Here is a 54529-nt window from a genome sequence, read left to right on the forward strand (position 1 = left end):
CGCTAGACCTCGCGGGGCTTGTCGAAGCGGGGTGGCTCGTTGCCCAGGACGACCTCGCGCTTGTGCCGCTCGGCGCCCTTGTCCAGGGCCTTGATGCGCTGGAGCCCGGCGCGCAGCCGGTCATAGGTGACGTCGTTGGGGACGACGTCCAGGCGCAAGAGGCCCTCATGGACGTAGGGCGGCGGGGAGCGGTCGAAGGCGAGTTGGATGCGCGTGGCGGTTGCGCGAGAGATGAGCGCGCGGGCGGGCTCCTTCACCTCCGCGCGGCGGGGCAGCACGGCCACCAGGTCGCCGTTGTGCAGCCGGGTGGGCAGTGGGCGGCGGTCCGCGCGGCCCAGGGTGACGAGGAACCGGCCTCCCAGGCCGACCTCTTCCTCGATGGACTCCAGGTCCAGGACGGACAGGCCGTGCTCCTCGCGCTCATGCAGCGTGAGGCTCTGGGCGAGCGCGGCCAGGCGGGCTTTCTCGGCCTCGCGTTCCTGGGCGAGGAGCGAGCCGAGCTGGTCGAAGAAGGAGACGTCACGGGCCATGGGCCAGTCATGCCATTGGGGCGGGGCCGGAGCCAGTGGGACGAGGACTCTCGTGTCTACGGGATGGGCAATCGAGGCCGGAGTAGAGTGTCGGGATGGTGCCACCCACCGACATCCTCGATGCGATGCGCAAGCGTCCTGGCATGTACTGCGGTGACACGGGCGAACTCGGGCTGCATCACCTCGTCTATTTCCTCCTGGAGTCGGTTCTCGAAGAGGCGCTCCTTGGGCAGTGCGGAGACGTGGTGTTGGAGCTGGGCGGGGACAACTCCATTGCCCTCTTCTCTACCAGCCGCACGGTACCTATCGGTGATGTGGTCCCCGTGGTGGAAGGGAAGCGATTCTTGGGGCAGCCACTGGAAGTGGGGCTGTTCTGGGACAGCATGCTCGTCGTTTCTCTCGCCCTGTCGTCACGCTACCAGGTGGACATCTGGGCAGAGGGGCGTCAGTGGCGCTTGATGGGCGAGCATGGTCGTCCTCAGGGAGACGTGTCTGAGGTGACGCCGATCGCGCCGATGCCCGTCTCCGCGGAAAGAGGAATACGTCTCTACTTCGTTCCAGACGCCACCATCTTCGAGGTGCTCGCCTTCGACAGGGCTCGCCTTTCCCGTCGCTGTAATGAGCTGGCGGCGCTCGCTCCTGGGCTGCGCGTTGCTTTCGTGGACCTCCAGCGGGAGGAGCGCACGCTGTGGCACTTGCCTGGCGGTGTGGCGCAGTGGGCTCACGTCCTCACGGAGGCGAGGACGCGTCTCCACCCCGAGCCGATCGCCTTCGATTTCACGTGGGACGGACTGCGTGTCCAGTGTGCATTGCAGTGGTGCGAAGATGAGGGCAGCACGTTGCTGTCATTTGCCAACGCCGTGCGGACCGTTCGGCATGGCGCACACGTGAAGGGTGTCACCCAGGCGCTTCGGGGCGCATTGGCGAAGCTGTCGGGGGCGACCCGGGCGGCGTTCCCCTGGGAGAGGGTTGCCCTGGGATTGACGGCTATCGTCGCCGTGAGTGGACCCCGGAGGCAGATGGCGTTCGCGGGCCCCACCAAGGAGTTGCTGGCCATCCCTGGCCTGGAGGAGGCTATCCGCAAGCAGCTCCAGCCCCTGTTCATCGAGCTCCTTCGCGAGCACCCGGTGACGCCGGCACTCCTGGCACGGCGTACGAGCGGCTCGCGGTAGCCCTCCAGAAACAGTCCGGGCCGGCACTCCCACGAAGGGAACACCGGCCCGGCGCCTGCGTCAGCTCAACCCTGGCCTGCTAAATCTTGCCGCCGCTCACGATCAGCGCGTAGGTCGCGTCCAGCACGCGCGTCGCCAGATTCGTGTCCTCGATGATTTCGTCACCAATCACCTCCACGGTCCACGTGCCGGCGGCGGGGTTGGCGAGGAACACGTTCTCCACCGTATCCACCGTGTTTGACACACCGCCCGGCGTGGAGACGTTGCTCGCGGTCAGGCCGTTGTTGCCCCAGTAGACGACGCCGGTGGGGGACGTCACGCGCAGCGACAGGTCGTTGATGCGGGCGTGCGCCGCGCCCACCGTGCCGGCGGGGTCGGTGTAGACCATGGTGACGTTGAGCTCCGTCTCTCCGGGAGCCACGGTGACGTTGTACGTGTTCGTGCCGAGCGGGAGCAGGGTGTCCGTCTCGTTGATGATGCTCGTCACGGCGGCGCGGTCATACAGGCGCTTCACGTCCGCGGTGCCCCAGCCCTGCCGCGCGCGCGTCAGGTCGCCGTTGGAGCCACCCGCGAGCCAGTTGTAGCGATGCGCCATGTTGATCATCAGCGCCTTCGCCGTGGCCATCTTCGGACGGCTGGCGAAGACATCCGCGCCACCACCGAAGCCCGCCCAGACGCCCTCGTGCCACATCTGGAACAGCAGGCCGAAGTGTCCCGCCGTCTGCGGCGTGGCCGCGCTGGTGCCGCCGAAGTTGGTGTAGGACGTGTTGCTGGTGTTCGACGCGGAGCGGATGAGGTCGTAGTAGTACGACAGGTCCGGCTTGAGCCGGCCGTCCGCCGCCGGGCCCACGCTGGCGCCGCCATTCCACCGGTCATCCCCGCGGTTGGCGTTGTCGTAGTGGTACATGCCACCCACGGACACGATGTTCTTCGCCCATGCCTGCGGACGTGAGTTCTGGTTGCCCGTGTTGCTCTGCGACTGCGTGCTGAGGATGGGGTACTGGAACAGGTAGTCATCCACCTCCGCGGAGATGGTGGTGTAGCCCGTCACCTGCGCACTGCCCACGCTGGATGTCTGGAACACGGCGCGGTACGGCCCGGCTGGGTCGATGAGCTCCCGGTTGATGTCGTAGCGGGACTTGGTGCCGCCGAACTGGGAGGACTCGTTGTAGCGATAGAAGATGCCCTGTCCGGAGGGGACCAGTCCGCGCGCGTTTCCGTCCACGCCCCGGGCGAAGTTGATGCTGTAGCAGGCGGTGCCGTGGAAGCTGCCCGTGGTGGACGTGCTGTGGATGAGGGGCGGCGTCGCCCACTCCTGGTGGGTGGTGCGCAGCTCCGTGTCGAAGATTTCGCCGCGGACGCCCTGACCCGTGAAGCCCTCCACGCCCTCGAGGAAGGTCGCGCCGCCCACCTGGCGGACGTTGTTGTTGTCGAGCTCACCCGGCCCGCCCCAGCGGTCGACGTACTGCACGGCATTGGAGCGCACCAGCCGCTCCAACTGGGACTGGGTGAGGGTGGCCTCCACGCGCAGGCCGCCCGCCTCGATGAGCTCCACCGTGCCGCCCAGCGTGCGGACCAGCGAGGCGACCTCGCCCTGTCGCGCCGCGCCGCGCTCGCCCACCATGATGGAGTAACGCTGCGGCTCCAGCTTCAACGCGCGGCCCTGGAGGGACTCGCGCAGCACGCCTTCCACCCGGTACTCCGGATGGTACGCGCCCACCCAGCGGACATAGGGCAGCCCGGCGACGCGCTTGTGCGTGCTGGCGTTCATCTCCACGAGGAAGGTGTGGTCCGTGAGGAAGCGCAGCACCTTGCCCCCCGCGGCCATGATGGCGTCGCGGTACTCCGGCAGGGGCGTGGCTTGGAACTGCACCAGGTGCAGGGTGTTGCTTGCGTCCGCGGTGAGCACGCCCGCGACCAGGGGTTGCGCGCCCTTCAGCGGGTCGAAGCGCGCGTGCTCCAGCCGGACCAGGTACTCGGTCGGCTGCACGCGGCCCAGCAACGCCACGCCGCCCTGACTGTAGGCGAAGAAGTCCTGGCGCCTGCCGTCCGCCGTCTCTTCCTGCCAGGTGTGGAGCTGGACCGACGCACGTGGCACGTCGAGCGTCTTCAACGCATGGATGGGCTGGGCCGTCCGGTGGAAGACATGCCCGGCGCCCGTGGCAAGGGCATACGTGCCGCTCGCCGCGCGGTCGATGCCCGTGGCGAGGCGCGCCTTCTCGACCTCGGCACCAGTGAGGACCCGGGCGGGGCCCAGCGCCGCGGTGCTCCGGATGACGCCGGGGCGCAGGTCCGGCGTGTTCGCGGCGAGCGCCGTGACTGGCGCGGACAAGCCCCAACCGAGGGCCAGGAGGGACAGCGGGGACAACGAGGACGGCATACGCATGGCGGTGTCTCCTTGAGAGGGACTTCCGTGCTGCACGACGCTTGAATCCTCGAAAAGCGAGACGTGCTTGTTAGTCTGCTTAAGCGGAATGTGTCAACGCATGCCCAAGTCTGGGAATTCATTGGAATGACAGGCATTTGTGGCGTTGGGATGACACTGTGGACGCGACAGATTTGTCGGGTTGACTGTCTTTTTCGCGTGGCAGCGTTATGGCTGGGGACCGTCACTGTCAGGCCCTCTCAAGCGGAGGCGTCCGGAGCCGCACGTCATGGACCTGGTTCTCTTCGTTGGCTTGCAGGGCTCGGGCAAGAGCAGCCTCTACCGGCAGCGTTTCGCGGCCACGCACGTGCACGTCAGCAAGGACCTGTGGCCTCACGCCGTTCGCAAGGAGGCTCGCCAGCGCCGCTACATCGCCGAGGCGCTGGCGGCGGGCCGGCCGGTGGTGGTGGACAACACCAATCCCTCCGCGGACGTGCGCGCGCCCCTCATCGCCCTGGGGCGCGAGTACCAGGCCAGAATCATTGGCTACTACTTCGCGTCGAAGCTGGAGGACTGCTTGGCGCGCAATGCCTTGCGTGAAGGGCGTGCCCGGGTGCCGGAGGTGGCGTTGCGTGCCACCGTGAAGCAACTCGAGCGGCCCCGGATCGAGGAGGGCTTCGACGCACTGTTCTACGTGACGCTGGCCGCCGACGGTGGCATTCGCGTCCAATCCTGGATGGAGGAACCCGATGGACCCTGAGGAACTGGCGGCGCGAGCAAGGCAGGGCGAGGTGTTCCACGGCCAGCGCATGCTGCCGGGCGCCTGGGTGGTGCTGCGCGTGGATGGGCGGGGCTTCTCGCGCTTCACCGAGGACCGCTACGAGAAGCCCTTCGACCCGGTGTTCCACCAGTTCATGGTGCGCACCGCCAGCGTGATGCTGGAGGAGCTCCAAGGCGTCTACGCCTACACGCAGAGCGACGAAATCTCCGTGCTCTTCCGGCCGGACTGGGCGCTCTTCGACCGTTCCGTCGAGAAGGTGGTGTCGCTGGCGGCGGGCCTGGCCAGCGCCACCTTCACGCACGCCGCGGGTGTCCCGGCGGTGTTCGATGGCCGCGCATGGCTGGGCGCATCGGAGCGGGCGGTGCTGGACTACTTCCTCTGGCGGCAGGCGGACGGCAGCCGGTGTTCGCTGCATGGCTGGTGCTACTGGACGCTGCGCAAGGAGGGCCGGAGCGCGGCGCAGGCCACCCGTGAGCTGGACGGCAAGCCCGTGAGCTACAAGAACGAGCTGCTCTTCCAGCGAGGCATCAACTTCAACGACGTGCCCCTGTGGCAACGGCGTGGAAGCGGGGTGTGGTGGGAGGCGTACCAGAAGGAGGGCGTGGACCCACGGGATGGCAGGCGGACCCAGACACTCCGGCGGCGGCTCAAGGTCGACTCCGAGCTTCCGATGAAGGAGGCCTACGAGCACCTGGTGCGGGGCCTGCTCGCGGCGCCAGGCGCCGAGGCGGACTGAGGCCCAGGGGCGTCAGCCCGCGGTGTCCGGGCCCCCGTTCAGGGGCAGCACCTTCCACAGCCGGGGCTTGTCGTATTGGGGCGGAATCATGCCCAGCGGCCAGCCCTGGGCGGTGACCTCCGCGTACTGGTAGCTGCGCCCGGCGTAGCGCAGCGCCGTGCCCTTGCCGGGCAGCCCCACCCCCACCGCCGCGTGGGACAGCGGGTCGGAGTACAGCACCACCGCGTCGACTCCCGCCTGCCGCAGCAGCATCACCGCGAGCACCGCCTTGGAGTCGCAGTCTCCGCGATTCTCGGCGGGGACCAGCGCCGGCGGGACGATGCCGAAGGCGTCGTGCTCCGGCAGTTCGTAGTCGATGCTCTGCACGAAGCCGAGGATGAGCTGCGTGGCCTGCGCGGCATCCAGCCTCCGCTCACGGATGGAGGCGACGAAGGTGTCACCCAGCCTCCGCACGGGCTCGGCGTTGGTGCGCATCAACTCCTCGTAGATGCAGCGCATGTCGGCGCTACAGCCGGGCGGTGCGTTGAACGAGAAGCGCTCCCTGCCCAGTGAGCGGTAGTGCAGCCGGCGGCCCAGCGCCGCGTGTTCATCCGCCAGCGTCTGGGCCAGCGCCGTCCCCAGGCCGTATGAGACGTGGTGCTCGGGGGGCTGGATGCTGTCCGCTCGCCAGTCATAGTCACGAGCCCGCTGCGGTGAGGTGCCCGGCGGGAGCAGCACCAGTCCCAAATCCACCGCGCGGGCGCCGCTGGGATGGCCGGGCTCCGGTGGCGCGATGTCCATGCCCGCCAGATGGCCCAGCGTGCCCAGGCCGCAGCAGCAGAAGCAGCTGGCGAGGCCCACCACGCCGAGCATCCACTTGAAGAACGTCTTCACGCGGGCGCGCGCAGCGTCCCTTCAGGGAGCTGGGGGAAGGGGATGAGCCCGTTGAGCGCCGCCTGGAGGCCCGGGGCGGTCAGCAGCGCCAGCACCAGCAGGATGGCGGAGAGGATGAGCGCCGCCGCGACGTTGCCCTTGCGCACTTCCGCCAGCTCGTCGATGCCCGGCGTCATCCGGTCGAACAGCAGCACGCCCGTGCCGAGCACCGTGACGCCCACGCCCAGTGACAGCCCCACGTGCAGGACGGCCACTGCGACCAGCCGGCCCACGACCAGCAGATGCAGGGGCGGATTCTGCACGGCGAGGTCCAGCGCGTCCGACGTGGCCTGCACCGCGTGCTGCACCAGCAGGCCCAGCGACACCAGGCTGGCGGCGTGGACGAGGCAGGCGGCAACGTTGCCCTGGCGCAGCTCCTCCACGGGGTTGGCGCCGAGGATGCGGCTCAGTCCACGCAGCGCGAGCCAGATGCCCAGCGCGGCGACGAGGCCGCCGAACACCACCTTGATGAGACCGACGAATAGCAGGACGAGGTCCATGACGAGCGAGGCGAGCCGGGCGCCCTGGATGAGCGCCCGGCCACGCATTCTATCCCGGTGTTACTGCCGGCCGAAGGCCTGCGTCCAGTAGTGCCGGTACGTGCTGCTCGGCGCGTTGAAGGAGCCGACGCCAATCTCCAGCAGCGCCGGGTTCATGATGTTGTTGCAGTGCCCGGTGCTGGTCATCCAGCCATTCACCACGGCCAGGGCCGTGGAGTAGCCGGTTGCGGTACGTGTAGCCCGCCCAGTTCATCCGCTTCCAGGGCGTGGAGCCGTCAGCGCCTCCCTGCTCGCCCGGAGCCAGGGGAAGCAGGCGCGAACCCCAATGAACCACACGGCGCCCGCCAGCAGGTCCACGGCATAGTGATAACGCAGCACCAGCGTGGACATGAGGATGGCCACGGCGACGGGCACCATCAGACGGAATCGCCACGGGTGCTGGCGCCGGTCGTGTTCGAGCAGCACCAGCGTGATGTACGTGTGCAGGCTGGGGAAGAGGTCGTAGGTGGAGGAGCCGCTCGTCACGACGGCGGCATTCAGTTGTGTGAACCAGCCGCCTTCGATGGGGAGGGTGAACAACTCCGGCCAGGCGGCCACGGGCCCGACGGCGGGCATCAGGTAGTAGCCGGCGATGCCCGGGACATACGCGGAGAAGACGTCGATGAAGAAGCGCTCCGCCCGCGCACGGGGGCCCACCAGCGCCCAGGCCATGGCGAGGTGCAGGTAGCCGTGAAACGCCAGATAGCTGGCACTGAAGAACTCGTTGACCCAGGGCGTGCTCCACCGCTGGAGCCAGGCGGCCGGGGTGATGCCGAACAGGAACACGTCAGCGGACAGGAGCCAGGCGTCACGAGTCACGAGCCCCAGCGCGGGGACGGCCTGCTTCACGGAGGCATAGAAGAAGAACGTCGCGAGGTAGGCGAGCAGCAGCCGTGCCCGGAAGACATGGGCCACTGCGTCCAGTCGCGCCAGCAGCGCCACGCTGCCCATGAACATCACCGTGCCGCCCACTGCTTGCACGGTGACAGCCGCGGAGACTCCCGCGACGAACACCAGCGCCGTCGAGAGGGCGATGCCGAACGCCGCCAGCAGGACTTCGTGCGGGTACAGCCGCTCAGGCATCGGGCGTGGCGGGTTTCGCCCCTCGGATGAGCGAACCGGAGAGGACGCCGCGCACGAACGAGAAGTAGGACGGGATGAAGGGGGCCCCCTGCGCGACGAGGTCCGCGCGCAGCGTCCGGTGCAGCGCGGGCAGGTTGTACCAGGGCACGCGGGGGTACAGGTGGTGCTCCAGGTGGTAGTTCTCGTTGCACATGAAGAAGCGCGTCACCGGGTTCGACAGGATGGTCCGGGAGCCTCGGACCGGGTGCGTGCTCTCTGGCAGGAAGGTGTGCTGGCTCATGCCCCGGACGTTGACCAGGGTGTTGAGGAGGAGCATCGGAATCGCCCAGGCATGGAGCAGCACCTGTCCGGGGATGAAGATGACCGCGGCCGTCAGGCCCGCGACGACCAGCGCCACTTCGAACATCACCCATCGGCGCTCGGCGGTCGTTCCCTGTCGCCAACCCAGGATGGGAATCATCGTGATGTAGGCGGGATAACCGAGCAGCAGCCGGCCCACATGCATCAACAACTCCAGCCACCGCCGCCCCGTGTAGTTGGCGTAGTGGTCCGGGTCCTTCCCGCCGCCCAGGTCGGCATGGTGCTTCAGGTGCAGCACCTTGTAGGCCGCGTAGTTCTGCAACACCGGGAGCGCGCAGGCGATGCCACCCAGCCGGTTCAACCAGGGCCGCCGCGCAAGGCCTCCGTGGACGGCCTCGTGGGTGAACAGGCTGATGCCATGCAACGACGCCGCGGCGATGAGGTACAGCGGGGCGCGAGCGAGCCAGTCTGTCCAGGCCGCGTCCCGTGCCGCGAGCATCACGGACAGCGCCGCCGCGCCCAGATAGAGCATGAGGAACACGGCGAGCCGCGGAACGTGCCGCGCATCGACCTGCTCCAATTCACGCAACTGCGAAGGGGTGAGGGATTCTGTCGCGAGCGGCATGGGGGTTCCGAGGTAGAACCATGCCATGGAACCTGGCTTGGTTTCGACGCCGCCCCTTCGCTTGAAGTTCGCCGTTGTCCGGGAGGATGCCGCGCTGGAGCTGGCGCTCGTCGAGCGCACGCGGGCACGGGCCGTGCTCACGGTGGCGTCGGGAGGTTGCACACTCCTCACCCTGGCGCGGCGCCATCCCGCGCTCGAACTGGTGGGCTTCGATTTCAACCTGCGTCAGCTCGCGCATGTCCGGGAGAAGGCGGAGGGACTCGGTCGCCTTCCGCTGGCGCGGTTCAGCGTGGAAGAGGAGGACACCGCGGCTCTGAATCAGCGCGGCGAATTCGAGGGGCTCTTCCGCACGCTCCGCCGGTTCATCGAGGAGTTCGTCGCGCCCTCGCATGAACTCGCCGCCTTCTTCGCGCCGGCCACCACGGCCTCACAACGCCGGGAGGCCTGTGCCCGCTGGTTCGCTTCGCCCTACTGGCCCGTGGGCTTCGAGCTGGCCCTGGCGGCGCCGCTGCTGAACACCATGTTTGGTCCCGCGGCGACACAACATGCCGAGCCCGGCTCGTATCCTGGCTATTTCCAGGCGGTCTTCGAACGCGGGCTCCAGCGCGAGGATGCGCCTCGAAATCCCTTCCTCCAGCACGTGCTGCTCGGCAGGTACCTGCGTGAGGATGCCCCCGAGTATCTCCGGGCCGAAGGCCCGCTGGCGCTGACGCTTGTCCAGGGCTCGTTGCCGGATGTGCCGCGCCTGGACCGCTTCGACGTCATCTCGCTCTCCAACATCTTCGACTGGTCGGAAGACGCGCTGGTGGCGGAGTGGGCAGGTTTGCTCGTGCGTGAGGCGCGGCCCGGTTGCGCCGTCCTCATCCGTCAGCTCAACAACCGCCGGGACCTTCGCCGCTTCTTCCAGCCTGCCTTCGAGTTCGATGACGCGCTCGGCGCGGAGCTGCTTGCCAGGGACAGGAGCCTGTTCTACGAGCGCATCGAGGTCGGCTTCCGCGTGCCAGACAGCCCATGAGTGACGTGCGCTTCATCGTTGCCCGGCCTGACTCGCTCGGGCCCTATGTCGAGCGGCTGCGCCTGCTGGAGCGTGAAATCCTCTATCCACTCGCGGATGGGGCCGACCACTTCTTCATCGACCATGGGCCCGGGTACCACCCGTTCTTCTCCTCCATGGGAGAGGCGTACTTCCTGCTGGCGCTCCGTGGCGACGACTTGCTCGGTTCCGTGACGGGGGTCTTGCGTCCGGTGTGGCACGGGACGCGGAAGGTGGACGCGCTCTACATCTGCGACCTCAAGCTGGCGAAGCACGCGCGGGGCTCCGGGCTCTCCACGAAGCTCCTGCTTCAGGGCCTCAAGCACCTCTTCCTCATTCCCCCGCTGCGCCGGATTCGTTTCCTCTACGGCGCGGCCATGCGCGGCGCCCGGGGCGACGTGATGCGCATCGCCCGAGGCTGGAACCCGCTGCGCATGGGACGTCCGGCGAGCCGGCTCGCGCTCTACTTCGTACCTCCCTCGCGACTCGAGGCGTTGGATACCCGGCGTGCGCCCCCGCGTCCCACGGGAGCGGGGCTTCGCCTGGGACCCGCGCCCGCCAGGACGCTGGAAGGGGCGGGGTGGTGCACCACGGCGGGGGCCAAGGACCTTCAGCGGCTGTCCACGGGACGCCCGTGGCCGCTGGTCCACCTGTCGGCGCCGCCCGAAGCCTGGACGCACGGCTGGGGCGAGTACCTTCGCACTTGTGGTGTGGAACTGGCGGCGCTCGGGGGCGAGGCGCTCACCTGTTTCAGCATCGACGAGCGGCTGGAGGACCATGTCCGCTGGTTGCGTGAGGTGGGCATCGCCCAGGATTCGGTGTGCACCGTCTATTCTCTCGACCTCTCCTTTCCCGTCAGAGCGCCAGCATGGGTGCACCTTCCCTCGTCCGAAATCTGAAGCTGCGTCAGCACATCGCCGGACTCAAGGCGGCATGGAGCGCGTTGGACGCGCCCTACCTGTGCGCACTGAGAGACGGCACCTTCGCGCGGGAGGACTTCGTCGAGACGCAGCTCCAGTTCTTCTCCGCGGTGGCGCACTTCTCCAGGCCCATGGCGATGCTCGTCAGTCGTCTGCCACATCCCAACCAGCGGTTGCCGCTGGTGGAGAACATCTTCGACGAGCACGGCCGCGGCACGTTGGCTCACGGCCACGAGCGCACGTTCCACTTGCTCCTCGCTCGCCTGGGAGTTGAGACGGCTCGCGCGGAGCGACATGGGACATGGCCGGAGGTGCGTGCCTTCAACGTCGCACTCACGGGCATCGCCGCGTTCGAGGGGCCGCTCACCGGGCTGGCCGTGTTCGGCATCATCGAGGACCTGTTCAGTGGCATCTCCCTGGAGCTGGGACGCGGCATCGTCGCGCGGGGCTGGCTCCAGCATGGCGAGGTGGTGCACTACCCCACGCACGCGGACCTCGACGAGGAGCACGCGGAAGGCTTCTACCGGCAGCTCGATGTGCCCTACGAGACGGAGGCGGGGGCGGCCGAGATTGAGCAGGGCCTGGCGCTGGGCGGGCACCTCTTCCTGGGCCTGTACGACGGCCTGTTCCGGGCGCGTCACCGCCGGCTGGCTTAGGGCCGCGGCCCGCCCGGACCTTCCCGCGCCGCGTCGCCGACAGCGTAGAGCCGCAGCCATCCCCGGTTTCGGAGGAGTTGGTGGATGGGGGCTCGGAGCTCCGCGCGGAGCCGGGGTTCCTCGGTGGTCACCGCGTCGGCTGAGACCTGCAGTTGCCAGGGGACACCGCCGAGGTGCGACGGCGTGGGGGATTCTCCCGCGAGCACCAGCCGGATGATGAGCGGTGGCAGGTCCGTGTTCTCGCTGGCGCGCCATTGCGCCGTGGCCCGTGCGCGCTGGGGCGAGGCCAGGTGGTTGAAGATGCCCACGGCCTGCTGCGCGACCTCCGGCTGTGAGCATTCGAAGACGATGGTCCATACGCGGGCCTGCTTCATGCTCGGCGTCCGCTGCAGCCAGCGGAAGAGCAGCACCGCGAGCGCGGCGCCCAACAGTTGCGCGGCGATGATGGACTCCACATCCATGGGGTGCATGGCGCTGGGGCGGGTGCTGAACGCCCGGGCGAGGATGAGCGCCGGATTCGCCAGGGCACGGGAGTCGGTGAACCAGACGGTGGCGGCCAGATAACCGGCGACCACCAGCGGAATCGCAGCGGGGCGATTCCGCACGCAGCCGCGCACCATGACGAGCAACCCGAAGGTGGACACCAGCTCCGTGACGAACTGCGCCGCGCTGGCCGCGGGCTCACGCGCGGCGACGAGCATCGGCTCATGGCACATGACGTGGGCCACCAACCGGCCCGCGACGGCGCCTCCCACCTGGGCCAGCACGTACAGGGGAACGTCACGCCACGGGGTGCCGTCTTCGAGCGCATCCGCGAAGGTGAGCGCGGGATTGAAGTGCGCGCCCGTGAGCGGCTGAAGCACGAAGGCCAGGCATGCCAGCACCGCGCCCGCCGCCAGGGACATGAATAGGCGTCCATCCGTGGCGCTCACGCCCAGGTGCTCGGCGCCGTGGTGGGCACCCTCCAGGGCCACCACGAGCAGGCCACACCCCAGCGCCTCCACCACGAGCCGCCGGGAGCGGTTCATCCGGGCCACGTCATCCGGCGCGGCAGGGGATTGGAATGCGTGCGTCACGGCAAGCCCCTCCTGGAAGCAGGTCCGCGGGCCCCTGGGAGAGACCGGCTCCACCGCCGCACCTGGAGCCGGCAACCTATGGCTCACCCGTGGCACCGTCAAAGGCAGGGGACCAGACTGCCCGTCGGTGAACAAGGCCCGTTGGCTGGGACGCGGAGGTCCCCGAAGTCGACGCTCAGGGCTTGCGCGCTCGCAGCCGCCACACCTGGAAGGTGTGCAACCGGCGTCCACGGAAGTCGCCGAAGAGCTCCACGGGGCCTTCCAGCGCGGTGAAGCGAGAGGCCAGGTCCTCGGGAGGCTGAGGCCCGCCCTCGCTCACCCACAGCACGTCGTGCCCGGGTGTCACTTCTGGGGCGGACCACAGGTCGTACTGACTGAAGCGGGCCGGCGCCCCGGTGTTCGTGAGCCGCCGCGCGTAGTAGGCCACCTGGGACGCCAGTTGGTAGTTGGGCGCGTATACGGCGGCCACGTTGTCGGGCGACAGGTCCGGGAACAGCCGCTGCGGCGTCGCCAGCTCGCGCAGCACGCTCCATCCGTGCGTCCGCCATAGCGCCGTATCCCGGCGGAAGTGGAGCACGGGGAAGAGCAGGTGCGAGCCCACCACCAGCACCACCGCCAGCCCGCTGAACGCCGCCGCGCGCTGCCAAAGCGGCCGCATGCCCGCCACGCCCACGCAGGCCGCGATGTACGCCGCGCACGGCCAGTTGGCCTCGCCCCTTGTGCGCAGCGCCGCGTAGCCGAAGAAGAGCAGGGGGACGCAGGCCGCCATGCGCAGCAGGAAGTGCTCGCGCGGACCGCGCACGCCGTACACCAGCGCGAGGGGAAAGAGCACGGGGCCTCCGAGGGCGAGCTGGCCCGCGAGGAACTCGCCGAAGGTGCTCCAACTGCTGCGCCAGTCGCGTCCCAGGCCATGGCTGAGTTGGAAGGCGAAGCCCACCCAGTCATGGCCTGCGTTCCAGAACACCACCGGCGCGAAGAAGGCGCCCGCCAGCGTCGCCGTGGCCCATGCTCCCCAGGGCATGCGCCGCGCTCGCACCGTGGTGATGAGGAACGCCACGCCCAGCAGCACGGCCGGGTACTTCGACAGCAGGGCGCACCCTCCAACCAGTCCCGCCAGGACCCACCGCTCTCGCCACAGGGCCCACAGGGTCAGCGTCCAGAACAGGAGCAGGGGCGAGTCGGGCGTGGGCCACACGCCGGCCAGCGCGCCCGCGGGGACGACGCTCCACAGCGCCGCCGCTCGCCAGGCTGTCGCCGCGTCACCATGGACGTCGCGCGCCAGTCGCCACACCGCGGCCACCGTCCCCACGCCGCACAGCATCGCCGTGCCCTCGATGCCCAGCAGGGCGATGTGCCAGGCTACCAAGGGGGGGTGGTCGAAGTAGCCCCAGTCGAGCTTGCGGGCCCATTGCCAGTAATAGGCGGTGTCGAAGTAGACGTCCGTGCCCAGCACCAGGGCGAGCCGCACCCCCATCGCCACGCCGAGCAGCGCCACGCAGGTCTTCAGACTGAGGCCCGTCGACGCGGGAGACGGCGGAGACACGACGGCGACCTACCCGGCCCACCCCTCTGTTGACCAGCATCCCTCCAGTGCTTTCGGCTTGCCCGCCCTCACGCGGGTACGTATCTCGACAGCAATTCCTCTTCCAGGAGTCCCGATGGCCACGCCCCCTCCGTCAGCTGACACTTCCAATCGTCTGGCCCGGGAACCCTCTCCGTATCTGCGCCAACACGCACACAACCCCGTGGACTGGTTCCCCTGGGGGGAGGAGGCGCTCGCGAAGGCGAAGGCGGAGAACAAGCCCATCCTGCTGTCCGTGGGCTACTCCGCCTGTCACTGGTGCCACGTCATGGCGCACGAGTCGTTCGAGTCACCCGAGACGGCCCGGCTGATGAACGAGGGCTTCATCAACATCAAGGTGGACCGCGAGGAGCGGCCAGACCTGGACCAGATTTATCAAGGCGTGGTGCAGCTCATGGGGCAGGGCGGCGGCTGGCCGCTCACGGTGTTCCTCACGCCAGACCTGAAGCCCTTCTACGGGGGCACCTACTTCCCGCCGCAGGACCGCTACGGCCGCCCGGGCTTCCCCCGGTTGCTGATGGCGCTGCGGGACGCGTGGGAGAACAAGCAGGACGAGGTGCAGCGGCAGTCGGCCCAGTTCGAGGAAGGGCTCGGGGAGCTGGCCACCTACGGCCTGGAGGCCGCGCCCGCCGTGCTGACGGCAGCGGACGTGGTGGGCATGGGCCAGCGCATGGCGAAGCAGGTGGACGCGGTCCACGGGGGCTTCGGCGGCGCGCCCAAGTTCCCCAACCCGATGAACTTCGCGCTGATGCTGCGCGCGTGGCGAAGAGGCGGCGGCGCGCCGTTGAAGGACGCGGTGTTCCTGACGTTGGAGCGCATGGCCCTGGGCGGCATCTATGACCAGTTGGGAGGCGGCTTCCACCGGTACTCGGTGGACGAGCGCTGGCTGGTGCCCCACTTCGAGAAGATGCTCTACGACAACGCGCAGCTCCTGCACCTCTACGCGCAGGCGCAGCAGGTGGAGCCGCGCCCGCTGTGGCGCAAGGTGGTGGAGGAGACGGTGGCCTACGTACGCCGCGAGATGACCGACGCGGGCGGCGGCTTCTACGCGGCGCAGGACGCGGACAGCGAGGGCGAGGAGGGGAAGTTCTTCGTCTGGCGCCCGGAGGAGGTCCGCGCGGCATTGCCGGAAGCGCAGGCGGAACTGGTGCTGCGTCACTTCGGCATCAAACCCGGCGGCAACTTCGAGCATGGCGCGACGGTGCTGGAGGTGGTGGTGCCCGTGTTGGAGTTGGCGCGGGAGCGCGGCCTCTCCGAAGACGCCGTGGAGCGCGAGCTGGCCGCGGCGAAGCAGACGCTCTTCGACGCGCGGGAGCGGCGGGTGAAGCCGGGCCGGGACGACAAGCTTTTGTCGGGATGGAACGGGCTCATGATTCGCGGGCTCGCGTTGGCCTCGCGTGTCTTCGGCCGGCCGGAGTGGGCGAAGTGGGCGGCGGACGCCGCGGACTTCGTGCTGGAGAAGGCGTGGGACGGGACGCGGCTGGCGCGCTCGTACCAGGAGGGACAGGCGCGCATCGACGGCTTCCTGGAGGACTACGGCGACCTGGCCTCGGGCCTCACCGCGCTCTACCAGGCCACCTTCGACGTGAAGTACCTGGAGGCGGCGGACGCGCTGGTGCGCCGGGCCGTGGACCTCTTCTGGGACGCGGAGAAGGAGGCGTACCTCACCGCGCCCCGGGGACAGAAGGATCTGGTGGTGGCGACGTATGGCCTCTTCGACAACGCCTTCCCGTCCGGCGCCTCCACGCTGACGGAGGCGCAGGTGGAGCTGGCGGCGCTCACGGGTGACAAGCAGCACCTGGCGTTGCCGGAGCGCTACGTGGCGCGGATGCACGACGGGCTCGTGCGAAACGCCATGGGCTACGGCTACCTGGGCCTGGCGGCGGATGCGCTGCTGGAGGGCGCGGCGTCCGTCACCGTCGCGGGCGCGTCCGACGACGTGGCGCCGCTGCGGGCCGCCATGGACCGTGCCTTCGCGCCCACGGTGGCGCTGGCCTGGAAGGCACCAGGGCAGCCCGTGCCTGCGTTGCTACAAGGGACTTTCGAAGGACGTGAGCCCGTGAAGGGACGGGCCGCCGCCTACCTGTGCCGGGGCTTTGTCTGCGAGCTGCCCGTTACTGAGCCGGACGAGTTGGCCCAGCGGTTGGCGGCACTCACCGGCCCCTGAGCAGGGGCCGGCGCGGCCTGCGTCACTTGACGGCCGTCACCTTCAGCGCGCCGATGAGCGGTGTGATTTCGGCGTTGCCTTCCTTGCCGAAGGCGAAGTGCGTGGCGTCCGCCACCACCTGGTTGAAGGTGGGGTCCAACTGGGTCCACTCGCCCACGAAGGCCTCCACCCATTCGTGCCAGTAGAGGGCGGGCACGCCGTCCTGGTTCACCATGTAGATGACGCCGTCCACGCGCCGGGCGGGCACTCCCGCCGCGCGCAGCAGTGCCACCGACAGGAGCGAGTGCTCCGTGCAGTCGCCCTTCTTCTGGCTCAGCACGTCTGTGGCCCGGTCCGCGCTGGCGCCGTAGTCCTTCTCCAGGTTGGAGTACACCCAGGTGTTCACCTTCTGGGCGATGCGGTACGCATCCTTTTCTGTCCCCACAATCTGCTTCGCCAGCTCGCGGATGGCCGGCGCGTCGCTCTCCACGACGAGGGTGGACTTGAGATTCTCTCCGCCCTCCGGGTCCTTCAGCGGTAGGGGCTTGCGCGCCTTGGGGGCGGCGGCGGACAGCGTCACCTCCACGCTGCCGTCCGCCTGCGGCTTGAACTGCTGCCGGTACGTCTGCTCCTGGAACTTCGCGGGCAGGCCCTGCACCACCAGCGTGACGTGGCCGGGCACGGTGCGCGCGGACTCGGGCAGCGGCTTGGGCAGCACCACGCGGGTGAGGCCGAAGACTTCCACCAGGTCCAGCCGCTTCGCGACGGCCTCCGTCTCCTTCCGGGCCTGCATCGTCGTGCCGTAGTCCACCAGCACCATCTCTCCGCGCTGGGTGATGTACGAAACGACGGGGACCTTCTCCTTCTCCGACACGGTGACGGCCTTGCCCAGCTTCACCTGCACGCCGTTGATGGTCCGCTGCTCCTCGGGCTCCACGGTGGTGGAGAGGCCGTAGGACTCCAGGTCCATTCCATCCAGCGAGAAGCCCGTCACCTTCGCCTTGCGCAGCAGCGCCACGCGCGGTGGGTCGGCGTCCTCCACCCGCTCCTTCGTCGGAGGCCGCTTGGGCAGGGTCTCGTCGGGGCGGCCCGGGCGCTTGCGCACCACCTGGAAGCCATCCGCGGTGGCCGTGCCCACCAGCGTCTGCGTGCCGCCGTCACCCGTCTGCTTCACGACGAAGGACAGCAGGCGCCCACCGGGCTTTGCCTCGTAGATGCGCTCCTCGTCATGCATGCGCTCCGACACGCGCGAGCCCACCATGGCCTTGAAGACGAGCTGGTTGGTCGTCTTCACCCGCGCGGGCTGGCCCGGCAGGACTTCCAGGTCGGTGAAGAGCCAGCCGACCTTCTTGTCCATGAGGTACAGGCCGAAGTACTCGCCGCCCTTGGGGCGGGCGGCCTTCACCACGTCGGAGACGGGGGCCTGTGTGGCAGTGGCCTTGGCCGCCGGGGCGGGCGCCCTCGCGAGCGCGGACGGTGCGCCCACCAGCAGGGCGCACAGGGGCACGAGGGCCAGCAAGGTCGGTCGGTGCGTGCGAGTCATCGTGCCCCTTCTAACGAGGGAAGGGGCCGTTGTCTTCACCCGCCCGGCCTGGCGGCGTGGGGACTACAGCCGCTTGGTGAGGATGATGAGGTCGTCCCCCACCTTGTAGAAATCCCGGATGCGCGCCTCCTCGCCGTACTTCATGGAGGCGTAGAAGCCGCGCGTGGGGCCGTAGGCCTCGGTGGCGCTCGTCTCCACGCGGATGAGGCGGCCGTTGCGGCGGCGCAGGTCGCCCTCCATGGCGGACACCAGCGCCGCGCCTACGCCCTGACCGCGAACTGCCGGTGCGGACGCAATCCAGTACAAGTCGTAGGTGTCCTCCGTCATCGGCGTGGGGCCGTAGCAGACGTAGCCCACGAGCTCGCCGTCGCGGTCCGCGACGATGATGGCGTAGTCCGTGTTGCCCGGCGTGAGCGTGGTGTTCGCCAGCTCGATGGCGACCTCAACCTCCTGCGGCGAGAAGGTTTCGATCTTTCGAATCAGGGCGGCGATTGGCGCCCGATCCTTTTCTTCGATGGGACGGATGTCCATGTGCTCTCTCGAGCGCGACCTCCACGAGCCGGGACGCCAGGGCCGGATAGTCCATTCCGGCGGCCAGGGCGGCCTTGGCGAACCCCGCGCTCGGATGAAGGTCACAGTTGGGGTTGATGTCGATGACGTAGGGCACGCCCTCCGGGGATACCCGGAGGTCGACCCGTCCATAGTCCTGACAGTCCAGTGCTGCAAAGGCTTCCAGTGCGACCTGCACGCAACGGGACTCCAGGTTCGCGTCCAGCCGGCACAATCCGCTGGTGGTGTCCCGGTACTCCGCCGACGCCGCCTCCCACTTGGCGTTGTAGGAGACGATGTTGGGTCTGTCCTCGAACGTACGACCGAAGACGATTTCCGTCAGGGGCAGCGCCTGGCGCGGCCGGTTGCCGAGCAGCGGCACATAGATTTCCCGCCCGGGGATGAACTGCTCCACCAGGGCCGGCTGATGAAACTCACGGAGCACCGCGTCACAGGCGCGGACCAGCGCGGCGCGCTCGTGCACCACGGACTCCGACGTCACGCCCATGCTGGCGTCTTCCCGCGCGGGCTTGACGATGAGCGGCCAGGGCAGGTCCACCGCCAGTGCATCCTCCAGGCGCTCCACCACGCGGAAGGACGGCGTGGACACGCCGCGCGCGGTGAGGACTTCCTTTGCCTTGGGCTTGTGCAGCGCCAGGCCCAGGGCCAACGCGTTCGAGCCCGTGTAGGCCAGCCCCAGCGCGTCCAGCAGGCAGGGGATGGCCATCTCGCCCCGGCTGTCGGCCGCCAACGACTCGCAGAGGTTGACGACCAGGTCCGGCTGGCGCCGGCGCAGGGTGTCCATGAAGTCGAGCCGGTCACCTTCGATGGCGAGCGGTTCGGCCAGGGTGTCGCCCTGGTTGAGGGCGTCCGCCATGGAGGAGACGACACGGACCACATCCTCCCGGGCCTCCCGCCCAGGGTCGTCCTCAAGGAGGTCGTGGTCGCGGTTGTGCAGCAGGATGATGTGCATTCGGTGGTGCGGGAGGGTTACCACGTCCCCTGCCTTCGTCACAGTCTGCACGTGAGGCCGGCTGCTCCCCGGAAAGGTTCGCGGTACGTTTGATGACCTCCCGAGGGGGTATCCAGGAGTATGGAAAGGGAATCATGCGCATTCGTGACCCCATCCACGGCACCATCCCGGTCAGCGACCCCGAGAAGGCCGTCATCGACAGTCGGCACTACCAGCGGCTGCGGTATGTCCGACAGCTTGGCTTCGGGGACTTGGCCTTTCCCGGGGCCACGCACACGCGCCACATCCATTCTTTGGGCGCCATGCATGTCGCCTCGCGCGTGTTCGGCGCGGTGGCTGCTCGCTCGTCGCTGCCGGAGGACGTGCGGGAGCGCTTCTGTGCGGCGGTGCGTCTAGCGGTCCTCTGCCATGACCTGGGGCACATGCCGCTGTCGCATGCCTCGGAGCGCATCGCCCCGAAGCGCTCGCTCCTGCGCCTGCCATCCTGGCTGGACGGCACCGCGGAGGGCGAGCTGGCCACGCATGAGGATTACACGGCGAAAATTCTCCTCGACAGCTCGCTGACGCCCATCATCGAGAAGCACTTCGGCGGCATGGGGATTACGCCCATGGCGGCGGTGGCGTTGGTGTCGGGAGCGAAGCCGCCGAAGGACCCGGGCTTCACGCACCAGGGCGTGGACTGGACGCCGCTGCTGCGCGCCATCGTCTCCGGCGAGCTGGACGCGGACCGCATGGACTACCTGCTGCGCGACTCCTTCTACACGGGAGTCAACTATGGCCGGTACGACATGGATTGGATTGTCAGCAACCTCAATCCCGCGATGAAGGACGGGCGGGCCTACCTCGCCCTCAGCCGGGCGGCGGCCTTCGCCTTCGAGGACTTCCTCCTCAGCCGCTACCACATGTTCGTGTCGGTGTACCTGCACCACACCTCCGTGAACTTCGACTACATGCTGCGGCGCTACTACGAGGAGTCGCCCGGCGAGTTCGAGATTCCTTCGGATCCGGAAGAGTTCCTGCTCTGTGACGATTCGGCGCTCTGGTACACGCTGCGCCGCTCCAAGAATCAGTGGGCCCAGCGCATCAGCCAGCGGCAGGGCTACAAGCTGCTGGCGCAGTTCACGGAGCGGGACACGGGCTACGACCTGGACGTGCTGCGCAGCGCGCTGGTGTCCCACAAGTTCGACCACTACGTCGTCGAGTCCCAGAACGTGCTCAGCAAGTACACCTCCGGGCCGTCTGGCCGGGGGCCGAGCCTGTACATCATCGACGCCTCCACCGGCCGGCTGACCGAGGTGGCGCGCTACACGCCGCTGTATCAACGCTACAGTGGAGCGGTGCGGCTCGTCCGGCTGTACGTCCGCCCAGACCAGGCGGACAAGGCACATGCGATGATGGGCCGGGTACTTGGCCAGGCGGTGGAGTCATGAGCGAGCGTCTTCCCAGCCTGGGCCTGGACCTGCTGACCCACAGTCCGGTGGAGGCCCGCCCTTCTTCCGTGGCGCTGCTGTACCGGCGCGCGGGGGAGGGCGTGGAGGTCTTCTGGGTGAAGCGCGGCAAGGCGCTTCGCTTCGCGGGCGGTTTCTATGCCTTTCCCGGCGGCAAGCTGGACGCGGCCGACGCGGACGTGCCGGTGGCGGGCGCCAGCGGAGAGGAGGCGGCGCTGCGCTCGGCCGCGGCGCGCGAGCTCTTCGAGGAGACGGGCGTGCTGGTGGCCCACGGCGCCGAGGCGCTGTCCGCCGCGAAGGTGGCGTCGCTGCGCAAGGCGCTCCTGGACGGGACGCTGGGGTGGGGCGCTCTGTTGAAGGCGGAGGGGTTGTCGCTGAACGCGGATGACTTCCGGGCCGCGGGCAGGTGGGTGACGCCGCCGTCGCTGCCCGTGCGCTTCGATACGCGCTTCTACCTGGTGGAGATGCCCGCCCACGCGCGCGCGGAGTGGTGGCCCGGCGAGCTCGCGGAGGGCGCCTGGGTGAAGCCCGCTGATGCCCTGGCTCGGTGGGGAGATGGAACGGCGCTGCTGCACCCGCCCGCGGTGCATGCCTTCCAGGTGCTGGGCACCTTCACGGATGCGTCCGACGTCCTGGCGCGCCTGGCGACGCCTCCGTTCTGCCCGGGTTACGTCTCGCAGCGCATCGAATTCCAGCAGGGCGTGCGCGTGGTGGCGCTGGAGACTCCCACGCTGCCGCCGGCCGCGCATACCAACGCGTATGTGCTGGGCAACGGCGAGCTGCTCATCGTGGACCCGGGCGCCGCGGACGTGAAGCAGTACGCGAAGCTGCTGTCGCTGGTGTCGGGCCTGAAGGCGGAGGGGCTGCGGCCCGTGGCGGTGGTGCTCACCCACCATCACGGTGACCACGTGGGCGGCGCGCGCGCGGTGAAGGAACGCTTGGGCATCCCGCTGTGGTGCCACGCGCGTACGGCGGACCGCCTGGACTTTCCCGTGGAGCGGTTGCTGGAGGACGGTGACGTGCTGGAGCTGGCGGGCGAGGTGCCGCAGCGCTGGCGCGTGCTGCACACGCCGGGGCATGCACAGGGGCACGTGTGTCTCGTGGACGAGCGCAGCCGCTCGGCGGTGGTGGGGGACATGGTGGCTGGTGTGGGGACCATCGTCATCGACCCGCCGGAGGGGCACATGCGGGACTACCTGACGCAGCTCGCGCGGCTGCGGGACTGGCCCGTGAGCACGCTGTACCCGGCGCACGGCTCACCGATTCCGGACGGGCCCGCGAAGCTCCAGGAGTACCTGGACCACCGGGCGGCGCGGGAGGCACTCATCCTTCAGTCCGTGCCACCCAACGGCGCCACGCTGGCGCAGGTGGTGTCCCTGGCCTATGCGGACACGCCGCCGCTGCTGCATCCCATCGCGGAGCGCAGCGCGCTGGCCACCCTGGAGAAGCTGGTGGAGGAAGGCCTCGTGCGTGAGGAGTCGCTCCAGTACTTCCGCGCCTAGAATCGGCCGGCGAGCCCCAGCGCCCCGCCTCCTGGGGCCAGGCTCACCGTGGGCACCATCACTATGGGGCGCTCCTGCTGGCGTCGCCGCTCGTAGGCGCCATGGGACAGCTCGAACGCGAGGATGGACGTCGCCACGGGCACGGCGAAGGTGGTGGTGAGGACCGCCCAGGACGCTTCGTCCGACAGCGCCACGACGGCCAATGGCGCGGCCGTTCCCACCAGTCCGCCCAGCAGCGTGGGCAGGAATCCGCCTCGTGCATCCATCAGCGAGCCTCCCAGATACACGCCTGACGCCGCGCCGAGCCCCATCCCAATCGAAGCGCTGATGAGGCTGAGGTTCCTCCCGGAGCGGCACTCGCTGTAGCCGCAGGACACCCGGTCCGACACGAGGACACCTCCGAGGAAGGTCACCGCGAGGCCAGAGGCGCCCATCAGCGCGCCGCCCACCGTTTCGCCCACCAGGCGCGCGCCCAGCGGGAACGGCGCATCCTGGGACGGATGCATCCGGGGAGAGGCCGGTGACGGACGGCCCACCGCGTGCCGCTGCTGCGTGGCCGTCACGGGCTCTGGCATCCGCGGCGCGTCATCCGCTGGCTGGGCGAGCGCGAGGGCGGGCAGCAGGAGCGTCAGCAGGATGGGGCGGTTCGGAGGGGAGAGCATGGGCGCTGATGCTCGTAGTGAGAACACGGCTCGGGCACGGATGCCATCGCCTCCCTGCTGGGTTTCGCGCTGAACGGACGGCGCGCGGCGTCTCGTGGCGCCGCGCTGCCGGCACGCCTCAGGAGGACTGCACCGCGGGTCGGGGGCGAGTTCCGTGGGGCGCTGTTCGGAAATGTCGGGACTTTGGAGCGCGAAATGTCCCGACATTTCCGAACAGCGAGCTCCCGAGGTGCGCAGCTGCCCCGGCCCGGGGTGCTTCGCCTCAGAAGCTTCCGGCGAGGCCCAGTCGAGGCCCGCGTTCGCCCATCCCGGCGACGGGGACCACCTGGAACGTGCTCGGGGCCTTGCGCGTGAGCGCGGGGCGCTCCTCCCCCGGCGATGACAGCTCATAGCCCGCCACGGCGCCCACCACGGGGAGCAGCAGCAGGAGCACCGCGCCGCCGGGTTCGGTGTCTCCGATGCCCATCAGGGCGGAGCCGACCAGCGCGCCGCCCCAGCCGATGAGGCTGCCGCCCGCGGTGGCGAGGAAGGTGCCCCGGCCGCCCATGAGCTTGCCACCCAGCCATGTCCCGGCCGGGATTCCCACCACGACACCCGTCAATCCACCGACGCTCGCGACGATGCCGCACTCGTCGCAGCCCACCGTGGACGCACCCACGAAGAAGCCCGTGATGAGGCCCAGGGAGCCCGCGATGATGCCGCCACCGGCGCCACCCAGGAACTCCACCGCCACCCGTGGCACGGGGTCCGTGGCGCGGGCGCGGGCCTTGCCAGGAAGGGCGTGTTCATTGACGGAGGTTGTGCCCTCCGTCTCCTGGCTCGTGCGGGAGTCGTCCCCGGCGTCTTCGTCGTGGCGCGTCGGCGCGTCCCAGCCGCCCGGGGCTGGAACCAGGGGCGGCGGCGTCAGCTCGGAGGATGGGGCCCGGGCGGGCTCGCTCGCGGGGGCCTCCTGCGCCCAAGCGGCGTTCTGGCCCGAGAGGACCAGCATGGCCAACCCGATGGAGTGGGCTCGTGAAACCTTCACCTGGGACACGCTACCGCAACGACGGGCGCGCGTCGCCCTAACCAGCGGAGGCCTCGGAAACAGGCTGGGCACGGCCCTTGCGGCGCAGCAGCACGATGGCCAGCGGGATGCCGCCCAGCAGGAGCTGGGGAACGAGCGAGAGCGCGTCCGGATAGATGCCCAGCATGTCCACGGTGATGAAGGGCACGGGCGCGAGCGGCAGCGCACCGACTTCCTGCAGCGAGTGGAGGCCCTTGCCCAGCAGCATCACGGCGGTGAGGACCAGGATGACGGTGGACGCGTTGAAGAGCGTCTTCATCGGCAGGCGGTAACCCAGCCGGTTGATGAAGAGGACCATCACCACCATGGCCACCGCGCCCGCGAGCGCGCCCCAGGCCACGCCCTGTGGCGAGTCCAGCGCGAGCCCCTGGAGGAAGATGGCCGTCTCGAAGCTCTCACGCAGCACGGCGGTGAAGGCGATGAGGAACAGGCCCACCATGCTGCCTCGGCCCAGCGCGCCCTGCATCTTCTCGCGCAACTCGCCCATGAACTGGCTGATGTTGGAGCGGGCGTTGAGCCACATCGCCGCGTACAGCAGCATGGCCACCGCCACGAGCGCGGCGATGCCTTCCATCCACTCGCGCTGGGCGCCGGCCAGCAGGTGGCGGCCGAGCACGTAGGACAGCGCGCCCACGATGAGCGCGGAAATCCATCCGAAGTGCACCACGCGGGCGTGCTCGGTGGCCTTCATCTTCCGCAGCGCGGCCAGCAGCGCCGCGACGATGATGGTCGCCTCGAAGCCCTCGCGCAGCAGGATGAGCAGCGTCAGCCACATCGTGGACAGCAGGCTCGCGGTGGTGCCCGAGTCACGCCGCGCCTGGTCCAGCAGGGCCAGCAGCTCCCGTCCCTCGTCCTGGAGGTGCGGGCTGCCGCGCTCCGCCGCCATGCGGGCCTTGAGGAAGCCCTGCTCGATTTTCAGCGTCAGCGCCGAGTCGCGCGCGCTGAGCTTGGGCTCCACCGGCTCCACGCCGTTGAGGTAGCCGTCCAGCAGGGCCGCCTTCGCGCCCGCGATGTCACCCGCGGCGCCCAGCCGCATGGCCTGCTGCACGTTCTCCCGGGCGGCGAGCAGCGAGCGCTCCTCGTCCGCGTCCAGCATCTTCCGGCGCAGACAGGCGAGGTTCTCCTGGCCGAACTCCTTCACCAGGTCCGCGTCGGTGGCGTTGGCCAGCCGCTCCAGGGAGACGCGCGGCGGCGTGCCCTCGCACTCGGGCAGGCGCATGGTGAAGACGTAGAAGGCCAGCGACCAGCGCTCCTCCTCGGACAGGGTGGGGTAGGCCGGCATCGCGGTGCCGGGCACGCCGAAGCTGGTGGTGTTGAAGGCCTTGTACGGCGTGAGGCCTTCCATCAGCTCCGCGTCCTGGAAGTTGGCGGGCGCCGGCTCCATGTTGGCGGCGATGGCCACGTTCGCGCTGCCGTCGGCGCCATGGCACGCGGCGCAGTTGGTGGCGAACAGCGACTGGCCCAGCGCCAGGTCCGGCGGGCGGCGTGGGCTGCGGGCCAACCCGCCGGCCGTGACGAGGTTCTCCACCAGCTCACCGCAGTCGCGGCTGACGCCGTCAGGGTCCTCGCCCTTGTCCACGCGGGCCTGGATGTCCTGCACGCGCGGCAGGAAGGCCGCTGCCGCGGGGCCCAGGCCGCGCGCCGCGTCCACCGCCTCCGCCGCGAAGCTCTTCTGCTCCGCCAGCTCGAACGCGGACTGCGACTCGATGGCGAGCGGATAGTCCGCCTCCAGGTATTGGAGGATGCCGATGAGCCGGTGCCACGTGCGTTCCTCGGAGGCGCCGTCGTCCGCGCGGGATGCAACAGGCAGGGCAAGCAGGAGGAACAGCAGCAGCGAGGCGGCGCGAGTCATGCCACCCCCTCTACCAGCGGGGTGGTGGCCTTTCAATCTTGCGAAGCAACTTCAAAATCTACCGGACTCAGGTCGCGCCCACACCGGAACTGCCCGTGGGTCCAATCGTCTCGACGACCTGGAGCGAGCCCACGCGGAGTGAGTCCACCTGCCAGTCATCACCCCGCAGCTTGCCAATGGTCAGGGCTCGGATGGCCAGGGTGCCGATGCTGAGCGCGCCGATGGCGAGCGCTCCCAGCGCGGTGGCTCCCACGGCCAGTGCGGGCAGGGCACGAGGCCGCGGCCTCAGCCGGTGGCGCAGCAAGGGAGCAAGCCGGAGGCTGGCCACGAGCGCGGCCACGTTGGACGCCGTGAGCACGGCGGCGCTGGACAGGGCCGCGGTTCGCCACGGCACTTCAATGGGACGAGAGAGGAGGGTGGTCTGCATCCCGTGGAAGTGTGCATGGCGTCAGGACGTGCCACGCGGCGGGATGGGAGGCCCCCGGCCGGATGGATGGCCGGGCGCCTCGTAGTTCACCTTCGCGCTACTGCGCTACTGCTCGATGATGATTTCGCAGTACTGCGGGTAGCGGTTGCACGGGTAGCAGGTGCCATCGGGGCCGCCCACGCAGACCTCGTTGGCGGCACAGCGCCCCTGCAGGTCACACCGGCGCAGCTCCTGCTCGGCGCTGCCCGTTTCGTCCACGGGGGCCTCCTCCACGGGGCCACCACAGGCCAGCATCACCGCCGCCGCAACCAATCCAAGTCCTCGCATCCACGCCTTGTGCATCCGGAGCTCCGTGGGACTGACGGGTGAGGTCTGGATTGTGCGCTTAACGTTTGAAGGAAGGAATGTGGGCGCGCACCCTCGCCCGGGCATGCATGTAGACGCCGCCGGGCGAAGGGGTGCGTCAGCGTTCGTAGGTGAGGAAGGTATGGGGTGGCTCGGCGTCGGGATGTGCTTCCTCTTCGACGCATGTCCAACCCGACAGATCCACGTCGGGGAACCAGGTGTCACCAGGAAAGTCCTGGGCGATGCGCGTGAGGTAGAGGCGCTGCACGCGGTCCATCGTCTGGGCGTAGAGGTCCGCGCCCCCGGCGATGAAGACCTCCGAGTCACCGCTGGCTTCCGCCACGGAGAGCGCTTCGTCCACGGAGTGCGCCACCTGGACACCCGGGGGCGCGAAGTCACGCTGGCGGGTGACGACGACGAAGGTGCGGCCCGGCAGCGGGCGGCCGATGGACTCGTACGTCTTGCGCCCCATCACCAGGGTGTGGCCCATGGTGATGCGCTTGAAGCGCGCGAGGTCCGCGGGCAGCCGCCACGGGAGCTGGTTGCCCGCGCCGATGACCCGGTTCGCCGCCATGGCGACGATGGCGGACAGTTTCATACGGCCACGGGCGCCTTGATGGCGGGGTGCGGGTCGTAGCCTTCGAGCGTGAAGTCTTCGTACTTGAAGGCGAAGAGGTCCCTCACCTCGGGGTTGATGCGCATGCGAGGCAGGGGGCGCGGTTCGCGCGACAGCTGCGTCTTCGCCTGCTCGACGTGGTTCAGGTACAGGTGCGCGTCACCCACGGTGTGGATGAACTCGTGCGCCTGCAGGCCCGTCACCTGCGCCACCATCATCGTCAGCAACGAGTACGAGGCGATGTTGAAGGGCAGCCCCAGGAAGAGGTCCGCGCTGCGCTGATAGAGCTGGCAGGACAGCCGCCCGTTGGCCACATAGAACTGGAAGAGGACGTGGCAGGGCGGCAGCTTCATGGACGGCAGGTCCGCCACGTTCCACGCGCTGATGATGTGGCGGCGCGAGTCGGGGTTCTTCTTCAGCCCCTCCACCAGCGCCTTCATCTGGTCGATGTGTCCACCATCGGGCGCCGTCCACGAGCGCCACTGGTGCCCGTACACGGGGCCGAGGCTGCCGTCGGCGTTGGCCCACTCGTCCCAGATGGTGACGCCCTGGGCCTGGAGCGTACGCACGTTGGTGTCCCCCGCGAGCATCCACAGCAGCTCATGGAGGATGGACTTCGTGTGCACCTTCTTCGTGGTGAGGAGCGGGAAGCCTTGCGCGAGGTCGAACCGGAGCTGGGGTCCGAAGACGCTGAGCGTCCCCGTGCCGGTACGGTCGCCCTTCTTCACCCCGTGGTGCAGGACGTGGTCGAGCAGGGACAGATAGGGCTGCATGCGGCCATGTACGATCGCGCCCCGCCTGGATACAAGGGGCTCGTGCCACCGGTGAACTCCGTACAGGGCTGTACGTCGTGGTGCGGCTTCTCATGGACGCCAGTCGTCACGCACCGTTAGAAGCCGGGGCATGAAACTCTATACGAAGACGGGTGATGCGGGAGAGACCGGTCTGTTCGGTGGCGGACGCGTCTCGAAGGACGACGTTCGTGTAGACGCGTATGGGGAAGTGGACGAGCTGAACGCGACCCTCGGCCTCGTGCGGAGCTTCGATGGGCCCACGGATGTGGACGCGCTGCTCCACCGGCTCCAGGACCAGCTCTTCACGGTGGGCGCGGTGCTAGCCACGCCCGAGGGCACGAAGGCCTCGGCGCACATTCCCGAGCTGAAGCCTGAGTGGGCCGAGGACATGGAGCGCGCCATCGACGGCTTCGAAGCGGAGCTGCCGCCGATGACCCACTTCATCCTGCCCGGAGGCACGCAGGCCGCGAGCGCGCTGCACCTGGCGCGCACCGTCTGCCGCCGCGCCGAGCGCCGCACGGTGCCGCTGTTGCGCGAAGGGAAGATTCCGCAGGCGGTGGTCGTCTATCTCAACAGGCTCTCCGACCTGCTCTTCGTCCTGGCGCGCGTGGTCAACCACCGTGCGAGCGTGGAAGACGTGAAGTGGATTCCGGCGAAGCCCTCCAAGTAGTCGGACCCGCCCCGTGAACGTGCTGCCCACCACCCATCTGCGTGACCTCGCCAGCTCGGTTGGCTTCGACCTGGTGGGGTTCGCGCGCGCCGAGCCCATCCCGCCCGACTTCCTGATGTCCTGGGTGGCCGCGGGCTACGCGGCGGACATGGACTGGATGGGCGAGCGGGCCGCCGAGCGGCTGGACGTCTCGCTCCTGCTGCCGGGCGCGAAGACGGTCATCTCCTTCGCGAACAACTACTGGCGCGACGACGCGGAGACGGTGGATTCCCCCATCGCGCGCTATGCCCGGGGACGCGACTACCACTCCACGCTGCGCGACCGGATGAAGGCGTTCCGCAAGGCGCTCAACGTGATGTACCCGGGGCTGGGCACCTACGGCGGCGTGGACAGTGGCCCGTTGATGGAGAAGGTGTGGGCGGCGCGCGCGGGCCTTGGCTATGTGGGGAAGAACGGCTGCTTCATCACCGAGCCCTATGGCTCGTGGGTGCTGCTGGCCACGCTCGTGGTGGACGCCGAGGTGGACGACTATGGCGAAGGCCCGGCGGCGGACCGGTGCGGCGCGTGCCGCCGCTGCCTCATGTCCTGTCCCACGGGGGCACTGGTGGGCAACGGCCGCGTGGATGCTCGCGCATGCCTGTCCTACCAGACCATCGAGAACCGCGAGCAGCAGGTGCCGGAGGCGTTCCGGTTCAAGTTCGACAACCTGATTTTCGGCTGCGACATCTGCCAGCAGGTGTGTCCGCTGAACCGCCGGCCGGTGTTCGCGGAGCACCCGCGCTTCGCGCCCCGGGCGGTGGCGGAGTTGGGCGTGCGCGAGCTCGCGGGACTCACACCGGAACAGTATGAGCACCTGATACCTGGCACCGCGCTGGCACGCGCACGCTACGACGGGCTGCGCCGCAACGCCGTGTATGCGTTGGGTGTGGCGAAGCAGGCGGACGCGAAATCGTTGCTGGAAAAGCTCAGCGGCGATTCGAGCGAATTGGTACGTACCGCCGCGCAATGGGCGCTCCTTCAGCTCGACCCCTGACGTCCACCTCTCCGCAGTCATTGGGCCCTGTCTACGCCGGGCTCATCCTCCAGGTCCTCATCAGCGCGGGAACATACCTGGCGGGCAAGCGCGCGATGTCGGAGCTGGCGCCGCTCACGGTGGTGTTGTGGCGGTTCGTGTTGAGTGGCTCGGTGTTCATGCTGTTGCTGTGTTTCCTGCCCGGGCCCCGGCTGCCGCCGCGCAACGAGTGGGGGCGGGTGCTGATGCTGGGTCTGCTGGCAGGGCCGGTGAACCAGGTGTTCTTCTTCTATGGCCTGTCCCAGTCCACGGCGGCGCACGCTGCGCTGCTCTATGCGCTGACGCCGCTGGGCGTGTACCTGCTCAGCCTGAGTCGCGGGCATGAGCGCGCCTCGCTCCGGGCGATGGGCGGCATCATCACCGCGTTCGCGGGCGTGGTGGTGTTGCTGTTGGGGCGCGGGCTGGCGGATGCGAGCGGCTCGTTGATGGGAGACCTGCTCATCCTGGGCGCGGTGATGTCGTGGGTGGTGTACACGACGGAGGGCAAGCCGTTCGTTGCCATCCACGGACCGATTCGCGCGACGTCGTGGAGCATGGTGGCCTCCACGTTGATGATGATGCTGATGGCGCCGTTCTTCGCGAGGCCGGAGGCGGTGCTCGCGGCCAGCTCCGCGGCTCGGTATTCCATCGTCTACCTGGGCCTGCTCACGTCGGTGGTGGCGTATCTGCTCTGGTATTTCGCGCTGTCGAGGGTGCCGGCGTCGAAGGTGGCCGTGTTCTCCAACCTCCAGCCCGCTGCGACCGCGCTGGCCGCCTGGGCCATCCTGGACGAGGCGCTGCACTGGGAGATTGCGGTGGGCGGCGTGCTCGTGCTCCTGGGCGTGCGACTGACACAGGCGGCGCACGTCCGGCCGCCCGCCGTGGCGCCGGCCGCGGCAGAGCGGCCTCCCGTCTCATCGAGCGTCGGATAGCCGCAAGACTCGGAGTGCCGGGCCTGTCGTCGCCCTTTAGCTTCCCGTCATGGCCGCAAGGGTTTCCCGGAAGGAAGCAGACGTCGTGTCCACGCAGAAGGTGACGGCGGGAAGGTCACGCCCGCCCGGCTCGGTCCGAGCCGTGAAGCAGGTCCCAGAGCGGGTGGCCGACGTTGACTGGGCACGAGTCTCGGAGGAGTTGGACGCGCGAGGCTGCGCGACGTTGGAGCGGCTCGTCACGCCGGCCGAGTGTGACACTCTGGCGGCGCTGTATCCGGAAGACGCCGTGTTCCGCAGCCGCGTGGTGATGGCGCGGCACGGCTTTGGAAGAGGTGAGTACAAGTACTTCGAGTACCCGCTGCCGGACGTGGTCGCCGGGCTGCGCGAGTCGCTGTACCCCCGGCTCGCGCCGATTGCGAACCGCTGGAACACGGCCATGGGCATCGAGGTGAGGTACCCGGAGTCGCATGCGGCGTACCTCGAACGCTGCCGCGCGGCGGGGCAGGTGCGGCCGACGCCGCTGCTGTTGTGGTACGAGGCGGACGACTACAACTGCCTGCACCAGGACCTCTATGGGGAGCACGTCTTCCCGCTCCAGGTGGCGATTCTGCTGTCGGAGCCCGGGCGGGACTTCACGGGAGGCGAGTTCATCCTCACCGAGCAGCGTCCGCGCATGCAGTCACGGGCGGAGGTCGTCCCGCTGCGCCAGGGGGACGCGGTGGTGTTCGCCGTCCACCACCGCCCGGTGCAGGGCACGCGAGGCGTGTACCGCGTCAACCTCCGGCACGGCGTCAGCCGCATCCGCTCGGGACAGCGTCATACGGTGGGCGTCATCTTCCATGATGCGGCTTGAGGAGCGCGGATGACGTTGGACTTGTTCGACGGCCTTGGTGGCACCGGACCTCGAGAGGAAACGCTCGGTCCCGGTGCCATGGTCCTCCGGGGCTTCGCGCTCGCCCAGGACGCCGAGTTGCTGCGCGCGGTCCAGGACATCGCGCTCGTTTCGCCCTTCCGCCACATGGAGACGCCGGGTGGATTCCGGATATCGGTGGGAACGACGAGCTGTGGTGCGTGGGGTTGGGTGACGGACCGGACGGGCTATCGCTATGTCTCGGAGGACCCGGTGCGGGAGCGGCCCTGGCCGGAGATGCCGGCGGTCTTCCTGCAACTCGCGCAGATGGCCGCCGCGAAGGCCGGCTTCGAAGGATTCATCCCGGATGCGTGTCTGGTGAATCGCTACGAGCCCGGTGCGAAGATGTCGCTGCACCAGGACAAGGACGAGCGTGATTTCACCGCGCCCATCGTCTCCGTTTCACTGGGGCTTCCGGCAGCCTTCCTCTTCGGTGGAGCGGAGCGGTCGGACAGGCCGGCGCGCGTGCGCCTGAGCCATGGCGACGTGGTCGTCTGGGGAGGTCCCGCCCGCCTGCGCTATCACGGCGTCATGCCGCTCAAGCCGGGGCACCACGCCCAGGTGGGTGGGCATCGCATCAACCTGACGTTCCGAAAGGCGCGTTGATGTCCGGTTCTGGGAAGCGACTTCCCAAGGCCGGGCACCTGGACAGTCGCCGGGAGAGGGGCATCTTGCTGGCGCGGCGATTGCTTTGACAGCGCATGCCACTGCCATGCGAGGAGCGCCCATGTCCGACTTCGTCCAGGAACTGCGCCACGCGGCGAGGATGCTCGCCAAACAACCGGCGTTCACCCTGGTGGCGGTGTTCACGCTGGCGCTGAGCATCGCCGCCAGCACGGCCATCTTCAGCGTGGTCAACGCGGTGCTGCTGTCGCCCCTGCCATTCCCGGAGCAGGAACGGCTGGTGATGGCATGGACCCGGCTTCCCGGCACGCCGCAGTGGTCCGTCTCTCCGGCCAACTTCCGGGACTGGCGCGAGCAGGGCGAGGTGTTCGAGGCGCTGACGGCCTTCTCGCACGTCCCTTTCAACCTGTCGGGTGACGGCACACCGGAGCGCCTGCGCGGCGCCAGCGTGTCCTCGAACTTCTTCAGGGTGCTCGGCGTGGGGCCGATGCTGGGGACGACCTTCCAGGCTACGGAGGGGGAGATGGGGCCCCGTCACGTGGTGGTGTTGAGCCATGGCCTGTGGCAGCGCCGCTTCGGGGCAGATGCGCGCGTCATCGGCCGCAGCGTGCGGTTGGATGACCGGAGCTATGAAGTCGTGGGCGTGATGCCGGAGCGCTTCGGGCTGCCCGCCATCGCTCCTGGCCGGGTGGTTCCCACGGAGTCGCCGGAACTCTGGGTTCCGGCGGCGCTCCAGGACATCCCGCAGCTTGGTTCGAATGCGGCGCTGGACCTGAGCCAGTCGCGCGATACCAGCTACCTGCGGGTGATGGGGCGGCTGAAGCCTGGGGTGACGCTGGAGCGCGCGGGCGGTGCGATGTCAGCCATCGCCCAGCGGTTGGAGGCGGCATATCCGGTGAGCAACCGCCACTCCGGCATCGTCCTGGTGCCGCTGCGGGAGCAACTGGTCGGGAACGCGCAGCCTGTGCTGTGGGTGCTGCTGGGTGCGGTGGGGCTGGTGATGGCCATTGCCTGCGCGAACGTGGCGAACCTCTTCCTGGTGCGGGCGACCGCGCGGCGCCAGGAGATGGCGACACGCATGGCCCTGGGCGCCGGTCGAGGGCGACTGGTGCGCCAGCTCCTCACGGAGAGCGTGCTGCTGGCGTTGGTGGCGGGCGCGCTGGGATTGCTGCTGGCGGTGTGTGGCCTGGACGGCCTGCTGGGGCTGGTTCCGCCGGAGCTGCCTCGGCTCGACGAGGTCCGCGTGGATGGGTGGGTGCTGGCCTTCACGTTCTGCGTGTCGCTGGGCACGGGCACCCTCTTCGGCTTGCTGCCCGCGTTGCAGGCGTCGAGGCCGGACCTGAACGCCGTGCTCCGGCAGGGCGGTGGTGGAAAGCTCACGGTGGGTGGCCAGCGCTCACGCGGGGCGCTGGTGGTGGGCGAGGTGGCGCTGGCCGTCATGTTGCTCATCGGCGCGGGCCTGTTACTGCGCAGCCTGTGGAGCCTCCAGACGGTGGAGCAGGGCTTCCAGGATGATTCGGTGCTCACGTGGAGCGTGTCCCTGCCGAGTGACACGTACCCCGACGAAGCGCGGCAGGGGGCGTTGTTCCAGCGCGTGGTGGAGGAGGTGGCGGCGTTGCCCGGTGTTCGGCGCGCGGGGGCTGCGTCCGACCTGCCGTTGGGCGGCGCGGAAATCTGGATGGGGTTGGGTATCGAGGGACAGGCCCCCGTCGAACCCAGTGCGCGCGCCAGCGTGGGCTTCCAGGTCGTCACCCCGGGCTACTTCCAGACACTGGGCATTCCGCTGCGCCAGGGGCGTGACGTGACGAGCTTGGACACGCGTGAGTCCCAGCCCGTGGTGCTCCTGAACGAGACGGCCGCTCGGCGCCATTTCCCGGGCAGCGACCCGGTAGGGCAACGCATCCGTCTGGGGGATGACGCCAATGTCTGGCTCACCGTCATCGGCGTGGTGGGAGACGTTCACTACAACGGGCCCGGTCAGGAGGTTCGGCCGGAGGCCTACGTTCCCGCGCTTCAGCGGACCTTCTTCTTCATGTCGTTCGTCGCGCGGACGGAGGGCGAGCCCATGGCGCTGGTGCCAGCGGTGCGCTCGGTGATGGCGTCGCTGGACAAAGACCTTCCGGTGAGTACGCCACGCACGATGGCGCAGCGGGTGGCGGAGTCCACGGCGCGTCCGCGCTTCGTCTCCTTGCTGGTGGCGGTGTTCGCGGGGCTCTCGTTGTTGCTGGCGGGCGTCGGCCTGTCTGGCGTGATTGCGTACATGGTGCGCCAGCGCACGCGGGAGATTGGCATCCGCATGGCGCTCGGGGCGCTCCCGTCGGATGTGATGCGACTGGTGTTGGGGCACGGCGTGCGGCTGGCGCTCGTGGGGGTGTGCGTGGGGCTCGTGGGCGCATGGGCTACGACACGGATCATGGCCAGCCTGCTGTTCGGCGTGAGCGCCACGGACCCCGTGACCTTCGGCGCGCTGGCCGCGCTGGTCGCGGGCGTTTCCCTGCTGGCCACGTGGCTGCCCGCGCGGCGGGCCACGCGCGTGGACCCTCAGGTGGCCATGCGCGGTGAGTAGTCGCCACCGCGCTGGGAATGGCAGGCGTCACCGGACCCGGCCTAGGCTGGGCCCATGCTTCGTTCGGGTGAGGACCTGCTTCAGGTGGAAGAGCGGCTGTGGCTCTTATCCGCGCCGACCGGGCAAGGCATCTACGACTTCGCCTTCGACCGCTTCTTCGCATGCCGCCGTCCGTACGTGCTGCCTGAGTCCATGGAGGTGGTGGCCAGGGTCGGCGTCTGGAGCGACTACGCCGAGCGCTACCGCGAGTTGGCGGAAGCGGGCATCCGCCTGGTGCACACACCCGAGCAGCATCTCCAGGCCACGGAGCTGCCTCATTGGTACCCGAAGCTCACGGACCTGACTCCGCGCAGCGTCTGGTTCGATGAGCGGCCAGACGCGGAGACCGTGGAGCGTCTGCTGGGGTGGCCCGTGTTCGTGAAGGGGGAGCGGCAGACCAGCCGGCACCGCAAGTCGCTCTCCATCATCGAAGGGCCCGAGCAGTTCCGTCAGGCGATGGCTGCCTACGCAAAGGACCCCATCCTCCACTGGCAGCGAGTGGTGTGCCGGGAATTGAGGCCCTTGCGCCGGGTCGAGGAGGGCGCGCCGGACCGCATCCCCAGCTCCTTCGAATTCCGCACCTTCTGGTGGAAGGGCGAGCTGGTGGGGTGGGGGCCCTACTGGTGGCAGGGCACGCCGTACACGCTGACGCCGGAAGAGCAGCACGAGGCGCTCGGGCTCGGGCGTGAGGTGGCACGTCGGCTGGACGTGCCCTTCCTCGTGGTGGACGTGGCCCAGGAGGTATCGGGCCGGTGGATTGTCATCGAGTGCAACGACGGCCAGGAGAGCGGCTACGCGGGGATTTCCCCGTTCGCGCTCTGGCAGGCCATCCTGGATGTCGAGCGCGGAACCGGAGCTGCCTAGCGCGCCTCAGTCCCCGTTCGGGTCCCACTCGGAGATGTCGTACTTGGGCTCGGGCGGCAGCGGCGGCTTGCTGGACTTGCTGGGCGCGGGCTTCTTCACCACCGGAGGCGGGGCGTCGGACACGTCTTCGTCGAGCAGCGGGTCCTTCTTCGCCGGGCTCGCGGAGACAGCAGGCGGAGCGGGCTTCACCGGCTCGGGCGCGGCCGGCGCAGGCGCAGGCGCGGGCTCTGGCGCCGCCATCACCGTGGGCTCATCATCCGGAGAGTCCAGGTCGCCCAGGGACGTCGGGTCGGCGGGGGCCGCTGCGGGGGTAGGGGACGGAGGTGGGTCCGATTCACTCGCCCGGTACACGCCCGTCCGCGTGGCCTCCACCGCGACACCGGAGGACGGAGGCGGCGGAGGAACAGGCTCCGGCGCGCGGCGCGAAGGCTCCGCCGCGGCGGAGGACTCTGACGCGCGGTAGCCGTCCCGCCGGCCCGAGGGCTTCTCATCCCCGAACGGGTCCTCCTCGCGGCTGTTGCGCTTGCGCGTGGGCTGCGCATCACCGTCGCCGAACGGGTCCTCCTCGCGGGTCAGCTTCTTTCCCTTCCGCCGCTTCGGCGGATCCGCCACCACCCCGGCGGGCAGCCCCTTCAGCGACGAGTGCCGGTCCGCACACAGGCCCACGCCCTCCTGACATTCGGCCAGACAGTGGGTGAGCTGCTTGATGGTGCGCCCGCTGCCTCCGTATTGGATGGAGCAGTCCTCCTTGCAGGTCGCGTAGTCCTCCTGGCAGCCAGAAGGGACGGCGGCCGCGGCGGGGCCGGCGGCGAGGGTCAGGCCAAGAATCAGAAGGGCTCGCATGGCGATTACGAAAACTACCAGTCTTCTGGGGTTCCGGCGCCAGGGGGGCGCGTTATGGTCCCCTGGCGCGATGGTCGCGCCACGAGGAGGCACATGGCTGTCAGGGTGGGCATCATCGGGAGCCCCGGGTTGGCCCAGGCACTGGGCATCCCCGGCAAGGGCGAGTCCCACATCTTGGAGACGCCCTTCGGTCCTCACGCGGGCCCCATCGTCACCACCGAACTCGACGGCGTCTCCGTCACCTTCGTCGCCCGCCATGGGACCGGCCACGTCTACAACGCCACCCGCGCGCCCTACCGCGCCAACCTCTACGCGCTGAAGGTCCTGGGCGTCACCCACGTCATCGCCACCGGCACCGTGGGCAGCCTGCGTGAGCACATCCATCCGCTCCACCTCGCCCTGCCGGACCAGGTCATCGACCGTACCTACCGCCGTCCCTGCACCTTCTACGACGACGTCGCCGTCCACGTGGACCTGGGCAACCCCTTCTGTGGCACCCTGCGCCAGGTGCTCGAGAACGCCAGGGACCCGCTGGGGCCGACCGTGCACGCCGAGGCCACCTACGTCTGCATCGAAGGCCCGTCCCTCAGCACCCGCGCGGAGAGCATGCTCTACCGCACGTGGGGAGGAGACCTGGTGGGCATGACGGGCATGCCCGAGGCCCGGCTCGCCCGCGAGGCGGAGCTCCACTACGCCATGGTGGCCCTACCCACCGACTACGATTCGTGGCAGCCGCGCGCGCCGGGGCAGGAGCATGACGACCTGCTGGCGCAGGTCTCCCACAACCGGAAGGCCGTCACCGCCAGCGGCGCCGCGCTCATCCGCCGCGCGTTGCCTCGCATCGGTGAAGCCCGCGCCACCTGCCGCTGCGACACCGCGCTGGCCCTGGCCATCGGCACCGAGCGCAGCCGCATCCCCGACGAGGTGCGCGGCCGCCTCCGTCCACTGCTGGGCAGATACCTCCCGCCCAACGTCGCCTGACGACACCGCACCAGGTCATTCGGCCGGGCCACACGCAGTGCGCCCGCCTAGCCGCCTGCTGCCAAAGCGCGCTTCCGTTTTCACCTTCTGAGCCCCGGTACGACTCGGAGCGAGGAGGCGAGCATGCGGTTGCCCAGACTCAAGCACCTGTCCTGGCGCGAGTTCAGCTGGCGCTTCGTGAGGGAGTTCCAGGAGGACAGCGTCACCGACATCGCGGCGCAGCTGTCGTACTACCTGCTGTTCTCGCTGTTCCCCATCCTCTTCTTCCTCGTCACGCTGGTGGCGTACCTGCCATTCGCCCCGGGCGCGGTGGACGCGATGTTGGACCGCATCCGCCCGCTGGTGCCGGGAGACGCGCTGGGCCTCATCACCGGGCACCTGCAGTCCCTGGTCAACCAGCCCCAGCCCAAGCTGCTGACGGCCGGTCTGGCCATCACGCTGTGGTCCGCGTCGCGCGGCGTGAATGCGCTGCGCACCGCGCTCAACCTGGCCTACGGTGATGCTGGTACTGGCGCTCTGCTACTACCTGCTGCCCGACGTGAAGCAGCGCTTCAAGTACATCACCCCTGGCTCCGTCCTGGGCACGGGCCTGTGGTTGACGAGCACCTGGGGCTTCACGCAGTACGTGGAGCACTTCGGCAAGTACAACGTCACCTACGGCTCCATCGGTGGCGTGATGGTGCTGCTGCTGCTGTGGCTCTACCTCTCCGGGCTCATCTTCATCGTCGGAGGCGAAATCAACGCCATCCTCGAGCACGCCTCGGTGGATGGGAAGTCGAAGGGCGCCCGCGGCTTCGGGGAGCCCGCGCCGCTGGAGCCGCCCCTGAAGACGCCCGGCGCGGCCAAGAGCGCCAGCAGCGCCATGCGGTCGACGCTGGCACGCTTCCGATGGCGGCGCCGCGTGGCCCGGGGGCAGGAGCCCGAGCCCACCGTGGAGGAGCAGGACCCCCGCTCCTCCACGTTGCACTGACGGCCGGGGACTACTTGCCGCCCAGGGCCTGCTTGATGGCGGGAAGCCCACCCGGGCCGTTGTTGCTGCCCCGCAGGTTCTTCTGCGAGATGATCTTCTGGATGTTCGCGATGCGATCCCTGTTGGTGGGGTGCGTGCTCAGCCACTTCATCAGCGCGGGCGTGTCGCCCTGCTCCTTCTGGAGCTTCTCGAAGAAGGTGATGAGCCCCCGCGGGTCATAGCCCGCGCCGGAGGCGTAGCGGGCGCCGTACTCGTCGGCTTCAATCTCCTCGCCGCGGCCGTGCGCCAGCAGCGTGCCGCCGCTCACCAGCGACGCGGCGATCTGCGCCACGGTGCCCGGGTTCTGTCCCAGCGCCGCCTGGGTGATGGCCTGCAGGCCCATCTGGCTCACCATGGCGCGCGCCGAATGACGGCCCACCACGTGGCCCGCCTCGTGCGCCATGACGCCGGCCAGCTCCGCCTCGGTGTCCGCGGCCAGGATGAGGCCCGTGTAGACGTACAGGTAGCCGCCGGGCGTGGCGAAGGCGTTTACCGTCTTCGGGTCGTCGATGACGTTGATCTTCCACTTCACCCCGGGCCGGTCCTTGGAGGCCTGGTTCAGGATGCTGGCGGAGATGCCGCGCACGTAGTCGACGACGGCCGCGTTCTGCACGTACTTGATCTTCTCCTTCGTCTCCAACTCCGCTTTGACCTGCTTGCCGAGCTGCTCCTCCTGCTCGTCGGAGATGAGGGTGCGGGCCACGGCCTTCTCGGCGGAGATGCGCTGCTTGGTGCAGCCCGTCGACAGGCCCAATGCCAGGGTGACTCCCAGTACCGCCACGAGGATGCGCTGCATGACGAGTGCTGCCTTTCTTTCCAGAGGTCTACGCCGCGTCGCTCCGCGGGAGGCGCGACGCTGGCCCACATCGGCACCTGCCTTCAAGGGCCACGTGGTGCAAGCATCCAGGCATTCGGCTTTCGCGCCGCCACCACACCCGTGTTCGCTGCCCGGCAGGTAGGCGGTGCGTGGGGACGCCCGCCGGTGTATGTGCCCCGCAGGATGCCAGAGCTACCCGAAGTCGAAATCGCGCGGCGCAACCTGGTGCGCTGGTTCAGCGACCGGCGTCTCGTGCGCGCCGAGTCGGAGAACACCCGCATCTTCCGCGGCGCCGAGCGCCAGCAGTTCGACGCACTGACGGGCCGGTTGGAGTCGCTGGTCCGCCGGGGCAAGTACCTGCTCTTCGCCTTCGAGGGCGGCAAGGGACTGCTGGGGCACCTGGGGATGACGGGCAAGTTCGTCCGCCGCACCGAGGGGCAGGTGGCGCCCTACAGCCGCGCCCGGTTCCATCTGGACGACGGCCATGTCATCCACTTTTCCGATCCACGGATGTTTGGCCGCCTGGAGCCGGCGCCAGCCGCGCGCCTGCGGGAGCTGGACGCGGTGCGAATCCTGGGGAGGGATCCGCTGGCGGATGGCCTCACCGCGGGGCAGCTCCAGCAGGCCGTGGGCTCCTCCCGGAAGGAGCTGAAGGTGGCGCTGATGGACCAGGAGCGCATCTCCGGCCTGGGCAACATCCACACCGCCGAGGCGCTCTTCCGCGCGGGCCTTCACCCCTCGCGCCAGCCCGGCTCCCTGACGCCGGACGAGTGGAAACGCCTGGTCCAGGCCATCCGCGCCTCCATCGACTTCGGCCTCAAGGAGCAGGAGGGGGAGGAGCCGGTGTACCTGGAGGAGGGGCGCTCGGAGAATCCATTCCAGGTGTACGGCCGCGCGGGGAGCCCATGCTCCCAGTGTGGCACCCGGGTCGAGTCCTTCACCCAGGGAGGCCGTACCACCCACTTCTGCCCCCGGTGCCAGCCGGAGGACGGGCGCCGAAGTGAGGCGGGGGCGCCGGCCGTTGACGGCGCGAAGGCCCGCCCTGGTAAGCGTTGACACCCCTTGGTCCCGTCGCTTGAATCGCCCGCCTTTCAGACCCGGCCGCCCCAGGTGGCCCTGGAGATCGTTGCCCATGTCTCACGCCCTGCTGGCGGCGCTACTCGTCGCTTCGTCCACGGCCACCGCTCAGACACCGGTGCCGGAGGGTAGCCCGCCCGCGCCCGCGGAAGCCGCACCCGCTGCTCCCGCCGCCCCCGCGGAGTCTGTTCCCGCGGCGACCGCGCCTGTGTCCTCCACTCGCGAGGGCGTCAGCCGTGACGACCTGGAAGCGCTGAAGGAGGAGCTGCGCGAGGAGATTCGCGCCGAGGCCGCCAAGCAGTCCATTGGCGCCACGGACGAGTGGGCCGAGGAGTTCCCGGAGGAGAAGCGCAAGCTCGAGGTCTTCACGCTCGACGGCTACTTCCGCGTCCGCCCCACGCTCTTCTACAAGTTCGACCTGGGCAAGGCGCCCGGCCGGGAGCTCTTCCCGCGCTCGCCTCGCAGCGCGCAGGAGAACACCCAGTCCTTCGCCACCATGCGCGTGCGCCTGGCGCCCACCTTCAACATCTCCGAGCAGGTGGCGTTGAAGATGGAGGTCCTCGGCCTGGACAACTTCATCATGGGCGCCATGCCGGACACGCTGCTGCCCGGCAACACGCGCAACCTCTTCGGCATCTTCTCCGAGAGCCAGGACCCGCTGGCGGACGCGCTCCAGGACTCCATCAAGCTGCGCCGCGCCTACGGTGAAGTGAAGACGCCGGTGGGCATCCTGCGCTTCGGCCGCATGGGCAGCCAGTGGGGTCTGGGCATGCTGCGCAACGACGGCACCTGCTTCGACTGCGACTTCGGCGACACCGTGGACCGCGTCCAGTTCGTCACCAACCCCTTCGAGGGCTGGTACGTGACGCCGATGCTGGATTTCAACTCGGAGGGCGTCACCGACACGCGCGGCACCGTGGGCGAGCCCATCGACCTGACCCAGTCCGATGACGCGCACAGCTGGGTGATTGCCATCGCGCGCCGGGACACCGACCAGGTCATCCGCTCCAAGCTGGACAACAACCAGGGCGTGCTCCAGTACGGCCTGCACTTCACCTACCGCACCCAGAAGTGGGAGTACGACGGCTCCACCACGAACGGCCAGAACACGGGCTTCATCCCGCGTGACGCGACGCTGTTCGTCCCGGACCTGTGGCTGAGGTACGAGGAGAAGAACTGGCGGCTGGAATTCGAGGCCGCCGCCCAGCTGGGCCGCATCGGCAACCGCGCGCTGGACGTGGGCGGCATCAACGACCCCACGCTCAACCAGAGCCTCACCGTGGCCCAGTTCGGCGGCGTGGCGCAGGGTGAACTGCGGCTGCTGGACCAGAAGCTGTCGCTGAACATGGAGCTGGGCTTTGCCTCCGGTGACAAGGCGGCGGGCTTCGGCAACCAGCCGGGCCGCCCGGGCTCGGGCTCCAACGGTCGGACGGTGGAGGGTGACTTCGAGGGCCCGCAGTACGCCTGCGACGTGGGTGGATGCGCGGACAACGCCATCCGCAACTTCCGCTTCAACCGCGACTACCGCATCGACCTCATCCTGTGGCGTGAGCTGATGGTCGGCATCACGGACGCCTTCTATGTCCGCCCGTCGGCGAAGTACACCATCACCGAGGGCTTCGACATCTACGGCCGCGTCATCTACTCGCAGGCCATGTACGCGCAGTCCACGCCGTCCTTCACGAACAAGGCGCTGGGCCTGGAGGTCAACGTGGGCGCGGACTACAAGACGGAGGACGGGTTCGTCGCCGGCATCGCGTACGGCATCCTGTTCCCGATGAGCGGCTTGCAGGAGTTCAGCGAGACGCTGCGCAACGACCTGGACACGCCACAGACCATCCGCGCGTGGCTGGGGATGCAGTTCTAGCCATGCGCCAGGTCCTCGCGCGGCTGTGCGTGGCCGCCAGCGTGTCACTGACGCTGGCGGCGTGTGGCATCAAGGGGCCGCCTCGGCCACCCGGGCCGCCGCCAGCGCCCGCGACGGAGACGCAGCCGCCGCCCCCTGAGTCGGAGCGAGGGCCCCTGGAGCCGTCGGGGCCCACCCTGTCTCCCACGCCGGAGACCGGGGTGGAGACGCCGCTGTCACCGCCGGAGTCCGAGGACGCGGGAGTCCCGTGAATCACTTCGCCTACCGCAAGGGCGTGCTCCACGCGGAGGATGTGCCGCTGGCGGCCATCGCCGAGTCCGTGGGCACGCCCACCTACGTGTACTCCACCGCCACGCTCACCCGGCACGTTCGGGTGGTGACGGAGGCCTTCGGAGACCGGCCGCACCTCATCTGCTACTCGGTGAAGGCCAACTCGAACCTGGCCATCCTCAGGCTCATCGCCGAGCGGGGCGGCGGGTTCGACATCGTCTCCGGCGGCGAGCTGGCCCGGGTGCGGCACGCGGGAGGGGACACGGCGAAGACGGTGTTCGCTGGCGTGGGCAAGACGCAAGATGAGATGGAGACGGCGCTGGCCGCGGGCATCCTCCTCTTCAACGTGGAGAGCGCCGAGGAGTTGGATGCACTGGACGCCGTGGGCCGCCGCCTGGGGCGCCGCGCGCCGTTCGCCCTGCGCGTGAACCCCGACGTGGATGCGCGCACGCACCGTTACATCTCCACTGGCCTGAAGACGTCGAAGTTCGGCGTGCCGTTCGAGGAGGCGGTGGCCCTCTACGCGCGCGCGAAGAAGATGAAGGGCCTGCTGGCCGCCGGGTTGGATTGCCACATCGGCTCGCAGCTCACCCAGACGGCGCCCATTCGCGCGGCCTTGTCCAAGGTGGCGGGCCTGTACTCCGCGCTCAAGGCGAAGGGCCATCCGCTGGCGTACCTGGACGTGGGCGGCGGGCTGGGCATCACCTATTCGGACGAGACGCCGCCGTCTCCGGAGGAGTACGCCCGCACCGTGCTGGCCGCGGCTGGTGCCACCGGCGCCACGCTCATCCTGGAGCCGGGCCGGGCGCTGGTGGGCAACGCGGGCGTGTTGCTCACGCGCGTGCTGTACCGGAAGAAGACGCCAGCGCGGCATTTCGTGGTGGTGGACGCGGGCATGAATGACTTGCTGCGCCCCGCGCTCTACGAGGCGCACCACGGCCTTCAGCCCCTGGTGAAGCGGCGGGGCAAGGCGGTGGAGGTAGACGTGGTGGGGCCGGTGTGTGAATCCACCGACGTGCTGGCGAAGGCTCGGCCCCTGGTGCTTCCGCAAGCAGGCGAGTTGTTCGCTTTCATGAGCGCGGGCGCGTACGGCATGAGTATGTCGTCCACTTATAACTCCCGGCCACGCCCGGCCGAGGTGCTGGTGGACGGTGAGGCGTGGCGCGTGGTCCGGGAGCGGGAGCGCGTCGAGGATCTCTGGCGCGGCGAGCGGGCCTGAACGTATAAGCGCCGGCATGAAGACCTTCGAAGGCTCCATGACGGCGCTGGCCACTCCGTTTCGCAACGGAGCGCTCGATGAGCCCGCATACCGGGCGCTGGTCCGCCAGCAGATTGAAGGGGGCACCAGCGTGCTGGTCCCCATGGGCACCACCGGCGAAGCCGTGACGATGACGGCCGACGAGCGGGCCCGCGCGGTGAAGGTGGTGGTGGAGGAGGCGAAGGGCCGCGTGACGGTGGTGGGCGGCGCCGGCTCCAACAGCACCGCGGAGACCATCGATGGTGTGCGCCGCGTGCGCGACGCGGGCGCGGACGGCACGCTCATCGTCACGCCCTACTACAACAAGCCCACGCAGGCGGGCTTGCTGGAGCACTACCGCGCGGTGGCCAAGGCGCACCCGGGCTTCCCCATCATCGCCTACAACGTGCCGGGCCGGACGGGCGTGGACCTGCTGCCCGACACCGTGCTGCGGCTGTGTGACATCCCCGAGGTGGTGGCGCTCAAGGAGGCCACCGGCAGCATGCCTCGGGCCATCGACATCCTGGAGAAGTGCGGCGACAGGATGACGCTCTTGTCCGGTGACGACTTCACCGTGCTGCCCTTCATCGCCTGCGGCGGCAAGGGCGTCATCTCCGTGTCCTCCAACGTGGCGCCGCGGATGATGGCGGACCTGGTGGCGGCGGCGCGCGCGGGGAATATCGCGGTGGCGCGCGACCTCCAAGTGCGGATGAACGAGCTGCACCGCCTGCTCTTCATCGAGTCCAACCCCACGCCCGTGAAGTGGGGATTGCACGTGATGGGATTGTTCGGGCCCGAAGTGCGGTTGCCCCTGGTGCAGATGACCGAGCCCAACGCCGCGAAGCTTCGCGACACCCTGCGCCAGCTGGGCCTGCTCGCGGGCTGAGCTTCTCTCATCCCTCCGTTACCTGGAGCGCGGCAGACATGATTCGCACCGTCATCACCGGCATCACCGGCCGCATGGGCAGCACGTTGCTTCGCCTGGCGCGCGACTCGGGAGACCTGCGGGTGGTGGGAGGCACGGCGCGGCCGGGCAGCGCCTCGGTGGGCCAGGACGCCGGGGTGGCGACGCGGCTGGGCCCGGTGGACGTGACGGTGGTGGACAGCCTGGAGCGAGCGCTGGACGCCGCTCAGGCGGACGTCGTCATCGACTTCACCAGCGCGGAGCTGAGCGTGGCGCACGCGAAGGTGTGTGCCGCGCGCGGCGTGGCCCTGGTGGTGGGCTCCACCGGCTTTACGCCGGAGGCGTCCGCGGCGCTGGCGGAGAGCGCGAAGGCGGTGCCCATCGTCGCCGCGCCGAACATGTCGGTGGGCGTCAACCTGGTCATCCGCATGGCGGCGGAGCTGGCGCGGGTGCTGGGGCCGGGCTTCGACGTGGAGGTGCTGGAGGCGCACCACCGCATGAAGAAGGACGCGCCCAGCGGCACCGCGCTGCGGCTGGCGGACGTGCTGGCGGAGGCCCTGGGGCGCACCCAGGAGGACCTCACCTTCGCGAGGCATGGGCAGATTGGCGCGCGGCCCGCGCGCGAGATTGGTGTGCAGACGCTGCGGGGCGGCGACGTGGTGGGCGAGCACACCGTGTACTTCCTTGGCGAGGGCGAGCGCATCGAGCTCACGCACCGCGCCACCAACCGGGACCAGTTCGCTGCTGGCGCGCTGAGGGCCGCGCGCTGGGTGACGGGGCGCGCGCCTGGTCTCCATGACATGGCCGACGTGCTCGGCTTCCAGAGGACTTCATGACGACCGCGCGCTACTGCCGCTTCCTGCATGAGGGCCGTGCGCACCACGGCCGGGTGGAAGGCTCCGAGGTGGTGGTCCTCACCGCCGCACCCTGGGCCGGCGCGAAGGAGACGGGCATCCACCGTTCGCTGTCCTCGTTGACGCTGCTGGTGCCGTCGGACGCGTCCAAGGTCGTGTGTATCGGTCAGAACTACCGCAAGCACGCGGAGGAGATGGGAAAGCCGGTGCCGCCCGAGCCGCTCATCTTCACCAAGCCCTCCACGGCGCTCAATGGCACGGGCTCGCCCATCCGCATCCCCAAGGCGAGCCAGGAAGTCCACTACGAGGCGGAGCTGGCACTCGTCATCGGCGAGAAGCTGAAGAACGCCAACGAGTCCACCGCCGCGCGCGCCATCTGGGGCCTCACCTGCTTCAACGACGTGACGGCGCGCGACGTCCAGCGCCGCGAGATTCAGCACACCCGCGCCAAGGGCTACGACACCTTCGCGTGCGCGGGGCCGTGGGCGGTGACGGGCCTGTCTCCCGACGACCTCCACATTGTGTGCCGGGTGAACGGGCAGGTGCGCCAGGACAGCCGCACGTCCGACATGGTTTTCAGTCCCGCGCGCCTGGTGTCGTTCATCTCCCACATCATGACACTGCTGCCCGGGGACATTGTCAGCACCGGGACGCCGTCGGGTGTGGGGAAGCTGTCGGCCGGGGACACGGTGGAGGTGGAGCTGGAGGGAATCGGAACCCTGGTGAACCCTGTTGAGATGGAGCCGTGAGCGACACCGTCTACGTCGGGTTGGGTTCCAACGAGGGGGAGCGCGAGAATCACCTCGTCGCCGCCCTGTCCGCGCTGTCCCGCATCGACGCGGTGGCGGTGCTCCACTGCTCCTCGCTTTTCGACAGCGCCCCCGTGGGGCCGCCGCAGCCGCGCTTCCTCAACGCGGTGGTGGCCCTGGAGTGTGGCCTGCCGCCGCAGCGGCTGCTCTGCATCCTTCAGCAGATTGAGAAGGACCTGGGCCGCAGCCGGGAGGTGCGCTGGGGCCCGCGCACCATCGACCTGGACATCCTCTTCTGGGAGGGCCAAGTGGTGGCCGACCCCACGCTCCAGGTGCCCCACCTGGAGCTGCACAAGCGCCGCTTCGCCCTGGAGCCGCTCGTTGAACTGGCGCCCCACCTGCGTCATCCGGTACTGGGGATGTCGGTGAAGGAGCTCCTCGGGAAACTCGCCCCGCAGGATGTCCGCAGGAGCGAGGCCACGTGGTGGCCGGAAGCGAGCTACTCGAGCAACGACACATGAACCTGTCCCTTGCCCTGGCCACTGCGGCGCTGCTGACCGCCCAGCCCTCGACGCTGCCTCCCGGCCACCCGGTCATCCCTCCGGGGACCACGGCCTCCCCCGCCACCTCTGGCATGCCGGAGGGCCACCCGCCCACGGAAGGCGTGGCTCCCAGCATCAGCCCGGAGCAACTGCCCCCAGGCCACCCGCCCATGTCGGGCACGGGCCGGGCGCCGCCGTCCGCGGAGGAGTTGCTGCGTCAGCTCGACTCCACGGAGGGGCTGGCGGACCGGGAGAAGACCTTCGAAATCGCCGCGTCGCTGGGCCGCCTGTACTACGTGAACGGCCGCAACGCGGAGGCCAGCACCTACCTTCAGCAGGCCCTGGCGCGCGCCCAGCCCACGCGGGAGCTGTTCCTGGCGCAGCGCAAGAAGCTGGGCAAGGCCACGGTGCCCATCGCGAAGGCGACGAGCTGCGGCTTCACCCCGGAGATGCCGGTGGAGGAGATGGGCGCCGCCGCGCAGGCGCTCGCGAAGAAGGGGGACACCGCGGGCGCGGCGTCCTGTGCTCGCGCGGCACTGGCTCCGGTGTTGGACGTGGCGGTGATGCAGGCCAACGCGCTCTACCTGTCCAACGACAGTGGCAGGGCGCTGGTGGCCTACGACGCCGTGCTGGAGGTGGAGCCCCTGCACGAGGAGGCCCTCTACGCGCGTGCGGCGCTGCTCTTCGAGACGAAGGGCGACGACGTGGCGGCGCTGAAGAAGGCGGGCGAGGGCTTCGAGGCGGTCGCTACCACGTACCCCGATTCGTTCCGCGCGCCCATGGCGAAGCGGATGGTGGCGCTCGTGGAGGAGACGGTGAAGGCGGGGGGCCGCAAGCAGTTGCTCGCCTCGCGCGCGGAGGACCGCCGCATCCGCCTGTCGCAGGCGCCTGCTGCCGCCGCGCCGGATGCGCCGCGGCCGCTGTCGCAGGAGATGGTGGACGCGGTGAAGGGCACCGAGCGCACGCCGGAGCTGGAGCAGGGCCTGGCGAAGCTGGTGGACGAGGGCGAGGAACTCCTGGCGAAGGGCCAGTACCAGGAAGCGCTCGCGAACTACACGCGCGTGGTTCCCTTCCAGCCGGAGAACGGGCGCGCGAAGGCGGGCATGGCCTGGTCCCTGGTGAGCTTGGAGCGCCCCATGGCGGCGCGCGTGTGGGGCGTGGCCGTGCAGACCGACCCGCTCTCCGTGGAGAAGCTGGGCGACACGCTCAAGGCCAAGGGCGACGACAAGGGCGCGAAGGCGCTCTGGGAGAAGCTCGCTACCGACGCGCCGGATTACCCCAACAAGGCGAGTCTGCAGGCGAAGCTGGGCAAGTAGCGCCCGCGCGCTAGAAGTGCTTCGCGGCCAGCGGGTCCTGCACGTTCAGTAGGACCGCGCGGCGGCCCTCCGCGGCCCTCGCCTCAGACGAACTTCGCGGCCAGCAGGTCCTGCACGTCGAGCAGGCCCACGGCGCGGCCCTCCACGTCCACCACGGGGAGCTGGTCCACCCGCAGCTCGCGCATCTGCGTGGCCGCGGCCAGCACCAGCGTCTCCGGCGTCACGCAGCGCGGGTTCTTCCCCATCAGCTCGCGCACGGGCACGGTGAAGTCGGTGAGGCCCGCCTCCACGCGGCGGCGCAAGTCGCCGTCGGTGAAGATGCCCACCAACTTCCCCGCCTTGTCCACCACGCACGCGGCGCCCGGACGGCCGGGCGTCTTCGTCATCACCGCCACCACCGCGGACAGGGGCGAGGTGTCGCGCACCAGCGGGTTGGCGTTGCCGGTGCGCATCAGCTCGAAGACGCGCTGCACGGAGCGCCCCAGCTTGCCGCCCGGGTGCAGCAGCGCGTAGTCCTCCGTGCCGAAGGGCCGCGAGCGCAGCACCGTCATCGCCAGCGCGTCGCCAATCGCGTGCAGCGCGGCGGTGGATGCCGTGGGTACGAGGCCCATGGGGCAAGCCTCCGCGATGGCGCCGATGTCCAGCACCACGTCCGCGCCGCGGCCCAGCGGGCTCTTTGCGTCGCCGGTGAGGGCGATGACGGGCGTCTCCATCCGCTTGAAGGAGGGGAGCAGGCGAATCAGCTCTTCCGTGGAGCCGCTGTTGGACAGCGCGAGGATGACGTCGCCCCGGCCCACGCGGCCCAAGTCTCCGTGCACGGCCTCGGCGGGGTGGAGGTACACGGAGCGGATGCCCGTGGAGGCCAGGGTGGCGGACAGCTTCTGGCCGATGTGGCCCGCCTTGCCCATGCCGGTGACGATGACCTGGCCCCGGCAGTCGCGCACCAACTGCACGGCGCGCAGGAAGTCGTCTCCCAGACGTTCCGTCACGCCGAGAATGGCGCGGGCCTCGGCCTCCAGCACGCTCCGCGCGTAGGCGAGCGTGGCCTCCGCGTCGGGGAGGACGGCAGGTGCCTGGGCGGGACGGCCGGGGAGGGCGCGAAGGCGGGGCTTCTTGGCGGCGGAGCGGGAAGGGCGGGCCATGTTCAGTGTCCGGCCTTCTACCTCCGCCCCCCCGCGGTGGCCACCCTTGACGCATGGGGGGGCATCGGTTACGCGCCTGCTCGCCCGGCCTCCTTTGGCCGGGGCACATTCCACCTTCAAGAGAGGGACGAGATGAAGTTCTTCATCGACAGCGCCGACGTGGAGGAGATTCGCAAGGCCCACGCCATGGGCTGCGTGGACGGAGTGACGACCAACCCGTCCTTGCTCGCCAAGGTGGGCCGGGGCCTGGAGGAGACCATCCGCGAAATCTGCTCCATCGTGGATGGCCCCATCAGCGCCGAATGTGTGTCCATGGAAGCGGACGAGCTCATCAAGGAAGGCCGCTCCCTGGCGAAGATCCACGACAACGTCGTGGTGAAGATTCCCATGGGCGTGGAGGGCATGAAGGCCACCAAGGCGCTGACCGCCGAGGGCATCCGCACCAACGTCACACTGTGTTTCTCCGCCAACCAGGCCCTGCTGTGCGCCAAGGCCGGCGCCACCTACGTGTCGCCCTTCGTCGGCCGGTTGGATGACATCTCCCAGGACGGCATGGAGCTCATCTCCCACATCCTGGAAATCTACCGGAACTACGAGCAATTCAACACGCAGGTGCTGGTGGCCAGCGTTCGCAACCCCGTGCACGTGCTCCAGGCCGCCCGCCTGGGCGCGGACGTGGCCACGCTGCCCTACAACGTCATCACCCAGCTGGCGAACCACCCGCTCACCGACGCCGGCATCAAGAAGTTCCTGGCCGACTGGGAGAAGGTCCCCAAGGCCGCCAAGCCGCCCGCGTCCAAATAGACCCTCCGGAAATACAGACTAACATCGGTTTTCATGGCTCCAATCCCTCTGCGGGGTTGGGGCCTGTTTTTTTGAGAAAAATGGAGCCCGTCCTCCTCCGGTTCCCGGTGGGTTGCACTGGCGATTTCGCGCTGCGGCATGTATTCGTTGACTCCCGAGTCAACGAGCCGAACCCGTCACGAGGTCCCCATGGAATTCCAGCTCACCGACGCCCAGCGCGCGCTGCAGGACGCGGCACGCAAGTTTGCCCGCGAAGTGGTGCGTCCGAAGGCCGCCCACTACGACGAGACGGCCACCTTCCCACTCGATTTGCTGACGACCGCGTGGGAGCTGGGGCTGCTCAACATGGCGATACCCGCCGAGTACGGCGGCGTGGGCCTGTCCCACCTGGACCAGACCATCGTCGCGGAGGAGTTGAGCTGGGGCTGTGCGGGCGTGGCGACGTCCATCATCGCCAACGACCTGGCCAACCTCCCCATCATCCTCCACGCGACGGAGGAGCAGAAGAAGCGGCTGCTCACGCCCTTCACGGAGAAGCTGAAGTTCTCCTCGTTCTGTCTCACGGAGCCCGAGGCCGGCAGCGACGTGGCCAACATGCAGACCACGGCGCGGCTGGACGGAGACCACTACGTCCTCAACGGCGCCAAGTGCTTCATCACCAACGGCGGCCAGGCGAGCCAGTACACGGTGTTCGCCACGGTGGATAAGGGCAAGAAGCACAAGGGCATCACCTGCTTCGTGGTGGAGGGCCGCCCCGAAGGGCTCTCTGTCAGCAAGCACGAGAACAAGATGGGCCAGCGCGCCAGCGAGACGGTGTCGCTGACGTTCGAGGACGTGCGCGTCCCGGTGGCCAACCGCATTGGCGAAGAGGGTCAGGGCTTTGCCATCGCCATGGCCACGCTGGACAACAGCCGCCCGCTGACGGCCATGTTCTCCGTGGGCATCGCCCGCGCCGCGCTGGAGCACTCCATGGAGTACTCCACGCAGCGCCGCACCTTCGGCAAGCCCATCATCGAGCACCAGGCCATCCAGTTCATGATTGCCGACATGGCCATGAACACCCACGCGGCGCGCATGCTCACCTACGAGAGCGCGTGGCTGCTCGACGAGGGCAAGCGCAACTCCCTCCAGTCCAGCTACGCCAAGTGCTTCGCCGCGGACATGGCCATGAAGGTCGCTACCGACGCCGTCCAGGTGTACGGCGGCTACGGCTACATTAAGGAGTACCCCGTGGAGAAGCTGATGCGCGACGCCAAGCTCATCCAGGTCTACGAGGGCACCAGCCAGGTCCAGCGGCTCGTCATCGCGCGGGAACTGTTCAAGTAGCGCCGCGGCACCGCGTCCGGCGGCCGTTTCCCATTGCCGCCGCGACGCGCCAATGCCTATTAACCCAGACCGTTTTTTCCAGATTCCAAACTCCTCCCCGTAAGGAGAAGCACCGCCGTGAAGATCCTCGTCACCGCCAAGCGCGTGGAAGACCCCGAGTCGAAGATCAAGGTCAAGCCGGATGGCTCGGGCATCGTTCAGGAGGGGCTGAAGTACAAGATCAACCCCTTCGATGAAATCGGCGTCGAAGAAGGACTTCGGCTCGTCGCGAAGCACCAGGGCGAGGTCGTCGTGGTGTCCATCGGTGGCAAGGAAGTGCAGGAGCAGCTCCGGCACGCTCTGGCCATGGGTGCGCACCGCGCAGTGTGGGTGAACCACACCGGTCCGGTGGACCAGCTCGGCATCGCGGCCCTGCTCCAGAAGGTCGTGGAGAAGGAGCAGCCGGACCTCGTCATCCTAGGCAAGCAGTCCATCGACGATGACCAGAACCAGGTAGGCCAGTACCTCGCCGAGTTCCTCGGCTGGGGCCAGGCCACGTTCGCTTCCAAGGTGGAGTCCATGGAGAGCGAGCAGGAGAAGAACAAGGTTCCCGCCATCGTCCTCACCGCCGACAAGAAGAGCGTGCAGGTGATTCGCGAGGTCGACAACGGGCTCGCTACGGTGGAGTGCCAGCTGCCCGCCGTCGTCACCACGGACCTGCGCCTCAACCAGCCGCGGTACGCCAGTCTCCCGGGCATCATGAAGGCGAAGAGCAAGCCCATCGAGGAGCTGACGCCGGCCAAGCTGAGCGTGGATGTCACCCCCGCCATCCAGGTCCTGAAGATGTCCTCGCCCCCGGCGCGCAAGGCCGGCATCAAGGTCGCGGACGTTCCTGCCCTGGTCGAGAAGCTGCACAACGAGGCGAAGGTCGTCTGAGCGGCCCTTCCGCACACTCTCTACGGAGTCATCCAAATGCCAATCGTTCTCATTGTCGCCGAGCAGCAGCCGGACGGGAACCTCCGCAAGGCCACCTTCAACGCCATCTCCGCCGGTAAGCAGCTCGCGGAGAAGGCCGGTGGTGAGCTTCACATCGCCCTGGTGGGTAAGGACCCCTCGAAGGTCGCTGACGAGCTCAAGGGATACGGCGCGAAGGCCGTCCACCTGGGCGCCGCCGCCGAGTTGGAGCACTACCTCGCGGAGACCTACGCGCCCGCCATCGCCGCCCTGGCCCAGGAGCTGAAGGCGGACTACATCGGCATGGCGTCCACCGCGCAGGGCAAGGACCTGCTGCCCCGCGTGGCCGGCCGTCTGCGCGCCGCCATGGCCACCGACGTCATGGCCATCAACGGCAGCGGCGCGGACATCACCTTCACCCGTCCCATGTGGGCCGGTAACGTCTTCGCCGACGTGAAGCTCACCACGCCGGTGAAGGTGCTCACCCTGCGCGCCACCGAGTTCCCCGCCGCCGCTGGCGGTCAGGGCGCCGCCGAGGTGAAGACCTTCAGCCCGAAGGTCGAGGCTTCCAAGACGAAGTTCGTCGACTTCAAGGAAGTGAAGAGCGCGCGTCCCGAGCTGACCGAGGCTCGCGTCGTCATCTCCGGTGGTCGCGGCACCAAGGGCGACTTCAAGGAGATTGAAGGCCTGGCGGACGACCTGGGCGCCGCGGTGGGCGCGTCCCGCGCGGTGTGCGACGCGGGTTGGGTTCCCAACGACCTGCAGGTCGGCCAGACGGGCAAGGTGGTGGCTCCGGCGCTCTACATCGCGGCGGGCATCAGCGGCGCCATCCAGCACCTGGCGGGCATGAAGAGCTCGAAGACCATCGTCGCCATCAACAAGGACCCCGAGGCCCCCATCTTCCAGGTGGCGGACTACGGCATGGTGGCGGACCTCTTCAAGGTGCTGCCCGAGCTGCGTGCGGAGCTGGCGAAGCTGAAGTAGTACCGGAGGGCACGGACGTGTCCTGACGCAAGGGGCGACGTGGGGACCTCCCCGCGCCGCCCCTTCGCATTTTCACCTCACAGCTCGATGTCGCGGCCCGCGTCGCGCGGCGCCACTTCTTTGGGCTCCGGGGCCTCGTCCGCGTAAGGCGGCTCGGCGGGCAGTGGCAGCTCGGGGCGCTTGCGTGGTTCGGCTCGGAGCAGGTCGATGAGCGTGCCGTCGCTCAGGGCGACGATGAGGTTGTTGAACTGCCAGGGGCCGTCTCCGCGTTTCTCACCCTGCGCGTGTAGCGTGCCCTTGCCGTCGGGCCCCTCGAGCGGGAGGGAGAACTGCGCGCGAGAGACACCGTTGCGGCTCTGTACGGAGCTGCGTCGGGGCAGGCCGCTTTCGATGGGCGTGCCCAGGGCGCGCCGCACCCGTGCGTCGCCGCTGGCGATGGCCACGGCCTCCTGGTGCGCGTCAGACTGCCCCAGGGAGGAGAAGCCCAGGTACGTGGCGAGCACTCCCAGGCCGATACACGAGGCGAGCAGCCCCAGGCATCCCAGCGGAAGGACCCAGCGCCAGTGGCGGCTCCACCAGCCAGGCCGAGGCGCCATTGAACCTTCCTGTGCTGTGTCCATGGCCGCCTCCTCCCACTTCACGCGCGGCCTCCTCTTATTCGCTCCCGAGGCTCGGGGGAACGCGTGGAAGCCGTCCGGCACCGCCAGCGGTTGGTGTGTGTACCGGGCAACAGGTAGATTTCGCGAGTGCTCCCAAGGGCCGGGGAGCACGTGAGGCTGGGCGCATGCCTTCGCGCAGATCCTCCTCCGCAGAGGTGTTGTTGGACGTGCTGGAGGCACTGCCTCCAGGGCACCGGCTGTGGGTGCGTGGCGCGGGGCGAAGCCTGTTTCCGCTGCTGCGGGCCGGGGACTCGGTGCGGGTGATGCGCTGTGGCCCGGGCTCGCTGGCGACCGGGGACGTCGCGCTGATGCGGCAGGGGCGCGAGCTG

At 69.1% G+C, this 54529-nt stretch carries 54 protein-coding genes and 2 pseudogenes (1 of these 56 cut by a window edge); 33 read left to right on the forward strand and 23 right to left on the reverse strand.

What is annotated here, in order from left to right; translation table 11 throughout:
- Positions 1–5: 5 nt before the first annotated feature.
- Positions 6–530: pseudogene (locus F8M74_RS25925) on the reverse strand (AAA family ATPase); the annotation flags it as partial.
- Between the two features lie 95 nt (positions 531–625).
- Between F8M74_RS25925 and F8M74_RS25930 the strand changes: the two are divergent.
- The gene (locus tag F8M74_RS25930) at positions 626–1702 is read left to right on the forward strand and encodes a DNA gyrase subunit B (RefSeq protein WP_141256724.1); all 1077 of its coding nucleotides are present in this window, start codon (positions 626–628) and stop codon (positions 1700–1702) included.
- Positions 1703–1781: 79 nt separating this feature from the next.
- Here F8M74_RS25930 and F8M74_RS25935 read toward each other — a convergent pair whose 3' ends face one another.
- Positions 1782–4088, reverse strand: a complete 2307-nt coding sequence (locus tag F8M74_RS25935; protein WP_141256725.1) for a S8 family serine peptidase — start codon at positions 4086–4088, stop codon at positions 1782–1784.
- A 268-nt stretch (positions 4089–4356) separates the two neighbouring features.
- On the opposite strand from F8M74_RS25935, the gene F8M74_RS25940 reads away from it, so the two are divergent.
- Together F8M74_RS25940 and F8M74_RS25945 are read left to right on the forward strand one after the other, a co-directional pair.
- Entirely contained in the window at positions 4357–4827 is a 471-nt protein-coding gene (locus F8M74_RS25940; RefSeq protein ID WP_228560613.1) for an ATP-binding protein, read from the forward strand.
- Positions 4817–5584: a tRNA(His) guanylyltransferase Thg1 family protein gene (locus F8M74_RS25945; RefSeq protein ID WP_141256727.1), complete on the forward strand. Its 768-nt coding sequence runs from the start codon at positions 4817–4819 to the stop codon at positions 5582–5584. The genes F8M74_RS25940 and F8M74_RS25945 overlap by 11 nt, the downstream gene beginning before the upstream one ends.
- A gap of 12 nt (positions 5585–5596) precedes the next feature.
- Here F8M74_RS25945 and F8M74_RS25950 read toward each other — a convergent pair whose 3' ends face one another.
- The 5 genes from F8M74_RS25950 to F8M74_RS25970 all read right to left on the reverse strand — a co-directional run bounded on the left by F8M74_RS25950 (position 5597) and on the right by F8M74_RS25970 (position 9043).
- The gene (locus F8M74_RS25950) at positions 5597–6457 is read right to left on the reverse strand and encodes a hypothetical protein (protein WP_141256728.1); all 861 of its coding nucleotides are present in this window, start codon (positions 6455–6457) and stop codon (positions 5597–5599) included.
- Entirely contained in the window at positions 6454–7044 is a 591-nt protein-coding gene (locus F8M74_RS25955; protein ID WP_141256729.1) for a DUF350 domain-containing protein, read from the reverse strand. The genes F8M74_RS25950 and F8M74_RS25955 overlap by 4 nt, the downstream gene beginning before the upstream one ends.
- A 12-nt stretch (positions 7045–7056) precedes the next feature.
- On the reverse strand, positions 7057–7182 hold the full coding sequence (locus tag F8M74_RS38075; protein ID WP_239004914.1) for a hypothetical protein: 126 nt from the start codon (positions 7180–7182) through the stop codon (positions 7057–7059).
- A 63-nt stretch (positions 7183–7245) separates the two neighbouring features.
- Positions 7246–8118, reverse strand: coding sequence for a phosphatase PAP2 family protein (locus F8M74_RS25965; protein ID WP_141256730.1), 873 nt, complete (start codon positions 8116–8118; stop codon positions 7246–7248).
- The gene (locus F8M74_RS25970; protein ID WP_228560615.1) at positions 8111–9043 is read right to left on the reverse strand and encodes a fatty acid desaturase; all 933 of its coding nucleotides are present in this window, start codon (positions 9041–9043) and stop codon (positions 8111–8113) included. Before F8M74_RS25970 ends, F8M74_RS25965 begins: the two co-directional genes overlap by 8 nt.
- A gap of 25 nt (positions 9044–9068) precedes the next feature.
- Between F8M74_RS25970 and F8M74_RS25975 the strand changes: the two genes are divergently transcribed.
- Genes F8M74_RS25975 through F8M74_RS25985 form a run of 3 tightly spaced genes read left to right on the forward strand, consistent with a single transcriptional unit; the run spans position 9069 to position 11652 of the window.
- Positions 9069–10058, forward strand: coding sequence for a DUF3419 family protein (locus F8M74_RS25975; RefSeq protein ID WP_141256732.1), 990 nt, complete (start codon positions 9069–9071; stop codon positions 10056–10058).
- Positions 10055–10975, forward strand: coding sequence for a GNAT family N-acetyltransferase (locus F8M74_RS25980; protein WP_141256733.1), 921 nt, complete (start codon positions 10055–10057; stop codon positions 10973–10975). Before F8M74_RS25975 ends, F8M74_RS25980 begins: the two co-directional genes overlap by 4 nt.
- Positions 10945–11652, forward strand: a complete 708-nt coding sequence (locus F8M74_RS25985) for a TenA family transcriptional regulator (RefSeq protein ID WP_141256734.1) — start codon at positions 10945–10947, stop codon at positions 11650–11652. The genes F8M74_RS25980 and F8M74_RS25985 overlap by 31 nt, the downstream gene beginning before the upstream one ends.
- Here the strand turns inward: F8M74_RS25985 and F8M74_RS25990 are convergent.
- Together F8M74_RS25990 and F8M74_RS25995 are read right to left on the reverse strand one after the other, a co-directional pair.
- Entirely contained in the window at positions 11649–12728 is a 1080-nt protein-coding gene (locus F8M74_RS25990; protein ID WP_141256735.1) for an aquaporin, read from the reverse strand. The genes F8M74_RS25985 and F8M74_RS25990 overlap by 4 nt on opposite strands.
- 175 nt (positions 12729–12903) lie before the next feature.
- On the reverse strand, positions 12904–14271 hold the full coding sequence (locus F8M74_RS25995) for a glycosyltransferase family 39 protein (protein ID WP_141256736.1): 1368 nt from the start codon (positions 14269–14271) through the stop codon (positions 12904–12906).
- A gap of 115 nt (positions 14272–14386) precedes the next feature.
- Here F8M74_RS25995 and F8M74_RS26000 point away from each other — a divergent pair, with 115 nt between their 5' ends.
- Positions 14387–16477, forward strand: a complete 2091-nt coding sequence (locus F8M74_RS26000; protein WP_141256737.1) for a thioredoxin domain-containing protein — start codon at positions 14387–14389, stop codon at positions 16475–16477.
- A 22-nt stretch (positions 16478–16499) separates the two neighbouring features.
- On the opposite strand, the gene F8M74_RS26005 is transcribed toward F8M74_RS26000, so the two are convergent.
- The 3 genes from F8M74_RS26005 to F8M74_RS26015 all read right to left on the reverse strand — a co-directional run bounded on the left by F8M74_RS26005 (position 16500) and on the right by F8M74_RS26015 (position 19521).
- Complete coding sequence (locus tag F8M74_RS26005; protein WP_171410411.1) at positions 16500–17999, reverse strand: transglutaminase family protein; 1500 nt, start codon at positions 17997–17999, stop codon at positions 16500–16502.
- Between the two features lie 63 nt (positions 18000–18062).
- A complete protein-coding gene (locus F8M74_RS26010) occupies positions 18063–18530 on the reverse strand; it encodes a GNAT family N-acetyltransferase (protein WP_141256739.1) in 468 nt (155 codons plus the stop codon).
- Positions 18442–19521, reverse strand: a complete 1080-nt coding sequence (locus tag F8M74_RS26015; protein WP_141256740.1) for an ATP-grasp domain-containing protein — start codon at positions 19519–19521, stop codon at positions 18442–18444. The genes F8M74_RS26010 and F8M74_RS26015 overlap by 89 nt, the downstream gene beginning before the upstream one ends.
- 134 nt (positions 19522–19655) lie before the next feature.
- Here F8M74_RS26015 and F8M74_RS26020 point away from each other — a divergent pair, with 134 nt between their 5' ends.
- Positions 19656–20951 carry an HD domain-containing protein gene (locus F8M74_RS26020; protein ID WP_141256741.1) on the forward strand — a complete coding sequence of 432 codons (1296 nt, stop codon included), beginning with the start codon at positions 19656–19658 and terminating at the stop codon, positions 20949–20951.
- A complete protein-coding gene (locus tag F8M74_RS26025) occupies positions 20948–22471 on the forward strand; it encodes an MBL fold metallo-hydrolase (protein ID WP_141256742.1) in 1524 nt (507 codons plus the stop codon). The genes F8M74_RS26020 and F8M74_RS26025 overlap by 4 nt, the downstream gene beginning before the upstream one ends.
- Here the strand turns inward: F8M74_RS26025 and F8M74_RS26030 are convergent.
- From F8M74_RS26030 to F8M74_RS26060, 7 genes are all read right to left on the reverse strand, one after another.
- Complete coding sequence (locus F8M74_RS26030) at positions 22468–23133, reverse strand: hypothetical protein (RefSeq protein ID WP_216620493.1); 666 nt, start codon at positions 23131–23133, stop codon at positions 22468–22470. The two genes, F8M74_RS26025 and F8M74_RS26030, sit on opposite strands and share 4 nt — an antisense overlap.
- Positions 23134–23395: 262 nt before the next feature.
- Positions 23396–24157, reverse strand: a complete 762-nt coding sequence (locus F8M74_RS26035; protein WP_228560619.1) for a GlsB/YeaQ/YmgE family stress response membrane protein — start codon at positions 24155–24157, stop codon at positions 23396–23398.
- Positions 24158–24194: 37 nt separating this feature from the next.
- A complete protein-coding gene (locus tag F8M74_RS26040; RefSeq protein WP_141256745.1) occupies positions 24195–26048 on the reverse strand; it encodes a cytochrome c/FTR1 family iron permease in 1854 nt (617 codons plus the stop codon).
- Between the two features lie 67 nt (positions 26049–26115).
- Positions 26116–26475 carry a hypothetical protein gene (locus F8M74_RS26045; protein ID WP_141256746.1) on the reverse strand — a complete coding sequence of 120 codons (360 nt, stop codon included), beginning with the start codon at positions 26473–26475 and terminating at the stop codon, positions 26116–26118.
- Positions 26476–26580: 105 nt separating this feature from the next.
- Positions 26581–26817, reverse strand: a complete 237-nt coding sequence (locus tag F8M74_RS26050) for a hypothetical protein (protein ID WP_141256747.1) — start codon at positions 26815–26817, stop codon at positions 26581–26583.
- Positions 26818–26938: 121 nt separating this feature from the next.
- Positions 26939–27418 carry a dihydrofolate reductase gene (locus F8M74_RS26055; protein WP_141256748.1) on the reverse strand — a complete coding sequence of 160 codons (480 nt, stop codon included), beginning with the start codon at positions 27416–27418 and terminating at the stop codon, positions 26939–26941.
- Positions 27415–28209, reverse strand: a complete 795-nt coding sequence (locus F8M74_RS26060; protein ID WP_141256749.1) for a thymidylate synthase — start codon at positions 28207–28209, stop codon at positions 27415–27417. Before F8M74_RS26060 ends, F8M74_RS26055 begins: the two co-directional genes overlap by 4 nt.
- A 130-nt stretch (positions 28210–28339) precedes the next feature.
- On the opposite strand from F8M74_RS26060, the gene F8M74_RS26065 reads away from it, so the two are divergent.
- The 7 genes from F8M74_RS26065 to F8M74_RS26095 all read left to right on the forward strand — a co-directional run bounded on the left by F8M74_RS26065 (position 28340) and on the right by F8M74_RS26095 (position 35886).
- Entirely contained in the window at positions 28340–28900 is a 561-nt protein-coding gene (locus F8M74_RS26065) for a cob(I)yrinic acid a,c-diamide adenosyltransferase (protein ID WP_141256750.1), read from the forward strand.
- A 13-nt stretch (positions 28901–28913) separates the two neighbouring features.
- Positions 28914–29933 carry a tRNA epoxyqueuosine(34) reductase QueG gene (gene queG, locus F8M74_RS26070; protein ID WP_141256751.1) on the forward strand — a complete coding sequence of 340 codons (1020 nt, stop codon included), beginning with the start codon at positions 28914–28916 and terminating at the stop codon, positions 29931–29933.
- On the forward strand, positions 29906–30883 hold the full coding sequence (locus F8M74_RS26075) for a DMT family transporter (protein WP_141256752.1): 978 nt from the start codon (positions 29906–29908) through the stop codon (positions 30881–30883). The genes queG and F8M74_RS26075 overlap by 28 nt, the downstream gene beginning before the upstream one ends.
- A gap of 49 nt (positions 30884–30932) precedes the next feature.
- On the forward strand, positions 30933–31736 hold the full coding sequence (locus tag F8M74_RS26080) for a 2OG-Fe(II) oxygenase (protein ID WP_141256753.1): 804 nt from the start codon (positions 30933–30935) through the stop codon (positions 31734–31736).
- Between the two features lie 9 nt (positions 31737–31745).
- A complete protein-coding gene (gene alkB, locus F8M74_RS26085; protein ID WP_141256754.1) occupies positions 31746–32399 on the forward strand; it encodes a DNA oxidative demethylase AlkB in 654 nt (217 codons plus the stop codon).
- Positions 32400–32520: 121 nt separating this feature from the next.
- Positions 32521–34983, forward strand: coding sequence for an ABC transporter permease (locus F8M74_RS26090; RefSeq protein WP_162294990.1), 2463 nt, complete (start codon positions 32521–32523; stop codon positions 34981–34983).
- A gap of 54 nt (positions 34984–35037) precedes the next feature.
- Positions 35038–35886, forward strand: a complete 849-nt coding sequence (locus F8M74_RS26095; protein ID WP_141256756.1) for an ATP-grasp domain-containing protein — start codon at positions 35038–35040, stop codon at positions 35884–35886.
- A gap of 6 nt (positions 35887–35892) precedes the next feature.
- On the opposite strand, the gene F8M74_RS26100 is transcribed toward F8M74_RS26095, so the two are convergent.
- Complete coding sequence (locus F8M74_RS26100; RefSeq protein WP_162294991.1) at positions 35893–36729, reverse strand: hypothetical protein; 837 nt, start codon at positions 36727–36729, stop codon at positions 35893–35895.
- 93 nt (positions 36730–36822) lie between these two features.
- Between F8M74_RS26100 and F8M74_RS26105 the strand changes: the two genes are divergently transcribed.
- The 3 genes and pseudogenes from F8M74_RS26105 to F8M74_RS38085 all read left to right on the forward strand — a co-directional run bounded on the left by F8M74_RS26105 (position 36823) and on the right by F8M74_RS38085 (position 38680).
- The gene (locus F8M74_RS26105; RefSeq protein ID WP_141258041.1) at positions 36823–37710 is read left to right on the forward strand and encodes an MTAP family purine nucleoside phosphorylase; all 888 of its coding nucleotides are present in this window, start codon (positions 36823–36825) and stop codon (positions 37708–37710) included.
- Between the two features lie 123 nt (positions 37711–37833).
- Positions 37834–38191, forward strand: a pseudogene (locus F8M74_RS38080) (YihY/virulence factor BrkB family protein); the annotation flags it as partial.
- 18 nt (positions 38192–38209) lie between these two features.
- A complete protein-coding gene (locus tag F8M74_RS38085) occupies positions 38210–38680 on the forward strand; it encodes a YihY/virulence factor BrkB family protein (RefSeq protein ID WP_228565857.1) in 471 nt (156 codons plus the stop codon).
- Positions 38681–38690: 10 nt separating this feature from the next.
- Here the strand turns inward: F8M74_RS38085 and F8M74_RS26115 are convergent, their stop codons facing one another.
- Positions 38691–39515, reverse strand: coding sequence for a M48 family metallopeptidase (locus F8M74_RS26115; protein WP_140856814.1), 825 nt, complete (start codon positions 39513–39515; stop codon positions 38691–38693).
- A 204-nt stretch (positions 39516–39719) separates the two neighbouring features.
- Here F8M74_RS26115 and mutM point away from each other — a divergent pair, with 204 nt between their 5' ends.
- The 9 genes from mutM (at position 39720) to F8M74_RS26160 (ending at position 48352) form a co-directional block, all read left to right on the forward strand.
- Complete coding sequence (gene mutM / locus F8M74_RS26120) at positions 39720–40592, forward strand: bifunctional DNA-formamidopyrimidine glycosylase/DNA-(apurinic or apyrimidinic site) lyase (RefSeq protein WP_141258040.1); 873 nt, start codon at positions 39720–39722, stop codon at positions 40590–40592.
- A 76-nt stretch (positions 40593–40668) separates the two neighbouring features.
- The gene (locus F8M74_RS26125) at positions 40669–42480 is read left to right on the forward strand and encodes a TIGR04551 family protein (RefSeq protein WP_141258039.1); all 1812 of its coding nucleotides are present in this window, start codon (positions 40669–40671) and stop codon (positions 42478–42480) included.
- 2 nt (positions 42481–42482) lie between these two features.
- Entirely contained in the window at positions 42483–42731 is a 249-nt protein-coding gene (locus tag F8M74_RS26130) for a lipoprotein (protein ID WP_171410268.1), read from the forward strand.
- A complete protein-coding gene (gene lysA / locus F8M74_RS26135) occupies positions 42728–43969 on the forward strand; it encodes a diaminopimelate decarboxylase (RefSeq protein ID WP_141258037.1) in 1242 nt (413 codons plus the stop codon). The genes F8M74_RS26130 and lysA overlap by 4 nt, the downstream gene beginning before the upstream one ends.
- A gap of 16 nt (positions 43970–43985) precedes the next feature.
- A complete protein-coding gene (gene dapA, locus F8M74_RS26140) occupies positions 43986–44873 on the forward strand; it encodes a 4-hydroxy-tetrahydrodipicolinate synthase (RefSeq protein WP_141258036.1) in 888 nt (295 codons plus the stop codon).
- Positions 44874–44911: 38 nt separating this feature from the next.
- A complete protein-coding gene (dapB, locus tag F8M74_RS26145; protein WP_141258035.1) occupies positions 44912–45727 on the forward strand; it encodes a 4-hydroxy-tetrahydrodipicolinate reductase in 816 nt (271 codons plus the stop codon).
- Positions 45724–46494, forward strand: coding sequence for a fumarylacetoacetate hydrolase family protein (locus F8M74_RS26150; protein ID WP_141258034.1), 771 nt, complete (start codon positions 45724–45726; stop codon positions 46492–46494). The genes dapB and F8M74_RS26150 overlap by 4 nt, the downstream gene beginning before the upstream one ends.
- Entirely contained in the window at positions 46491–47015 is a 525-nt protein-coding gene (gene folK, locus F8M74_RS26155; RefSeq protein ID WP_141258033.1) for a 2-amino-4-hydroxy-6-hydroxymethyldihydropteridine diphosphokinase, read from the forward strand. The genes F8M74_RS26150 and folK overlap by 4 nt, the downstream gene beginning before the upstream one ends.
- On the forward strand, positions 47012–48352 hold the full coding sequence (locus F8M74_RS26160; protein WP_141258032.1) for a hypothetical protein: 1341 nt from the start codon (positions 47012–47014) through the stop codon (positions 48350–48352). The genes folK and F8M74_RS26160 overlap by 4 nt, the downstream gene beginning before the upstream one ends.
- 83 nt (positions 48353–48435) lie before the next feature.
- Here F8M74_RS26160 and F8M74_RS26165 read toward each other — a convergent pair whose 3' ends face one another.
- Positions 48436–49494: an SIS domain-containing protein gene (locus tag F8M74_RS26165; protein WP_140794916.1), complete on the reverse strand. Its 1059-nt coding sequence runs from the start codon at positions 49492–49494 to the stop codon at positions 48436–48438.
- Positions 49495–49626: 132 nt separating this feature from the next.
- Between F8M74_RS26165 and fsa the strand changes: the two genes are divergently transcribed.
- The 4 genes from fsa (at position 49627) to F8M74_RS26185 (ending at position 53541) form a co-directional block, all read left to right on the forward strand.
- Complete coding sequence (gene fsa, locus F8M74_RS26170) at positions 49627–50298, forward strand: fructose-6-phosphate aldolase (protein WP_141258031.1); 672 nt, start codon at positions 49627–49629, stop codon at positions 50296–50298.
- Between the two features lie 189 nt (positions 50299–50487).
- Positions 50488–51624, forward strand: coding sequence for an acyl-CoA dehydrogenase family protein (locus tag F8M74_RS26175; protein WP_026114250.1), 1137 nt, complete (start codon positions 50488–50490; stop codon positions 51622–51624).
- Positions 51625–51741: 117 nt separating this feature from the next.
- The gene (locus F8M74_RS26180; protein WP_141258030.1) at positions 51742–52539 is read left to right on the forward strand and encodes an electron transfer flavoprotein subunit beta/FixA family protein; all 798 of its coding nucleotides are present in this window, start codon (positions 51742–51744) and stop codon (positions 52537–52539) included.
- Between the two features lie 36 nt (positions 52540–52575).
- Complete coding sequence (locus tag F8M74_RS26185) at positions 52576–53541, forward strand: electron transfer flavoprotein subunit alpha/FixB family protein (RefSeq protein WP_140866355.1); 966 nt, start codon at positions 52576–52578, stop codon at positions 53539–53541.
- A gap of 77 nt (positions 53542–53618) precedes the next feature.
- Here the strand turns inward: F8M74_RS26185 and F8M74_RS26190 are convergent, their stop codons facing one another.
- Entirely contained in the window at positions 53619–54137 is a 519-nt protein-coding gene (locus tag F8M74_RS26190) for a cytochrome c oxidase assembly factor Coa1 family protein (protein WP_228560779.1), read from the reverse strand.
- Between the two features lie 188 nt (positions 54138–54325).
- Here F8M74_RS26190 and F8M74_RS26195 point away from each other — a divergent pair, with 188 nt between their 5' ends.
- Positions 54326–54529, forward strand: partial view of a GNAT family N-acetyltransferase gene (locus F8M74_RS26195; RefSeq protein WP_141258028.1) — the beginning only. 774 nt of this gene lie beyond the right edge of the window; only the first 204 of its 978 coding nucleotides appear in the window; its start codon is at positions 54326–54328; its stop codon lies off the right edge, out of view.

It is taken from the genome of Myxococcus sp. CA023, assembly GCF_010998615.1.
GTDB lineage: Bacteria > Myxococcota > Myxococcia > Myxococcales > Myxococcaceae > Myxococcus.

What these genes read in the sequence shown, in the direction of transcription:
- F8M74_RS26125 (WP_141258039.1), top strand. Translation starts at nt 40,669, where the DNA reads ATGTCTCACGCCCTGCTGGCGGCGCTACTCGTCGCTTCGTCCACGGCC.
- F8M74_RS26100 (WP_162294991.1), bottom strand. Translation starts at nt 36,729, where the DNA reads ATGCGAGCCCTTCTGATTCTTGGCCTGACCCTCGCCGCCGGCCCCGCC.
- F8M74_RS26065 (WP_141256750.1), top strand. Translation starts at nt 28,340, where the DNA reads ATGAAACTCTATACGAAGACGGGTGATGCGGGAGAGACCGGTCTGTTC.
- F8M74_RS25970 (WP_228560615.1), bottom strand. Translation starts at nt 9,043, where the DNA reads ATGCCGCTCGCGACAGAATCCCTCACCCCTTCGCAGTTGCGTGAATTG.
- F8M74_RS26160 (WP_141258032.1), top strand. Translation starts at nt 47,012, where the DNA reads ATGAACCTGTCCCTTGCCCTGGCCACTGCGGCGCTGCTGACCGCCCAG.
- F8M74_RS25965 (WP_141256730.1), bottom strand. Translation starts at nt 8,118, where the DNA reads ATGCCTGAGCGGCTGTACCCGCACGAAGTCCTGCTGGCGGCGTTCGGC.
- F8M74_RS26165 (WP_140794916.1), bottom strand. Translation starts at nt 49,494, where the DNA reads ATGGCCCGCCCTTCCCGCTCCGCCGCCAAGAAGCCCCGCCTTCGCGCC.
- F8M74_RS26095 (WP_141256756.1), top strand. Translation starts at nt 35,038, where the DNA reads ATGCTTCGTTCGGGTGAGGACCTGCTTCAGGTGGAAGAGCGGCTGTGG.
- F8M74_RS26060 (WP_141256749.1), bottom strand. Translation starts at nt 28,209, where the DNA reads ATGCAGCCCTATCTGTCCCTGCTCGACCACGTCCTGCACCACGGGGTG.
- F8M74_RS26185 (WP_140866355.1), top strand. Translation starts at nt 52,576, where the DNA reads ATGCCAATCGTTCTCATTGTCGCCGAGCAGCAGCCGGACGGGAACCTC.
- F8M74_RS25980 (WP_141256733.1), top strand. Translation starts at nt 10,055, where the DNA reads ATGAGTGACGTGCGCTTCATCGTTGCCCGGCCTGACTCGCTCGGGCCC.
- F8M74_RS26000 (WP_141256737.1), top strand. Translation starts at nt 14,387, where the DNA reads ATGGCCACGCCCCCTCCGTCAGCTGACACTTCCAATCGTCTGGCCCGG.
- F8M74_RS26010 (WP_141256739.1), bottom strand. Translation starts at nt 18,530, where the DNA reads ATGGACATCCGTCCCATCGAAGAAAAGGATCGGGCGCCAATCGCCGCC.
- F8M74_RS25940 (WP_228560613.1), top strand. Translation starts at nt 4,357, where the DNA reads ATGGACCTGGTTCTCTTCGTTGGCTTGCAGGGCTCGGGCAAGAGCAGC.
- F8M74_RS26045 (WP_141256746.1), bottom strand. Translation starts at nt 26,475, where the DNA reads ATGCAGACCACCCTCCTCTCTCGTCCCATTGAAGTGCCGTGGCGAACC.
- F8M74_RS25985 (WP_141256734.1), top strand. Translation starts at nt 10,945, where the DNA reads ATGGGTGCACCTTCCCTCGTCCGAAATCTGAAGCTGCGTCAGCACATC.
- F8M74_RS26015 (WP_141256740.1), bottom strand. Translation starts at nt 19,521, where the DNA reads ATGCACATCATCCTGCTGCACAACCGCGACCACGACCTCCTTGAGGAC.
- F8M74_RS26075 (WP_141256752.1), top strand. Translation starts at nt 29,906, where the DNA reads ATGGGCGCTCCTTCAGCTCGACCCCTGACGTCCACCTCTCCGCAGTCA.
- F8M74_RS26150 (WP_141258034.1), top strand. Translation starts at nt 45,724, where the DNA reads ATGACGACCGCGCGCTACTGCCGCTTCCTGCATGAGGGCCGTGCGCAC.
- F8M74_RS26130 (WP_171410268.1), top strand. Translation starts at nt 42,483, where the DNA reads ATGCGCCAGGTCCTCGCGCGGCTGTGCGTGGCCGCCAGCGTGTCACTG.
- F8M74_RS26020 (WP_141256741.1), top strand. Translation starts at nt 19,656, where the DNA reads ATGCGCATTCGTGACCCCATCCACGGCACCATCCCGGTCAGCGACCCC.
- F8M74_RS38075 (WP_239004914.1), bottom strand. Translation starts at nt 7,182, where the DNA reads ATGACCAGCACCGGGCACTGCAACAACATCATGAACCCGGCGCTGCTG.
- dapA (WP_141258036.1), top strand. Translation starts at nt 43,986, where the DNA reads ATGAAGACCTTCGAAGGCTCCATGACGGCGCTGGCCACTCCGTTTCGC.
- F8M74_RS25935 (WP_141256725.1), bottom strand. Translation starts at nt 4,088, where the DNA reads ATGCGTATGCCGTCCTCGTTGTCCCCGCTGTCCCTCCTGGCCCTCGGT.
- F8M74_RS26050 (WP_141256747.1), bottom strand. Translation starts at nt 26,817, where the DNA reads ATGCACAAGGCGTGGATGCGAGGACTTGGATTGGTTGCGGCGGCGGTG.
- F8M74_RS26055 (WP_141256748.1), bottom strand. Translation starts at nt 27,418, where the DNA reads ATGAAACTGTCCGCCATCGTCGCCATGGCGGCGAACCGGGTCATCGGC.
- F8M74_RS25930 (WP_141256724.1), top strand. Translation starts at nt 626, where the DNA reads ATGGTGCCACCCACCGACATCCTCGATGCGATGCGCAAGCGTCCTGGC.
- F8M74_RS26175 (WP_026114250.1), top strand. Translation starts at nt 50,488, where the DNA reads ATGGAATTCCAGCTCACCGACGCCCAGCGCGCGCTGCAGGACGCGGCA.
- F8M74_RS25945 (WP_141256727.1), top strand. Translation starts at nt 4,817, where the DNA reads ATGGACCCTGAGGAACTGGCGGCGCGAGCAAGGCAGGGCGAGGTGTTC.
- F8M74_RS26105 (WP_141258041.1), top strand. Translation starts at nt 36,823, where the DNA reads ATGGCTGTCAGGGTGGGCATCATCGGGAGCCCCGGGTTGGCCCAGGCA.
- F8M74_RS26190 (WP_228560779.1), bottom strand. Translation starts at nt 54,137, where the DNA reads ATGGCGCCTCGGCCTGGCTGGTGGAGCCGCCACTGGCGCTGGGTCCTT.
- F8M74_RS38085 (WP_228565857.1), top strand. Translation starts at nt 38,210, where the DNA reads ATGCTGGTACTGGCGCTCTGCTACTACCTGCTGCCCGACGTGAAGCAG.
- fsa (WP_141258031.1), top strand. Translation starts at nt 49,627, where the DNA reads ATGAAGTTCTTCATCGACAGCGCCGACGTGGAGGAGATTCGCAAGGCC.
- F8M74_RS26005 (WP_171410411.1), bottom strand. Translation starts at nt 17,999, where the DNA reads ATGACTCGCACGCACCGACCGACCTTGCTGGCCCTCGTGCCCCTGTGC.
- dapB (WP_141258035.1), top strand. Translation starts at nt 44,912, where the DNA reads ATGATTCGCACCGTCATCACCGGCATCACCGGCCGCATGGGCAGCACG.
- mutM (WP_141258040.1), top strand. Translation starts at nt 39,720, where the DNA reads ATGCCAGAGCTACCCGAAGTCGAAATCGCGCGGCGCAACCTGGTGCGC.
- F8M74_RS26090 (WP_162294990.1), top strand. Translation starts at nt 32,521, where the DNA reads ATGTCCGACTTCGTCCAGGAACTGCGCCACGCGGCGAGGATGCTCGCC.
- F8M74_RS25975 (WP_141256732.1), top strand. Translation starts at nt 9,069, where the DNA reads ATGGAACCTGGCTTGGTTTCGACGCCGCCCCTTCGCTTGAAGTTCGCC.
- F8M74_RS26080 (WP_141256753.1), top strand. Translation starts at nt 30,933, where the DNA reads ATGGCCGCAAGGGTTTCCCGGAAGGAAGCAGACGTCGTGTCCACGCAG.
- F8M74_RS26040 (WP_141256745.1), bottom strand. Translation starts at nt 26,048, where the DNA reads ATGACTCGCGCCGCCTCGCTGCTGCTGTTCCTCCTGCTTGCCCTGCCT.
- F8M74_RS26030 (WP_216620493.1), bottom strand. Translation starts at nt 23,133, where the DNA reads ATGCTCTCCCCTCCGAACCGCCCCATCCTGCTGACGCTCCTGCTGCCC.
- alkB (WP_141256754.1), top strand. Translation starts at nt 31,746, where the DNA reads ATGACGTTGGACTTGTTCGACGGCCTTGGTGGCACCGGACCTCGAGAG.
- F8M74_RS26115 (WP_140856814.1), bottom strand. Translation starts at nt 39,515, where the DNA reads ATGCAGCGCATCCTCGTGGCGGTACTGGGAGTCACCCTGGCATTGGGC.
- F8M74_RS25955 (WP_141256729.1), bottom strand. Translation starts at nt 7,044, where the DNA reads ATGCGTGGCCGGGCGCTCATCCAGGGCGCCCGGCTCGCCTCGCTCGTC.
- F8M74_RS26025 (WP_141256742.1), top strand. Translation starts at nt 20,948, where the DNA reads ATGAGCGAGCGTCTTCCCAGCCTGGGCCTGGACCTGCTGACCCACAGT.